Genomic DNA, 56,039 nt, shown 5'->3' with positions numbered 1-56,039 from the left:
AAGGGGATGGGAACGATGGGGCAGCGCTTGCCGATGTGGACGGCAAACTTCTGCAACTGCTGCTGGTAGCTGAGCAGCTCGGGGCCGGCGGCGTTGAACACCTGACCATCCACCCCGTCGGCCTCCACCAGCCCCGCCAGGTAGTGCAGCAGGTTGGACAGCGCAATCGGCGGCGTGCGGGAGCGCACCCACCTGGGCGTCACCATCATGGGCAGGTTGAACACCAGATCCCGCATCACCTCGAAGGCCGCCGAGCCCGGGCCAATGATGATGCCGGCCCGCAGCTCCACCGTGGGCACCCCCGCCTCGCGAAACAGTTCACCACAGTGACGGCGGGAGTTGAGGTGACGGCTGTTGCAGGGCTCGGGCTGGATGGCACCGAGGTAGATGATGCGCTGCACCCCGGCGGCGCGGGCGGCGGCGGCGAAGTTCTTCACCCCCTGCTGCTCCAGCCGGTGAAAACCGGCTCCGGCCCCCATGGCATGCACCAGGTAGAAGACGGTATCGATCCCGGCCAGAGCGGGCAGCAGGGTGATGGGTTTGAGGCTGTCGGCGAGACGAAACTCCACCCCCTGTGGCAGGCGGCAGGGGCGCCGCGCCCCGGCGATCACCCGATAACCCAACCCCTGCAGGTGAGGCACCAGGTAGGAACCTATATAACCCGCCGCCCCCATCACCAGACAGTTTCTCATCGGTATTTTCCCTGTTTTATTCGAGCCAAGCATTAGAAACCCACTACCGGCAAACCGGGCACCAGGTAAGAATCCATACGGTAACCCGCAGCTCCCATCACCAGACAATCACGCATGTACACACCCCCTATTTCCCATTGACCACCCCTTCACGGCACACGGAGAAGGGAACGTCCACCATAGGGCAAAGCGGGGCAATACAGAACGCCGGGCAACAAAAAAGGCGCCCATTGGGCGCCTTTTTCAGAATGCTTTAGAAGTATGATTACTTCTTGGTGGTCATCGCACCGAAACGCTTGTTGAACTTGTCTACGCGGCCGCCGCTAGAAACTTCTTTCTGCTTGCCGGTATAGAACGGGTGGCACTCGGAGCACACGTCCAGGTTCAGATCTTTACCCAGGGTAGAGAAGGTGTTGATGACGTTACCGCAAGAGCACTTGGCGGTGATGGCTACGTAGTCAGGATGGATACCAGCTTTCATGGACAACCTCGATAATAGGCCGTGTCGCCATCCGATCTCTTGTCGGACACCACACGATTGTTGAACACAGTTTCAAAGGCTGCGAATAATATAGGAAATGCCTGAGTTCAGGCAAGTGGCTTCGCAGAAAAAATAGGCAATCTCTGGTGAATTCTTCCCAAACCCTGGATCTGGTTCGTGTCGCTGTGCCGGTGCCCTTGCGCCGTCATTTCGACTATCTCTCCCCCCTGCCCTTGCCTGCCCCCGGTTGCCGGGTCGAGATCCCCTTCGGCCCCCAGACCCTGGTCGGCCTGGTGGTGGCCCACCCCACCGAGAGCCAGGTGCCGCGCAACAAGTTGAAACCCTTGAAGAGGGTGCTGGATGCCGAGCCCGTGCTCGGCCCGGACATACTGGCGCTGATGGCCTGGAGTGCGAATTACTACCAGCATCCGCTGGGGGAAGTGCTGCCCCACGCCCTGCCGGTGCTGGTGCGCAAGGGGGAGCCCGCCGCCTATCGGGAGCTGGAGTTCTGGTTTGCCACCGAGGCGGGCACGGCGCTCGATCTCAACGAACTCAAACGCGCCGCCAAACAGCAGCAGGCCCTCGCCTTCCTGCGCAAGGGGCCCCAGACCCCCTCCGCCCTCAAGCTGGAAGATATTTCGAGCGCGACCCTCACCGCCCTGGAGAAGAAAGGCTTGCTGGAGAAGCGCAGCCTGGAGCCGAGCGTGCAGGGGGGCTGGGCGACCTGTTTCGATGCGGGAGAGGGTTTGCGCCTCAACGGCGAGCAAGCGCTGGCGGTGGCCGCCGTCACCAGCCAGAGCGACAAGTTTGGCGCCTTCCTGCTGGACGGCATCACGGGTTCGGGCAAGACAGAGGTCTACTTGAGCATCCTCGAGCCCCTGCTCAAGGCGGGCAAGCAGGCCCTGGTGATGGTGCCGGAAATCGGCCTCACCCCCCAGACCATCAACCGCTTCCGGCGCCGCTTCCAGGTGCCGGTGGTGGCCATGAACTCCGCCATGAACGACAGGGAGCGGCTCGATGCCTGGCTCGCCTGCCGCGATGGTGGCGCCGCCATCCTCATCGGCACCCGCTCCGCCGTGTTCACCCCGTTCAAGGATCTCGGCATCATCATCATCGACGAGGAGCACGACGGCTCCTTCAAGCAGCAGGACGGCTTCCGCTACCACGCCCGGGATCTCGCAGTGATGCGGGCCCATCGTGCCGGCATCCCCATATTGCTGGGCTCGGCCACCCCCTCCCTGGAGACCCTGCACAACGCCCGCAGCGGCAAGTATCACCACCTGCACCTGACGCGGCGTGCCGGCAACGCCCAGACCGCCCGCCAGGTGATTCTGGACATCAAGAACGTGCGGCTGCAGGCCGGTCTCTCCCCCCAGCTGGAACAGCTGATGGTGGAACATCTGGCCGCTGGCAATCAGGTGATGCTGTTTCTCAACCGGCGCGGCTATGCACCGGCCCTCATCTGCCATCAGTGCGGCTGGAGCGCCGCCTGCGAGCGCTGCGACGCCTGGTACACCTGGCATCAGGCCGGACGACGGCTGCACTGCCACCACTGCGACAGCGTGCGGCCCCTGCCCCACCACTGCCCGGAGTGCGGCAGCAGCGAACTGATCGGCTCCGGCGTGGGCACGGAGCAGCTGGAACAACTGCTGACCACCGTTTTCCCGCAATATCCTGTGGTTAGAATCGATCGGGACAACACCCGCCGCAAGGGGGAGCTGGAGACCCATCTCGGTGATATCAAGGCAGGCAAGTACAAGATCCTCATCGGCACCCAGATGCTGGCCAAGGGACACCACTTCCCGGATGTGACCCTGGTGGGGCTGCTGGATGTGGATGGCGCCCTGTTTTCCGCCGATTTTCGCGCCGCCGAGAAGCTGGCCCAGCTCTACACCCAGGTGGCGGGTCGCGCCGGGCGCGCCAGCAAGCCGGGTCTGGTGGTGCTGCAGAGCCACCACCCGGAGCACGCCCTGCTGCAGGATCTGACCCAGAACGGCTATGGCCACTTCGCCGACACGGCGCTCAAGGAGCGTCGCCTGCTGGGGCTGCCCCCCTTCAGTTATCAGGGGCTGTTCCGGGCCGAGGCCAATGGCCGCGACGAGGTGCAGCTGTTCCTCGGCCGCCTCGCCGACACCCTGCGCAGTGCCCGCTATCCCCAGGTACAGGTGCTGGGGCCCATCAGCGGCTTTATGGAGCGCAAGGCGGGCAAGTTCCGCATGCAGTTGCTGGTGCAGGGGCCAAACCGGGCGCCACTCTCCCAACTGCTGGACTGGGCGGTCAAGGAGCTGGACGGCTGGCCCGAAACCAAAAAAGTGCGCTGGAGCCTGGATATCGACCCCACGGAGTTGAACTAGCCCGCGTCATCCAATATGAGCGGTGCCAACTGTTTGGCCTGCTCCAAGGCCAGCGGTTGCTGATAACTGTGAGCCATCACCACGGCCCCTTCCAACAGCAGACATAACCGGGTGGCCTGTGGCACCGAGCATCCCAGCGCATTTCTGATCCACTCCAGCAAGGCCTGCTTGTGTGCCATCACCAGCTTGCGAACAGGATGGCGTGGGTCGGCAAACTCGGCGCTCGCATTGATGAAATTGCAACCGTAGAAGTCGCTGCGGCCAAACCAGTCGGCAAAACCCTCGAACAGAGCCTGCAATCTGGCCTCTTGCCCCAATACACCAGCCAATCGGGTATCGAGCAACGTGAAGAACTCGATATCACGGGCCGTGAGCACAGCCTCAATCAAGGCATCCTTGGTGGGGAAGTGGCGATACAGGGTACGCTTGGTACTGCCCGCCTCTGCCCAGATGCGATCAATGCCGGTGGCATGAAAGCCGTGGCGATTGAACAGGCGGTAGGCCGTCGCCATCAGTTGCTCACGCTTCTCGCTCATGGTGAATTCCCTCTTGAAGTACACCGATCTGTCTACCTAATGTCGCAGGCTGGATCAAGTGATCCGGCACAGACAAGGAGATAGGAGATGGAACCAAGACGATGGAAAAGCGCCTGGCTGGCGGGGATCGGGGCCAGCCTGGCCATCATGCTGCTCAGCTGGTTAGACATGAGTTGGCAGCTGACCCTGCTGATGGCACCGTTTGGAGCAAGCTGCGTGCTACTCTTCTCCCTGCCGGACAGCCCCCTTGCGCGCCCGCAGAACGTGCTGGGAGGTCACCTGCTATCCGCCATCGTGGGCTTGGTGGTGCAACTGCTCCCTCTGCCGATGGAGTTAAAACTGGCGCTTGGTGTGGGTCTATCCATCGTGCTCATGCAGGGGCTGGGGCTGATCCACCCACCCGCCGGGGCCAATCCACTGCTGGTTCTACTCACCACCCAATCCTGGCCCTTCCTCTGGCAAACCGTTCTGCCCGGCGCCTTGTTGCTGATCATGGTGAGCCATGGTGCCAAGCGGTTGAAAACATGGCGGCCGAGGCCCGCATAAACAACGAGGGGGCCTTGGCCCCCTCGTTGTTTGATAGCCAGGAAAACATGGCCTATTCGGCGGCCTGGGAGACCCCGCTCAGCCGCACCTCGACCCGGCGATCCGGGGCCAGGCAGGCGATCATCTGCGCCTTGGCGCCGTCCGGGCAACTACCGCCGGTCACCGGGGAAGATTCGCCTCGCCCTTCTGCCCGTACCTTGTCGGCAAACAGTCCCTTGGCGATGAGATAATCCGCCACCGTGCGAGCGCGCTGCTCGGACAGAGACTGGTTGTAGGCGTCAGACCCCAGACGGTCGGTGTGACCGATGACGGTCGCCACCCCGTCTTTGGGATTGGCGGCCAGGATCTGGGCGAACAGGTTGTCCAGCGCCTGACTGGCAGCCGGTTTCAGGGTCGCCTTGTTGAACTCGAACAGCACGTCGGAATCCAGACTGAACTGCTTCTCCACCAGCACGGGAGCCGGGGCGGGTTCGGGGGCCGGGGTCGGCGCCACCGGTTCATCACCGACCTGGCCGAAGCGGTAGAGCATGCCGACCGACAGCAGGCCGTTGTCCATCTCGATACCGGACTCGTCGAGGGCGGTTTTGCCAAGCGGCGTGGTGTACTGATACTCGAGGCGGGCAGCCCAGTCCTTGTCGATGGCATACTCCACCCCGAGTGCGCCCACAAAGGCGGCGCCGTGGTATTTGTTGCCATCATGGGACTCGGAGAGATAGTTGGTGCCATCGCTGGCTCTGACGTTGAGAGAGCTCTCGGTCCAGGCGTAAGCCCCTCCCAGACGGCCATAGATATCCAGGGCTGAAGTCGCGGGCAGGATGATCCTCATGGTGGCTTGCACCATCTGGGCCTTGGCCTCTCCCTCCAACCCGAAATCAACGCCATTACCCGAGTAATGCTTGTCGACCTGGTACTTGCCGAGCCAGTCATAGCCGAGCTCGACGGCCAGGTTGCGATTGATCTGATAGCCCGCGAAGGCCCCCAGTCCCAGATCGTCGCTGTTCTCGTTGACCTTGGTCGCGTCAAACAGCTCTTCCACCTGAGCGTTGTAATCCACCCCATAGAAATTGGACCAGCCGGCCTTGCCGCCGACATACCAGGTGTTGTCCTGGGCGGCGGCCTGCACCGCCCCCGATGCCATCAGGCCGCCGATGAGGGCGGCGAGCATAGACTTGTTCATGATGAGCCCCTGCAATGAATTGTTATGGCGCTGGATGCGCCTCTCTTCCCTGACGGGGCCCTGAACGCAAGCCCCGTGCCCAGATTATCCCATCCGTGACCAGCCTCAAATGACCAGGGACTCAGGAGTGTGATGTTGGCGACATTATCGACAGACACAACCCCTTTCCCCGCACCGCCCATAAAAAAAGGAGGGCAAAGCCCTTCGTTTTCAGACGGTTGCCAGCAACCTAGTCTAGCTCGCCAGGCACAACCGTGTAGATGGGATCCTCGCTAATCTCCTGCCAGCCATCGCAGGCCTCGTGCAACGTGCCATAAAAAAACCGGAGAGCGAGGCTCTCCGGTCGTGGACCAAGGTCGGGCGTTCAGTCCCTCCGACTCTGGCTTGCCAGGAACAACCTGTAGGCGGGATCCTCGCTAATCTCCTGCCAACCATCGCAGGCCTAGTGCAACGCGCCATAAAAAAACCGGAGAGCGAGGCTCTCCGGTCGTGGACTAAGGTCGGGCGTTCAGTCCCTTCGACTCTGGCTTGCCAGGAACAACCGTGTAGATGGGATCCTCGCTGATCTCCTGCCAGCCATCGTAGGCCTCGTGCAATGCACCATAAAAAACCGGAGAGCGAGGCTCTCCGGTCGTGGACCAAGGCCGGGCGGTCAGTCCCTTCGACTCTGGCTTGCCAGGAACAACCTGTAGGCGGGATCCTCGCTCACCTCTTTCCAGCCGTAGCCCAGCTCGTGCAGGTAGTCGTGGAAGGCGGCCACGTCCTCGTCCGGCAGCTCGAAGGCACAGAGCACCCGGCCATAGTCGGCGCCGTGGTTGCGGTAGTGGAACAGACTGATGTTCCAGCGACAGCCGAGCGTCTCCAGGAAGCGCATCAGGGCCCCCGGCTGCTCCGGGAACTTGAAGCTGTAGAGCCGTTCGCCGAGGGGCCGGGCCGGGCGGCCGCCAATCATGTAGCGCACGTGATTCTTGGCCAGCTCGCTCTCGGTCATGTTGACCACGGGGTAACCGTTGCCACCGAGTTGATCGATGATCTGGCCGAGCTCCTCGTCACCACCGCTCAGGCGTACCGAGACGAACAGGGAGGCCTGCTCGGCATCGGCGTAGCGGTAGTTGAACTCGGTCACCATGCGCGGCCCGAGCTGGCGGCAGAAGTCGAGGAAGGCGCCCTTGCGCTCGGGGATGGTCACCGCCAGCATGCCCTCACGCTTCTCGCCTATCTCGCAGCGCTCCGACACGTAGCGCAGGCTGTGGAAGTTGACGTTGGCGCCGGACAAGATGGCCGCCATCCGGCCGCCCTTGATTTGTTCGCGCTCGCTGTAGGCTTTGAGGCCCGCGAGTGACAAGGCGCCCGACGGCTCGGCGATGGCACGGCAGTCGTCGAAGATGTCCTTGAGCGCGGCGCAGATCTGGTCGTTGGAAACGGTCACCACCTCATCCAGATACTGGTTGCACAGGCGGAAGGTCTCCTCACCGATGCGTTTGACCGCCACCCCGTCCGCAAACAGGGAGACCCGCTCCAGATTGACCGGCTCGCCGGCCGCCAGCGCCGCCTTGAGGCAGGCGGAGCCCTCCGCCTCCACCCCGATCACCTTCACGTCCGGCAGCAGCTGCTTGATGTAGACCGCCACCCCGGCAGCCAGACCACCGCCCCCCACCGGCACGAACACGTGAGTGAGATGGGTGTCCTGCTCCAGCAGCTCCTTGCCGATGGTGCCCTGGCCCGCGATCACCTCAACATCGTCAAAGGGCGGGATCAGGGTGTAGCCCTCGGTTTGGGCCAGACGGCGACTCTCGCCATAGGCCTCGTCGAAGCTGTTGCCAAACAACAGCACATTGCCACCCTGGCGGCGCACCGCATCGATCTTGATGTCCGGCGTGGTGGTGGGCATGACGATGATGGCCTTGATGCCGAGCTTGGCCGCCGACAGGGCGACCCCCTGGGCATGGTTGCCGGCAGAGGCCGCCACCACGCCGCGCGCCTTCTGCTCGGTGCTCAAGGTCGCGATCTTGTGATAGGCCCCCCGCAACTTGAAGGAGTGCACCGGCTGCAGATCCTCCCGCTTGAGGGAGACCTGATTGCCGAGCCGTTCGGACAACTTCTTGAGGGTTTGCAGCGGTGTCACTCGCGCCGCCTCATAGACGGGGGAGAGCAACACCTTGCGTAGATAATCCGCCGCAGAGACCATGACTCACTCCTCCAGCTTGCTGAGATCGCGCACCGCACCTTTGTCGGCACTGGTGGCCAGCATGGCATAGGCACGCAGGGCGTAGGAGACCTGACGCTGACGGTTGAGCGGCTTCCAGCCGCGGGCTTCCACGGCGGCGCGGCGGGTGGCCAGCACGCTGTCGGCCACTTCCAGCACCATGCTGCGAGCCGGGATGTCGATGTTGATGATGTCCCCATCCTCCACCAGCCCTATGGTGCCGCCGGACGCAGCCTCCGGGGAGACGTGACCGATGGAGAGCCCGGAGGTACCGCCGGAGAAGCGGCCGTCGGTGATGAGGGCACAGGCCTTGCCGAGCCCCATGGACTTGAGATAGGTGGTGGGGTAGAGCATCTCCTGCATGCCGGGACCGCCTTTCGGGCCCTCGTAGCGGATCACCACCACTTCACCGGCCTTGACCGTGCCGTCCAGAATGCCGGCGACCGCCGTGTCCTGGCTCTCGAACACCCGGGCCGGGCCGCGGAAGCAGAGGTTCTCTTCATCCACCCCTGCTGTCTTGACAATGGCACCGTTGATGGCGAGGTTGCCGGAGAGCACGGCCAAGCCCCCTTCCAGGCTGTAGGCGTTATCCAGGGAGCGGATGCAACCCTGCGCACGGTCCAGATCCAGCTCGGGCCAGCGGCAGTCCTGACTGAATGCCTTGGTGGTACGGATGCCCGCCGGACCGGCGCGATAGAAGTCGTGCACCGCCTTGTCGTCACAGCGGCTCACGTCGTATTGCGCCAGCAGCTCGACCAGCGAAGTGCCGAGCACGTTGCGGGTGTCCCCGTGCACCAGACCGGCCTTCTCCAGCTGGCCCAGGATGGCGACCACACCACCGGCGCGGTGCACGTCTTCCATGTGGTATTTCTGGGTGGAAGGAGCGACCTTACACAGCTGTGGCACCTTGCGGGACATGCGGTCGATGTCGGCCATGGTGAAGTCAACTCCCGCCTCCTGGGCCGCCGCCAGCAGGTGCAGCACGGTATTGGTGGAGCCGCCCATGGCGATGTCCAGCGCCATGGCGTTCTCGAAGGCCGCCTTGGTGGCGATGTTGCGCGGCAGGGCGCTCTCGTCATCCTGCTGGTAGTAGCGATTGGCCAGGGCCACGATGCGCTGACCGGCCAGCTTGAACAACTGTTCGCGATCCGCGTGGGTCGCCAGCATGGAGCCATTGCCCGGCTGGGAGAGGCCGAGCGCCTCGGTCAGGCAGTTCATGGAGTTGGCGGTGAACATGCCGGAGCAGGAGCCGCAGGTGGGGCAGGCGCTACGCTCGACCTGCTCGCTCTGGGCGTCGGAGACCTTGGGGTCGGCCCCCTGGATCATGGCATCCACCAGATCCAGCTTGATGATCTGATCGGAGAGCTTGGTCTTGCCCGCCTCCATGGGACCGCCGGAGACGAAGATCACCGGAATGTTGATGCGCAGGGCGGCCATCAGCATCCCCGGGGTGATTTTGTCGCAGTTGGAGATGCAGACCATGGCGTCGGCGCAGTGGGCGTTGACCATGTACTCCACGGAATCGGCGATGAGCTCCCGGGACGGCAGGGAATAGAGCATGCCGCCGTGGCCCATGGCGATGCCGTCATCCACGGCGATGGTGTTGAATTCCTTGGCGACCCCGCCGGCGGCCTCAATTTCGCGGGCGACCAGCTGGCCCAGATCCTTGAGGTGGACGTGACCGGGTACGAACTGGGTGAAGGAGTTGACCACGGCGATGATGGGCTTGCCGAAATCCTGATCGGTCATTCCGGTGGCACGCCACAGGGCGCGGGCCCCGGCCATGTTACGTCCGTGGGTGGTGGTGGCGGATCTCAACTTCGGCATTGTCTCTACTCCCTGAATGCCCATGGGGCTCATTATCTTTGAAACATGAATGTGGCTCGCGAGTCGGCAATCGACTCTGCTCAATGCACGCTGGCGCCATTGAGCAGAAGCGACTCGGGGAGGCCTGGCCTCCCCGTCATCATCAATCCTTGACCGGGGTGAGCCAGCCCCACTTGTCCTCGGTCTGGCCGTTGAACAGGCCGAAGAAGGCGTTTTGCAACTGCTCGGTCACCGGGCCACGTCGGCCAGCACCTATCTGCATTCGATCCACCGAGCGTACCGGGGTCACCTCGGCGGCGGTGCCGGTCATGAAGATCTCGTCCGCCACATAAAGGGCTTCGCGTGGCAGCGCCTGTTCACGCACCTCGTAACCCAGGTCACGAGCCAGCGTCATGATGGTGTCGCGGGTGATGCCGGGCAGGATGGCGGCGGTGGCGGGCGGGGTGAACAGCACGCCGTTCTTCACCAGGAACAGGTTCTCCCCCGCCCCTTCGCTCAGGTAGCCATTCACATCCAGCGCCAGCCCTTCGGCGAAGCCGTTGCGCTTGGCCTCCCGGCTGATGAGCTGGGACGACAGATAGTTGCCGCCCGCCTTGGCGCCGGTGGGAATGGTGTTCGGCGCGAGCCGGTTCCAGGAGGTAACGCAGACGTCCACCCCGTTTTTCAGCCCCTCTTCCCCCAGATAGGCGCCCCAGGGCAGGGCGGCGACCATGAGGTCGGCCTTGGCATCGAGCGGTGGGTGCAGCCCCAGCCCCACGTTGCCGATGAAGGCGAGCGGGCGCAGATAGCCGCTCTTCAGGCCGTTCTCACGCACCACGGCGCGGCAGGCCTCGTTCACCTCGGCCTCGTCGTAGGGCACCTCCATCCAGTAGATCTTGGCAGAGTCGAACAGGCGGCGGGTGTGCTCCTGCAGACGGAAGATGCAGGTCCCCTTGGGGGTGTCGTAGGCACGGACCCCCTCGAATACGGAGGAGCCGTAGTGCAGGGCATGGCTCATGACGTGGACCTGGGCATCCTGCCAGGGCACCATCTTGCCGTTGAACCAGATGTATTGGGGCTGAGTGGCGGATTGGGAAGGCTGTGACATTGGCTTGGCTCCTTAAGCGCTGATCCGGGATGGCTGTTCCAGTGCATCGACCCGGGAGACGTCCACCAGCTTATTCAGCTGGCTCCACAACTGCTGGATGGGACGCTCCGACTCGACAGTAACCGTGATCCGCAGCTGTTGGCAATCCTGCTCCATGTGCAGGGCATTGAGGGTGAAGCCGCGGTGGCGCACCACCCGCAGCACCCGCTCCATCACTTCGGGTCTGGGCTGGGCGTGGATATGCAGGGTGTGCTGGTGCTGATTGTGCTGGTTCATGGGCGTTGCTCCATCATCTTGTGGTTCGCGACTCCCGGGGGCACCAGGGGCCAGACGTTTTCTTCCTCTGAAATCGCCACATGCAGCAGGTAGGCGCTCTCGCTCGCCAGCAGGCGAACCAGGGCACCGGCTATCTGTTCCTTGCATGTGATGGTCTCGCCAGGGATGCCGAAGGCGGCAGCCAGGGCGACAAAGTCGGGGTTGTCGGAGAGGATGGTCTCGCTGTAGCGGCCGTCGAAGAACAGCTCCTGCCACTGGCGCACCATGCCGAGGCGCTGGTTGTCCAGCAGTACCATCTTCACCTTGAGCTGGGCACGGCGAATGGTGCCGAGTTCCTGCACGTTCATCATGAAGGAGCCATCCCCGCTCACCAGCACCACCTCATCCTCCGGGCGCGACATCTTGGCGCCGATGGCGGCAGGCAGGCCGAAGCCCATGGTGCCGAGACCGGCACTGGAGAGGTGGTTGCGCGGGCTGGTGAAGCGCATGTGCTGGGCCACCCACATCTGGTGCTGACCCACGTCGCAGGCCACTACGCTGCTCTCTGGCAGGCGGTTTGAGAGCTCTTTGAGCAAGGCCGGGGCATAGATGGGCTGACCCGGATGGTCGTAGCTAAACGCGTATTCCCGGGCCATGGCGGCGCAGTGCTCGCGCCAGGGGGTGATGTCGAGGGCTATGGCGAGTGCGGGCAGCACCAGGGTCAGATCCGTGGTGATCCCCACCTCGGCGGCGCGGCGCTTGCCAAACTCGGCGGCGTCTACATCCAGATGGACAACCTTGGCGTGGGGGGCGAATTCGTCCAGCTTGCCGGTCACCCGATCATCGAAACGGGCCCCGGCCACCACCAGCAGATCGCACTGCTGTACCGCCAGATTCGCGGCCTTGGTGCCGTGCATGCCGAGCATGCCGAGATAGACGGAACTGTCGGGATCCAGCGCCCCTATGCCCTTGAGGGTGGTGACCGCCGGCATACCTGTGGCCGCGGCAAAGTCGCGCAGCTGGCTTTCTGCATTCGCCATGCCCACCCCGCCGCCGACGTAGAGCACGGGGCGCTCGGCGGCGGCCAGCAGGGCGCGGGCGGCGTTGAGCTCGGCCAGAATCAGGGCTTCTGGCTCTTCCACCGCAAACCGCGGGCTCTGTTTCGGCACGGCAGCCAGCTGGATATCCTTGGGAAAATCGATGAGCACGGGGCCGGGGCGACCGGAGGTGGCGATGGCAAAGGCTTCCGCCAGCACCCGGCCCAGGTCCGCCACATCCGTGACCATGAAGGAGTGCTTGGTGCAGGAGAGCGACATGCCGAGTACGTCCACCTCCTGGAAGGCGTCGGTGCCCACGGCGGCGCAGGGTACCTGGCCGCTGATGGCGACCAGAGGGACGGAATCGAGCAGCGCCTCCGCCAGACCAGTCACCAGGTTGGTGGCCCCCGGGCCCGAGGTGGCGATACAGACCCCCACCTGACCGGAAGCGCGGGCATAACCCACGGCGGCCATGGCGGCCCCTTGCTCGTGGCGGCACAGCTGATGGGCCAGGCCGCCGTCATACAGGGCATCGTAGACCGGCATGATGGCCCCGCCCGGGTAGCCAAACACCTGGGTCACACCCTGTTTCTTGAGAGCCTGTACCAAAAACTGCGCGCCGTTCATGTGGAAAATCCTGTCCTTTGGTCGAAAAAAAACCCCCGGGCCGTGAGGCTCGGGGGTCGCTTTGTTTCGTTCTGTCCGGTGGTGGGTCTATCCCTTGTTCCGTGCAGCCAAACGAGCCCCGAGCGGTGAGATAATAATCACCACTAGGACCACAATAATGCTGACGAAACGGGAGGCCATGTTCATAGTTACAACCGGAAATCCTGTGAAATCGGAGCGGTGCTTACCGCGAATGGCTATTAGAACTAGCACGGTGATTTTTATTGGGCAAGCACTTTTTACCTGACAAGACTCTGATTTCCAGCTGGTCACAACGCCCTGATTGGAACAAAAAACTAATAAAAAACGGTTAGCCAGCATATACATCAAACCAAGGACGGGATTTATGTCATTAGCTGTGGTTTATAGCCGTGCCAGCCTGGGTATTTCTGCCCCTCAGGTAACGGTGGAAGTCCACCTCTCCAACGGCCTGCCCGCCTTCAACATGGTGGGGCTGCCGGAAACCTCGGTGAAGGAGTCGCGGGATCGGGTGCGCAGCGCCCTGCTCAACGGCAACTTCGAGTTTCCCTCCAAGCACATCACGGTCAATCTGGCCCCCGCCGACCTGCCCAAGGAGGGAGGGCGTTTCGATCTGGCCATCGCCATCGGTATTCTCGCCGCGTCCAAGCAAATACCCGCCAAATACCTGCTCGATCATGAATTTTTGGGGGAGCTGGCCCTGACCGGCGAGATCCGCCCCGTGCTGGGGGTGCTGCCCGCGGTGTTGGCCTGCCGGGATGCGGGTCGCACCCTGCTGGTGCCGCGGGAGAACGGCCAGGAGGCTTCGCTCATCCAGGATGCCGAGGTGCGCACCGCCCACCAGCTGCTGGCGGTCACCGCCTGGCTGGCAGGCCAGTACGAGCTGCCCCTGCCCGAGCTCCAGAGTACGGAGAGCTTGCCCGATATCCCGGATCTGCAGGATGTGATCGGCCAGTCCCAGGCCAAGCGGGCGCTGGAGATCGCCGCCGCCGGCAGCCACAATCTGCTGTTTATCGGGCCACCCGGCACCGGCAAGAGCATGCTGGCGAGCCGCTTGCCCGGTATCTTGCCACCGCTGAGCGAGCAGGAGGCGCAGCAGACCGCCGCCATCCACTCCATCGGCGGCCTGACTCCGCGGGCCGGTCACTGGCACCACAGGCCCTATCGAACCCCTCATCACAGCGCCTCCGCCGTGGCCCTGGTCGGCGGTGGCAGTCACCCGAGGCCGGGGGAAATTTCCCTCGCCCACAACGGGGTGCTGTTTCTGGACGAACTGCCGGAGTTCGAGCGCAAGGTGCTCGATGCCCTGCGCGAGCCGCTGGAGACCGGCCATATCACCATCAGCCGGGCGGCGCGGCAGGTGGATTTTCCCGCCCGTTTCCAGCTGATCGGCGCCATGAACCCCAGCCCTTGCGGCCACTATGGGGACGGCCAGACCCGCGCCAGCCCAGATCAGATCCTGCGCTACCTCGGCAAGCTCTCCGGCCCCTTCCTCGATCGGTTTGACCTGACGGTGGAGGTGCCGCTGCTGCCCAAGGGGAGCCTCACCGGCAAGGCGGAGCGCGGCGAATCGAGCGTGCAGATCCGAGAGCGGGTATTGGGGGCGAGAGGGCGCATGCTGGCTCGCGGCGGGAAGCTCAACAACCTGCTGGATAGTCGTGAAATCGAAGTTTTTTGTCGATTATCGGCGCAAAATGCCGAGTTTTTGGAGAATGCCATCCAGCGGCTCGGCCTCAGCATCCGGGCCTGGCACCGCATCCTGCGGGTATCCCGCACCATCGCCGACCTGGCCGGCCAGCCCGATATCGGCAAGGAGCACCTGATCGAGGCGCTCGGCTACCGGGCCATGGACAGGCTGCTCTCCCGCCTGCGCAGCGGCTGAACCAGGCAGGAGACGGCGACGAGGGCTCCGTTCGGGAGATGCCTCTCCATGGTTTAACAGGTCGACGGCTGATAATATGGGCACAGATCTGACCACTTGCTGGTCTTCCACCGACAAGAAACGGACCCGACTCATGGCCAACAAGCTGATTGAGGGGCTGCGCGGCAGCCTCTCGACCCTGCTCTATTTCCTCAACACCCTGTTCTGGTTTGTCCCCATCCTGCTGCTCGGTCTGCTCAAGCTGCTGCTGCCGCTCAAGGGGTGGCGCACCCTGTGCAATGCACTGCTGGACGGCAGCGCCAGCTGCTGGATAGGTTTCAACAATCTGATCCAGAAAGTCATCATCCGAACCCTTTTTGAGGTGGTCGGAGTGGACAAAGGGAGCCGGAATGAGTGGTATATGGTCATCGCCAACCATCAATCCTGGGTCGACATACTGGTATTGCAGAGGATTTTTAATCAAAAAATCCCCTTCCTGAAGTTTTTCCTCAAGAAAGAACTGATTTGGGTACCTTTTCTCGGTCTGGCATGGTGGGCGCTGGATTTTCCCTTCATGCGGCGTTATTCCCGTAAATTTCTGGAAAAACACCCCCATCTGAAGGGAAAAGACATAGAGACAACCCGCAAGGCCTGTGCCAAGTTCCGCCACATTCCGGTGAGTGTGATGAACTTCGTGGAGGGCACCCGCTTCACCCCCCGCAAGCATGACAAGCAGGCCGCCCCCTACCGTCATCTGTTGCACCCGAGGGCTGGCGGCGTCGCCTTTACCCTGGCCGCCATGGGGGATCAACTGCACAAGCTGGTGGATGTCACCATCGCCTACCCGGGCGGCGTCCCCAGTTACTGGGATTTCATGTGCGGTCGAGTCAGGGAGGTCAAGGTTCGGGTCCGCTTCTTGCCGATCGAACGCAATCTGGTGGGGGATTACTTCAATGACCCCGAGTTCCAACAAGAGTTTCAGCAGTGGTTGAACGGGATCTGGCACGAGAAGGATCAGACCCTGAACCAGCTGCTGGCGAACGAGACGCCCTCAAGGACGCCATGCTAAGCCTGCTCCCCGGCCCGCTGGTGCTGCTCATCAGCGCCGGCCTGACCATCCTCTTCACCGCCCTGTGCGCCAGCCTGATCCTGCTGGTCTCCCTGGCGAAGCTGCTGCTGCCCATCCCGGCCTTCGGCCGCGCCTGCAGCCGCCTCAACAACCGCTTCATGCGTCTGTGGCTGGCCTGCAACGCCCTGGTGATCCGCCTCACCACCCGCATCGAGTGGCAGGTGGAGGACGACACCCGCCTGCGCAAGGATGGCTGGTACCTCATCGTCAGCAACCACATGAGCTGGACCGATATCGTGGTGCTGGGCCACCTGTTCCGTGACCGGCTGCCGGTGCCCAAGTTCTTCATGAAGCACGAGCTCATCTACATACCGCTGCTGGGGCTCGCCTGCTGGGGGCTGGACATGCCCTTCATGCGCCGCTATTCACGGTCATTCCTGCTGAAAAATCCTCATTTGAGAGGAAAAGATATCGAAACAACCCGCAGCGCCTGTGAAAAATTCCGCCATATTCCCACCACCGTCATCAACTTCGTGGAGGGCACCCGCTTTACCGAACCCAAGCGGGATGCGGCGCGCTCCCCCTACCGCCACCTGATGCCCCCCAAGGCAGCGGGGCTTGCCTTCACGCTGGCGGCCATGGGGGATCAGTTCGACAGCCTGATCAACGTCACCATCAGCTACCCGGACAACATGGAGACGCCGTTCAAGGACTTCCTGATGGGCCGGATGAAACGCATCCGGGTGCGCATCGAGGAGCTGCCGGTGGACGAGCAACTGGTCGGGGATTACTTCAACGACAAGCAGTTCAAGCGCGGCTTCCAGCAATGGCTGAATCAGCGTTGGCAGGAAAAAGATCAGGTGCTGACCCAGTGGCAGGGGGCAGAGGCGGCTCAGGCCGAACCGGTCCTCGTCATCGAGGCGGCGTCAGACAAGAGCGCAGAGGCCAACTCGGGCAGCTGATCCTCGCTGAAAACCCGGATCCCGTGGCGGCGCAGCAGGGCCGTGGTCTTGCCCTCTCCCGCCACGGAAATGCCCTCGAAGCGGCCGTTGTAGATGCGGCCACTGCCGCAGGAGGGGCTCCCCTCTTTGAGCAGGGCGAAGCGAATGCCCTGTGCCTGGCAGAGCTGCAGCGCCAGTTCGGCGCCGCGATCGAACTCGGCCGTCACATCCAGCCCGCTCTCTGTCAGCACCCGCTCACCCTGGCGCTCGGCAGGGGGGCGCGGGGTTGGCAGGCCGCCCGCCACCTCGGGGCAGAATGAGAGCACTCGCCCCTCGGCCCCCAGAGCCGCCAGCCAGTCGCTGACGATGCCCTTGCTCTGGCCATCGTAACGCACCGGCTGCCCCAGCAAACAGGCGCTGACTAAGACTTTTTCCTTCACACCTGTGCCTTATGAATTTTATTAAAGCCAACCCACCCGGTACTTTTTGCTGTTTCAACAATGAAATCCATATCTATTAGATCGCCATCGGGCAGTAGCTCTTCACTAATTTCTATAGAGCCATAAAAGCACTGTTCATGGTCTGCCCATCCAACAGCAGCAAGAGTGTAAACTTGCATTTCTTCATGCAAACGAAGCCCTGAAAATGGTGCGAAAGGCAAGTTAAGCTCTTTGGAACCACTGCAAAAACAGGTCTTATCTACATCTCGCACAATTAATGAAAGCTTCACTTTGTAATTCATAGCAACAGCGCTCTCTTCATGCCTCAGCCCCGTTCATCACCTGATCGAACATCACGCAGCTGGGATTCTCCAGCCGGTAGAGGATGGCGGGGCGTTGCTTGCCGGTGCGCTTGCGGCCGGTATCCACCAGCACGTCGGCCCGGTGGATCCGCTTGCGAAAGGCCGCCGTGTTCATGGGCGTCTGCAGGATGATTTCGAAGGCGCGCTGCACCTCGGAGAGGGTGAACTCGCTCCCCAGCAGTTGCAGCGGCAGGGTGCTGTAGCGGCTCTTGATCCGCAGTCGCTCCACCCCCTTGGCGATGAGCTGGACATGGTCGAAGGCGAGGCCCAGCCCCGGCAGAGCCGAGAGCGGGTGCCAGCGGCCGCGCACCACCTCCACCTCGGGCTCCACCAGGCACAGATAAACCAGGGTGGTGGACCAGCCACGGGGATCCCGCTCCAGATTGCCGAGGGTGCAGACCTGCTCGCTGTAGCAGAGCCCCAGCCCCCACTCCGTCAGCAGACGGTGGAGAGCGGCATCCAGATCCCGGTCACGGGTCTCGTCGATGCGCAGGGCCGGCAGTTGCCAGCACTGGGCAAAGGGGGGGCGATCGCGGGTTTCGAGGAGCAGTTCCAACCGCTCATCGTTCAGCCGCAGCACCACCATATCAAGACTCATTCTCGGCATCTCGGTCGACCTGCTCGCCTTCTAATAATGTTTGGTAGATAATATCACAAGAATATTATGTGCAGGAGCCACCCATGGGAATCGTCGCCAGCCTGGATATTGATGCGCAGAAGGGCTTCACCCCCCTCTGCCCGAACGAACTACCCGTCGCGGGCGGGGATGAGATCGCGGCTGCGCTCAACGCCCAGGCGGCCCTCGCCAGCCTGAGAGTCGGCAGCAAGGATGCCCATCCCCGCAATGCGGCCTGGGTCGTAACCGACCCCGCCAGCATGTTGCTGCCCCTGGACTTGCCGAACGCCGATCTCACCTGGCCGGCCCACTGCGTGCCGGGCACCCCGGGCTTCGAGCTGCTGGAGGGCCTGCCCGCCCCCATCGACTACGACTTCTTCGTCTGGAAGGGGGTCGAGCCGGATCTGCATCCCTACGGTGCCTGCTTCCACGATCTGGCGGAGCGTCGCAGCACCGGGCTCATCGAATTCCTGCAGGCGCGCGGCGTCGATACAGTTCTGGTTGGCGGTCTGGCCACCGATTACTGCGTCAAGACCAGCGTGTTGCAACTGCGCCGGGCCGGTTTCAGGGTCATCGTTCACCTCGATGCCTGTCGCGGCATAGCCCCCGAGACGATCGCCCAGGCCCGCACCCAGATGACTGAGGCTGGCGCCGAACTGGCCCAGACCCTGACCGATGTACAACAGCTGCTGGATGCCTGATATGCCTCCCATCCTCACCCGTCTCGTCGACACCGACGCCTGCGAGCTACCCATGCAGCAGGGGAACGATGCCGTTCACTCCCGCCTGCGAGGAGCCTGATATGCCTCCCATCCTCAACAGTCTGCTCGACACCGATGCCTACAAGCTGCACATGCAGCAGGCGGTGTTCCATCGCTATCCCGATGCCGAGGTGGTGGCCGAATTCCACAGCCGCAACGAGGAAGACTTGCTCCCCATGATGGGGGAGATCGAAGAGCAACTGCACCTGGCCGGCTCATTGCGACTGACCAGGCCGGAACTCAACTTCCTCGCCGAGCGCCCCTTCTTCACCGCCGACTACCTGGATCACCTGCGCCGCAAGCCGCTGGATGCATCATTATTGCGGGTGTTCGAGCGAGATGGTCGCATCAACGTCCGTGTAGAAGGCTCCTGGCAGGACGTTATCCTGTGGGAGATCCCCGTCCTCGCCATCATCAGCGAGATGCGCAACCGCTTCCGCTATCCCCAGTTCGGGGTGAGCCAGGCCCTCACCCGGCTGGATCAGAAAATCGACAAGCTGGAGCGGGACCTGAGCCCCGAGGAGATGCAGGAGTTCAACCTCATCGACTTTGGCACCCGTCGCCGCTTCTCCCACGCCGTGCAGGATGCCGTGGTGGGTCGCCTCAAGGAGCGCCTGCCGGCGTTTCGCGGCACCAGCAACTACCAGCTGGCCCAGAAGTACAGCCTGCCCGCGGTGGGCACCCAGGCCCACGAGTGGTTCCAGGCCCATCAGCAGCTCGGTTTCCCGCTGGAGCACAGCCAGCGCGCCGCCCTCACCAGCTGGCTCGACGAGTTCACCAACCACCTCGGCATCGCCCTGACCGACTGCATCACCATGGATGCCTTCCTGCGGGACTTCGACTTCGAGCTGGCCAGCCGCTATCAGGGGCTGCGCCACGACTCCGGTGACCCCGTGGTGTGGGGTGAGAAGGCCATCAGCCACTACCAGCGCCTCGGCATCGACCCCACCGAGAAGACGCTGGTGTTCTCCGACGGTCTCAATCTGGACAAAGCCGTGGAGCTGCTGCGCCACTTCCGCGGTCGCATCAACACCAGCTTCGGCATCGGCACCAAGCTCACCTGCGATCTGCCCGGCGTCTGCCCCATGAACATCGTGTTCAAGCTGATGGAGTGCAACGGCGGCCCGGTCGCCAAGATCTCCGACAGCCCGGGCAAGACCCTGTGCCGGGATGCGGACTTCATCCGCAACCTCAAGCAGGCCTTCCACATCGGGGTCTGAGCAATTTTGCTGCCCGCCGCTTGCGCATCGGGCCGACAGCCCCCTACCATAACCCCCATCCCAGGCCCGACAGCATGTCGGGCCTTTCTCTTGTCCCCTTTGCAGAAGGATTTGTTCATGCGCCGTCACTGGATTGTTGCCCTCACCACCCTGTTTGCCAGCCTGCTGGGCAGTCAGGCGGCCCTGGCCGCCGAGCCGCTTCGCGTCTCCGCCATTCCCGATGAGGCCCCCACCGAATTGCAGCGCAAATTCGCCCCTCTCGGGGAGTACCTGGCCGAGAAGACCGGTCGCGAGGTGGTATTCGTGCCGGTCAATGACTACGCCGCCGTGGTCGAGGCGCTGGCCGCCGGCAAGCTGGACATGGCCTGGCTGGGGGGCTTCACCTATGTGCAGGCACACCGCCGTGCCGACAAGGTGGTTCCCCTGGTGCAGCGTCAGGAGGATGCCCAGTTCACCTCCAAGTTCATCGCCAATGCAGGCAGCGGCATCCAGACCCTGGCCGACACCAAGGGTCATGACTTCGTCTTCGGCTCCCCCTCCTCCACCTCGGGTCACCTGATGCCGCGCCACTTCCTGGCCGAACAGGGCATCAATTCGGACCGTGACTTCACCCATGTCGCCTACTCCGGTGCCCACGACGCCACCGTCGCCTGGGTCGCCTCCGGCAAGGTGCCGGCCGGTGTGCTCAACGCCTCGGTCTGGGAGAAACTGGTCGAGGAGGGCAAGGTCGATACCAGCAAGGTCAAGGTGATCTGGACCACGCCGACCTACTTTGACTACAACTGGACGGTGCGCGGCGATCTGGATCCGGCGCTGCAGGCTCAGCTCAAGCAGGCCTTCCTCAGCCTGGACCCGGCCATCCCGGCCCAGGCCGAGATCCTCAAGCTGCAGCGGGCCAGCCGTTTCATCGAGACCAAACCCGAGAACTATCAGGGCATCGAAGCGGCTGCCACCCAGGCCGGTCTGCTGAAGTGACCGCCGTGACGCTGGCCGGCGCCGGACTGACGCTCGGCCAGAGCCGCATCCTGCACCCGCTGGATCTGCATATCGAGGCGGGAGAGACGGTCGCCATCATAGGGCCGAGCGGGGCCGGCAAGACCAGCCTGCTGCGACTCATCGGCACCGAACTGCGGGCCCAGGGAAGGCTGACGCTGTGGGGCCAGGATCCCTGGGCCCTCTCCACCGGTGCACGCCAGCGCTTGCGCAGCCGGATCGGCATGGTCTGGCAACAGCCGCCACTCCCCGCCGCCCAATCCGTCATGACGGCGGTGCTGGCGGGTCGGCTCGGCCAGTGGTCCCTCGGCCGGGCGCTCTGCTCGCTGCTGCGTCCCTGCGATCCCGCCGGAGCCCTGGCCGAACTCCAGCGCCTGGGTCTGGCCGACAAGGGGCAACAACGCTGCGGCGAACTCTCCGGCGGCCAGTTGCAACGGGTCGGCATCGCCCGGGTGCTCTATCAGCAGCCGGACTTGATCCTGGCGGACGAACCCGTGTCTGCCCTCGATCCCGTGCTCGCCAGGAGCAGTCTGGAGGCCCTGCTGCACCAAGCCGGTGCCCGGGGCAGCACCCTGATTGCCAATCTGCATGCGGTCGAGCTGGCCCTCGGCCTGTTCCCCCGCATCATCGGCCTGCGCCAGGGCCGCATCCAGTTCGACTGCCCTGCCAGCGAGGTCAGCCAGACCATGCTGACCGCCCTCTACGCCGGTGACGACGAGGCGAGTGCATGCCTGCGCTGAGCCGCTGGCGTCACCCCCTGCCCTGGCTGCTGGCACTGGTCGGGCTCAGTCTCTGGCAGCAAGCCCAGGGCTGGATCGGCCTGTTCGATGGCCAGAGCTGGCGACAGATGGGCAACTTCCTCGCCACCAGCTGGCCCCCCCGGCTGGATTCAGACTTCCTCCTGCTGACCCTGAGGGCCGCCCTGGAGAGCCTGGCCGTGGCCACCCTCGGGCTCTTTGGCGCCCTGCTGCTCGGCATTCCATTCGCCCTGCTGGGCTCCCGAGCCCTGTCGCTGGCGGAATTGGGCCCGATACCCAGCCCGCTGCGCACGGCCTTGCGTGCGTTCTCACGCCTGGTCGCCATCCTGCTGCGCAGCCTGCCTGAGCTCATCTGGGCCCTGCTGTTCGTGCGCCTGTCCGGCCTGGGACCGCTGGCGGCCATCCTGGCCATCGCCGTCAGCTATGGCGGCATGCTGGCCAAGGTCTACAACGAGATCATGGAGAACGGCGCCCTGCAACCGGCCAGAGCCTTGCTGCTCAGCGGCAGCGGCCGCCTGCAGGCGCTCTGGTACGGCGTGCTGCCCGCGGTACGTCAAGAGCTGCTCTCCTACACCGTCTATCGCTGGGAGTGCGCCCTACGCGCCTCGGTCATCATGGGCTTCGTCGGCGCAGGCGGGCTCGGCCAGCAGCTCGAGCTCTCCTTGCGCATGTTCGCAGGTCCGGAAGTGGCGACCCTGCTGCTGGCCTTCATCCTGCTGGTCACTCTGGCCGACGGCCTCAGCGCCTGGCTGCGGCAGAGCCGCTTCCCCGGTCTGTTGCTGCTGGCCTGCCTGGTGCTGGCCGGCGTCATGGCGCTGGGGCTGCTGGACTGGCGCATGCTGAGTGTCTCCCCCGCCGGGCTTGGGCAGTTCATCGCTGAGTTTTTCACCCCGGACTGGTCCTGGCCCTTCCTGCGTCTGGTCGCCGGTGGCCTGCTCGATACGGTGCAGATGGCCGTGCTGAGTACCCTTTTCAGCGCCTTGCTGGCACTGCCCCTGGCGGTGCTGGCTCGCCACTGCTGGCCGCTGCGGCTGCTGTTCAACCTGCTGCGCTCCGTGCCCGAGCTTATCTTTGCCAGCATCCTGGTCATCGCCGTCGGGCTCGGCCCGGTGGCGGGCATACTGGCGCTCACTCTGCACACCACGGGCGTGCTGGCCAGGTTGTTCGTGGAAACCCTGGAGAATGCCGAACAAGCCCCCCGGCTCGCCCTGCAACTGGCCGGAGCCGGGCGGATCGCCAGCTTCTGGTACGGGCTCTTCCCCCTGGTCGCCCGCCAGTGGCTGGCCTACAGCCTCTATCGCGGCGAAATGAACCTGAGGGCCGCCACCATCTTGGGGGTGGTGGGTGCCGGCGGCCTTGGGCAGCAGCTCTATGTCTCCCTGAGCCTGTTCCGCTACGATCAGGCCGCCACCCTGCTGCTGGCCATACTGCTGCTGGTCTGGCTGGCGGAGGCCATCAGCCGCCGCACCCGTCTGCCGCGAGCCAGCTCCCCGCGCGATTGCCAGATCTGAGCCTCCGGATGGCGATGAGCCATCAAACAAAAAGCCCGCCGGTTCGCACCGGCGGGCTTTTTTCATGGATTCAGCCTGGATCAGTCTTTCTTGGCCAGCAGGAACTTCACCAGCTGGTTGAACTGCTCCTGGGAAGTGATGGATTCAATCTTCACCATGTACTTGCCGTTGACCAGGAAGGCCGGCACACCGCGCACGTTGTAGATCTCGGTGTTGCGATCGAACTGGGAAACCATGCCGGAAACGGCAAAGCTGTCGACGGCGCCGTCAAACTCCTCGGCCGCGACACCGTTGTCCACGAAGATCTGCTTCACATCGGCACGGCTCTGCGGGATCTGGCGCTGGACGTGGATCTTGTCGAAGATGGCCGGGGTCAGCTTGCCTTCAACGTTCAGCAAGTTGGCAACCGCGTAGGCACGCTGCATCTCCGGGCCCATCTCGCGGCCGAGGAAAGCCACCGGGCTTTTCTTCATCGGCACGCCTTCCGGCAGGCTCTTGGCCAGATCTTCGGCGATCGGTTCAAACTTGGCGCAGTGCGGGCAGAAGTAGGAGAAGAACTCCAGCACTTCTGGCTGAGCGCTGCCGGTCTGGGTCACCACGTCATAGTTGACGCCTTCCTTGAATTGCGGGGCGGCGTGAACCATGGGGATCATCAGCATGGCAGCGAGGAAAAATAGTACTTTTTTCATGACGTTTCCTGTTAAGGGATCACAGTGAGGCACGCCCGGCGAACCGAAGCAGTCCAAGCCTATTGCGTCACCCCTTCGCCGTCAATGGCAAAGGCGCGATGGCGGAGTGCTCCTCCCCGCCCGCAGGAAAAGCCCCCGCCCCTTACCAGTTCGGCATCAGGCTGAGAGGCGGGGCCTTCAGAGCTTCCAGCTGATCGTGCAGAGTCGCTATCTGCTGGCGCCAGTAGTGATCGCTGTTGAACCAGGGGAAGTGACGAGGAAAGGCCGGATCTTCCCAGCGCCGCGCCAGCCAGGCCATGTAGTGAACGATGCGCATGGCGCGCAGGGGCTCTATCAGCGCCAGCTCCCGCGAGTCGAACTCCATGAACTCCTCATAGCCCGCCAGCAGGGTATCGAGCTGGATCTGCTGCTCGTTGCGATCCCCGGAGAGCAGCATCCACAGATCCTGAACGGCGGGGCCGGTGCGGCAGTCATCGAGATCCACGAACAGGGGGCCGTCGCGCCACAGGATGTTGCCGGGGTGGCAATCCCCGTGCAGGGAGATCTGGGCCACCTCCAGGGTCATGGCGTCACACACGTGGTGGATCAGCTCGTCCAGCACCCCGTAGAACTGCTTGGCCAGTCCGCTCGGCACCCACTCTCCGGCGGCCAGCAGCTGGCGAGGCTCGTGCAGCATGGTTTCTACATCCAGCCTGACCCTGTGGTGGAAGGGACGGCTGGCCCCGATCCGGTGAATGCGACCCAGATAGCGTCCCACCCACTCCAGCTGATCCAGGTTGTCCACCTCGAACTGGCGACCACCGACGCTCTGCCAGATGGCGAAGGCGTAGCCCTGATGCTCCAGCAGGGTCTCACCGGCGAAGGTGAGCGGCGCCGCTACCGGGATCTCCTCGTCGTTGAGACAGGCGGCGAAGCCGTGCTCCTCCAGGATCTGGGCCCTGTCCCAGCGACCGGGACGATAGAACTTCACCACATAGCGGCGGCGATCCTCGTCCTGAAACTGGTAAACCCGGTTCTCGTAGCTGTTGAGCTCGATAAGGCCGGAATCGATGCGCAGGCCGCTGAGATCGATGGCATCCATGATGAGGTCGGGATTGAGGTCGGAATAGTTGAAACGCATGTCATCCACCATGAGAAAGGGGCGCTGTTGCGCCCCATACTATCACCACTCATCACAAGGGTGGGCCTAATCGGCCACCCTTGCTCCCATCAGATGCCAGCCTGCCCCGGACCCGGCATCATAGCCGGCCGATGAACTTGCTGGCCTGACGCAGGTGGCCCTTGCGATCGTCCGGCGCCGTTCCCTCTCGGGTGAGCACGAACTGGATGTCCAGGGTGGGCCGCTTCAGGTTGAAGGGATCCACCGCCAGACTCACCGGCAGGGTGTAGATCTCGCCCGGTTTGAGGGTGACCTCCCGCGGGCCGAACCACTCATATTCGGGCAGCCCTTCCACATCCAGTTGATAACGCTGGGATTGCAGCGTCTTGTTGAGGATCTTGAGGGTATAGGTGTTCTCGATGAGCCCCTCGCTGTTCTCCCGGAACAGCTGGTTGCGATCCCGCAGTATGTCGAGCCCCATGGGCATGATGGACATGGCGTTGTAGACGAAGACGCCCAGCATGATCACCATCACCAGGCCATAGCCAAGCAGCTTGGGCCGCGCCACCTTGGTCTGGTTGTGGGCCAGCTTGTGCTCGGTGGTGTAGCTGATGAGCCCCTTGGGGTAGCCCATCCGGTCCATGGTTTGATCACAGGCATCGACACAGGCGCCACAGTTGATGCACTCGTACTGCAGGCCGTCGCGGATGTCGATGCCGGTCGGGCAGACCTGGACGCACAGATCGCAGTCGATGCAGTCCCCCAGCCCCAGCGCCTTGGGATCCGCCTTGCGACCGCGAGGGCCCCGTGTCTCGCCACGCTTGGTGTCATACCCGACGATGTAGGTGTCCTTGTCGAACATGGCGGACTGGAAACGGGCATAGGGACACATGTGGATGCACATGATGGCCCGCATCCAGCCCGCGTTGCCATAGGTGCAGGCGGCGAAGAACAGCACCCAGAAAATGACCCAGCCACCCGCCGCCAGGGTGAAGAACTCTGGCACCAACCGGTACACATCCTGGAAGTAGGCGACGAAGGTGAGGCCGGTGCCGAGGGACAGCAGGATCCAGGCCAGGTGCTTGGCCCCCTTGCGAGCCAGCTTCTCGCCGCTCCAGGGGGCGGCATCCAGCTTGCGGCGCTTGTTGGCCGATCCTTCCAATTTCTCTTCGAACCAGATGAACATGAAGGTCCACACCGTCTGCGGGCAGAGATAGCCACACCAGACTCGCCCGAGGAAGGTGGTCACGAAGAAGAGGCCGAAGGCGGCGATCATGAATACCCAGGCCAGCAGGGTCAGATCCTGCGGCCAGATGGTGGCACCGAAGATGTGGAACTGCTGGTGCTCCAGGTCGAACAGCACGGCCTGACGACCGTCATAGCGCAACCAGGGAAGGGCGACGAAGAGAACGACGAAGAACCAGCCCATGGCCTTGCGCACGCGCTGCCAGTAGCCGGTCTGGGATCTCACATAGATGCGGTTGCCGGGGTTGAACCTGTCATCACCGGCCTTGAACGTGTGGGGATTGAAGGTCCCGGTGACATCGCCGGAGACGTCCTTGATATCGATCTTGTCCTTGTCGGCCATTGCAACACATCGCTCCACTTATCTTGTTATGAAGCCGATTATATCTTAAACAACCTGCTAATTGTGTGGGTTAAATGTATCTATAGTTCGAGTCCCGTCGCAATTTCAGATAACAAAAAAGGCCCATCGTCAGTTGACTGATGGACCTTATTGATGGTCTCTTTTGAAAACCACCCAACTTTCCGGCAGGGGCAGGCTTTACTTGATGCCGCGGGCCTTGAGCAAGGCTTCCTTGAAGTCGGGTACCTGATCCTTGGCGAGCCCCGGGATCATCGCCTGCTTGTCGGACTCGCGCATCTTGAGGTGGTAGATCAGCATGTCGTCGGTCAGCTCGGACAGGGCGCCGTCATAACCGGCCTCCGCCGCCAACTTGGCGATGAACTGTACCAGACTCAGATCCTGATCCTTGATCCAGGCGGGTTGCAGCAGCTCCAGCAGCTCTTCGATACGATGACATTGCATAGACGACCTCTTTAAATCTGTCTTGTGAAACTCAGGCAACCTTACCCATCAAGGCTACTTCGATACGATCCCGTCCATTATGCTTGGCCTGATAGAGGGCCGCATCCGCTTTTTGGACCAGCTCGGCCATGGAGAGGCTCTGATCCGGCACCAGAGTCGCCACCCCGAAGCTGCAGCTGACCCGACCGGAAACCAGCGACTTCTGATGGGGGATCCCCTGGGCACGCAGGGCGGCGCGTACCTGCTCGGCGATCTGGAGCGCCCCCTGCTGGCTGGTACAAGGCAACAGCAGGGCAAACTCCTCACCGCCGTAACGAGCCGCCAGATCGTCCTCCCGCCTCAATACTTCCGCCAGCAGCCCCCCCACCTGCTGCAGACACTCATCCCCCAGCTGATGGCCGTAGTGATCGTTGAACTGCTTGAAGTAATCCACGTCCACCAGCACCAGGGAGAGGGGCGCCCTCGCCCGGTGGCAACGGCGCCACGCCCGGGCCAGGCTGTCATCCAGGTGAGCCCGGTTGGCGATGCCGGTCAAGCCATCCAGTCTGGAGGTGAGCCTGAGATGCTCGGAGACCGCCTTGAGCTCGGCCACCAGATCCGCGTTGGAGAAACGATGATAGAGAGAGGCGGCCTGATCCCGCCGCAGGCGGCGCAGCAGCGTCGGCAGAAACACGAACAGATAACCCGCCAGCAGACAGGAGACGATGCGCTCCTGCTCGTTGCCGACACTCAGCTCGAACAGCATGGCGAATCCCAGCGGCAGCACGGCCCCATAGAGAGTGCGGCGACTGCCAAACAGCATGATGGCACTGCCGGTGAGGATCAGGCTGGAGAGCATCAGCATGGCGGCGCGATAGGTATCGGGCAGCTTGTCCATGTAGAGCAGTACCCCGAGCGCCCAGATGATGGAGGTGATGGTGGCCCCGATGAACAGCTCCCGCTCCAGTACCGGCAAGGGCAGGTGGATCAGGTTGGGGCGTCGCCAGCACAGGTGCCACCAGCGTCCCAGCAGCAGCAGGCAGACCAGCCCCAGCCACCCCAGTGCCTCTTCGGCCGGTAGATAATCATGGAACAGCAGGCTCCAGCCAACCGCCAGCAGCGCCAGACAAGGCAGACTGAATAAGGCATTGGCATAGAGCTGACCCATGATGGCCTGCTGCACCTGACGTGTGACGCTCTGGGTCAACGGCTTGCTCCCTGTACATTAGCCGACCAGTCTACCACCGCCCCTTCCGTGCCAACAATCAATCGGCCGCTATTAAGCTGCAGCTCAGCTTGGCAGGCGGCTCAGTATGAATCTCACTGCTCCGCCTGCTCGCCTCAGCCCCGTTCCAGCTCGTCGAGAATGGGGCATTCCGGGCTCGCATCCCCGTGACAGCAACCCACTACTTCCTCGAGAGAGGCCAGCATGGCCTGCAGGCCGGCAATGCGGGTGCGCAGATCGACGATCTTCTCCTGGGCCAGCTTTTTGACCTGGGCGCTGGTCCTGTGCTCATCCCGATAGAGCGCCAGCAACTCCTGGCACTCCTCCAGATTGAAACCGGTCTCCCGCGCCCGCTTGACGAAGCGCAGCTCCCGCAATGCCCCGTCGCTGTAGCTGCGGTAGCCGTTGTCGCTGCGTATCGGTGCCGAAATGAGGCCGATGCTCTCGTAGTAGCGAATGGTCTTGGCGGTCAGGCCCGTCGCCTTGGCAACCTTGCTGATGTTCATGCGTGCCTCCTTAAACGTGCGGATGAGTGCTGACATGAGAACCCGCCTTGGGCTGCCAGCGTTTCAATAACAAAGAGTTGCTGAGCACTGTGATGCTGCTGAGCGCCATGGCCGCACCGGCAAGCTCAGGGCTGAGATAGCCCAGCGCCGCCAGCGGAATGCCGATGATGTTGAACACGAAGGCCCAGAACAGGTTCTGCTGTATGGTGCGCCAGGTGGCTGCCGAGATGTCGATGGCATCCGCCACCAGCCGCGGGTCAGAGCGCATGAGGGTGATGGAAGCAGTCTCCATCGCCACATCCGAGCCCGAACCCATGGCGATCCCCACGTCCGCCGCCGCCAGGGCCGGGGCGTCGTTCACCCCGTCCCCCACCATGGCCACCAGACCGCTGACCTGGCTGCGCAGGGCTTCGACCTTCTCCACCTTGCCGGCAGGCAGCACGGAATCGAAGGCGCCATCCAGTCCCAGCTTGGCGGCGATATGGGCCACCGGCGCTGGCGCGTCGCCGCTCACCAGCCAGCTGGCGATGCCACGCTGGTGCAGGGTGGCGATGGCGTCCGGGCTCTCGGGCCTCAGGGTATCCGCCAGGGCGGCGATGCCGACCGCCACCCCGTCGATGGCGACCCAGACCCGGGTCGCCCCGTCGTTATCCGCATCCAGCGCCTCTTGCACAGGCTGGGCGATGCCGAGCCCGGCCAGCAGGGAGGGGTTGCCGATGGCCACCTGGTGACCCGCGACCTTGCCGAGAATACCGGCACCGACCCGTACCTCCACGGCTTCCGGCTGGGGCAGTTCAGTACCGCTTACCGCCTCCCGCATGGCCAGCGCCAGCGGGTGTTCGCTCGCCTGTTGCAGGGCGGCAGCCAGACGCAGCTGCTCATCGTTGCCACTCCAGCTCGCCAGCACAGGTTTGCCCTGGGTGAGAGTACCTGTCTTGTCGAAGATCAGCGCCTTGATGGCATGTGCCTTCTGCAGGGTATCCACGTCCTTGATCAGAATGCCGTGGCGCGCCGCCACCCCGGTACCGGTGACGATGGCGGCCGGCGTGGCCAGCCCTAGGGCACAGGGACAGGCGATGACCAGCACGGCCACCGCTGCCAGCAGAGCCTGACCAAAATCGTTGGTGAGGGCGTACCACACCAGCAGGGTAAACAGGGCGATCACCATCACCACCGGCACGAACACGGCGGAGACCCTGTCCACCAGCTGTTGCAGCGGAGCCTTGCCCATCTGGGCATTCTCCACCAGGGCGATGATCTTGCTGAGGCTGGAATCCTCTCCCACGGTCGTGGCTTCGATCTCCAGCACGCCGGAGCGATTGATGGCGCCCCCCAGCACGTTGTCCCCCAGGGTGCGCAGCACCGGCAGGCTCTCGCCGGTGAGGATGGATTCATCCAGTTCGCTCTCACCGCTGGTGATCTTGCCATCCACCGGCACCCGTTCCCCTACCAGCACCCGCAGCCTGTCGCCACGCAGTACCTCGTCAACGGCCAGGCTCTGCCACTCCCCGGCGCGCCAGACGGTGGCACTCTCCGGGCGCAGGGCCATCAACTCGCGAATGGCGGACTGGGTGCTGCGTCTGGCCCTGGCTTCCAGCAGTTTGCCGAGGGAGATCAGAGTGATGATGATGGCGCTCGCCTCGAAGTAGAGCTTGCCGCTGGCGGCCATGCCCAGAGTCGCCAGCAGATAGAGACTGTAGAAATAGGCGGCGCTGGTGCCGGTCGCCACCAGCACGTCCATGTTGGCGGAGCGGTTCTTGATGGCGAGCCAGGCACCGCGATAGAAGCGAGCCCCGATCCAGAACTGCACCGGGGTGGCGAGCACCAGCTCCAGCCAGGCGGGCAGATGCCAGGGCAGCAGCCCCGCCATGGCCAGCATCCCCACCAGCAGCGGCAGGGTGAGCAGAGCCGAAACGCTGACCTGCACCAGCGCATGGTGGGCGGCGGCGGACTCTTGCTCTTCCCGGGCCAGCAGTTGCTGACGGCGGGCGCTGGCACTGCCCTGCGCCAGCTGGGCACCGAAGCCCAGCCCTTCGATCTGCTCGCGCAGGGAGGCCGGCGTCTGGGCGCTAGGCACCAGGGTAATACGGGCCTGCTCGAGGGAAAAGTTGACGTCCGCGGCGATGACACCCGGCAGCGCGCTCAGCATCTTGCTGAGTCGAGCCGAACAACCGGCGCAGGTCATGCCGGTAATTTGAAACAGCAGCGTCTCTTCGCCGTAGTCGTAACCCTGTGCCTTGATGCTCTCCAGCACAACCGGCAATTGGGTAGCCTGGCTCAGCTCGATGGCCGCCTGCTCCAATGCGAAGTTGACGGTGGCTTCGACCCCGTCGAGTTTGTTGAGGGCGGCGGTGATCCGGCTGGCGCAGTTAGCGCAGCTCATGCCGCTGATGGGAAGTTGAATGTGCATGGTCATAACGATGCTCCTCAAAGCTGACCCACAAACATTAACCTTTACTGTAAGGGTAAGCTCAAGCACCTGTCCCACTTTTTGTGCAAATAAAAGACGGCGCCTGTTGGCGCCGTCTTTTTCGCTTCTGCAATGCCATGCCGATCTTCGCTTGAACCGGGCAAAGCACGGAGGCTACAGGTCGTCAGATCCCGTACTGGGTGCGATAGGCCTTCATGGCCGCCAGCTGCTCGGCCAGTTCGGGGCGCTCTGCCTGCTGCTCTTCCAGATACTGGATCAGATCGGCCATCTGGATGATGGCGATGATGTGGGCACCGTAGTCGCGCTCCACCTCCTGGATGGCAGAGAGTTCCCCCTTGCCTTTCTCCTGGCGATCCAGCGCGATCAGCACCCCGGCCAGGGAGGCGCCGTTGGCCTGGATCAAGTCCATGGATTCCCGGATGGCGGTACCGGCGGTGATGACGTCGTCCACCAGCATGATGCGCCCCTTGAGCGGGCTCCCCACCAGGTTGCCACCCTCGCCGTGATCCTTGGCTTCCTTGCGGTTGAAGCACCAGGGCACATCCACGTCGTGCTGCTCCACCAGCTGCACCGCGGTGGCGGAGGCGATGGGGATCCCCTTGTAGGCTGGGCCAAACAGCACGTCGAATTCGATGCCGGCATCCATCAGGGCGGCGGCATAGAAGCGGCCGAGGCGGGCCAGATCGCGACCGCTGTTGAACAGGCCGGCGTTGAAGAAGTAGGGGCTCTTGCGGCCGGATTTCAGGGTGAACTCACCGAATTTGAGGACCTGCTTCTCCAGGGCGAACTCGATAAATTGACGCTGGTAGGCTTTCATTCTGGCTCCTTGCTTGGCGTATCTTTCACTTGTGTGGGGGTATAAAAAAACGCGGTCAATGCCGCGTTTTTCAAAACAGAAATCAGGAGAGCGACTGCTTCTGCAGCGCGATGATATCGGCGATACCATCTTTGGCGAGCGCCAGCATGGCCAGCAGCTCCTCGTGGGTGAAGGGCTCGGCCTCCGCGGTGCCCTGCACCTCGATGATGCGACCGTCTTCGGTCATCACCACGTTCATGTCGGTCTCGGCGGCGGAGTCTTCGATGTACTCCAGATCGCAGATGGCTTCCCCTTCGAACATGCCGACGGAGACGGCGGCGATCATCTGTTTGAGCGGGCTCTGCTTGAGCATGCCCTTCTCCACCATCCAGTTCAGCGCATCCACCAGGGCCACGCAGGCACCGGTGATGGCGGCGGTACGGGTGCCGCCGTCGGCCTGCAGCACGTCGCAATCAACGGTAATGGAGTGCTCACCCAGGGCGGTCAGGTCCACGGCGGCGCGCAGGGAACGGGCGATCAGGCGGGAGATCTCCAGGGTGCGACCACTCTGCTTGCCGGCGGCGGCTTCGCGGTTCATGCGCGAATGGGTGGAGCGCGGCAGCATGCCATACTCGGCGGTGACCCAGCCCTGTCCCTTGCCCTTCAGGAAGCGCGGCACGCTGGTGTCGACGCTGGCGGTGCACAGCACCCGGGTATTACCGAATTCCACCAGTACGGAGCCTTCCGCATGCTTGGTGAAGTGGCGGGTGATGGTAACCGGGCGCACTTGTGCGGCACTGCGATCGCTGGGACGGGACATGGAACTGACCTCTGGGCTGGCGGAATTGGCGCAGGAGTATAAGTGATCCCAGCCCAAATATCAGCCGCTAAAACCGAGGCCGCGGCTGACGGGGGGAGCCCGGCTGGGTATACTGGCCCCACACTTCATCAAGCCCGGAACAATCAATGATTCACAGCATGACCGCCTACGCCCGCAAGGAACTCAAGGGCGACTGGGGCACAGCCGTTTGGGAAATTCGTTCGGTCAACCAGCGCTATCTGGAGACCTACATCCGGCTGCCGGAGCAGCTGCGCAGCCTGGAGCCGGTGCTGCGCGAGCGGTTCCGTGCCAAGCTGCAGCGCGGCAAGGTGGAGTGCAACCTGCGTTTCGAGGCTGCCCAGGCTGCCGCCAGCCAGCTCCACATCAATGAAGAACTGGCCAAACTCATCATCGACAGCGCCAGCTGGGTGATGAAAGAGGCGGGCCAGGGTCAACTCAACCCGGTGGATGTGCTGCGCTGGCCCGGCGTCATGGCCGCCGCCGAGCAGGACATGGACGTGGTCGCCACCGAGCTGATGAGCGGTTTCGACCTCACCCTGGACGACTTCCTCGCCTCCCGCGCCAGCGAAGGGGCCAACCTCAAGACACTGATCGAGCAGCGCCTCGACGGCATCCAGGTGGAAGTGAAGAAGGTGCGCGAGCACCTGCCCCAGATCATCGAATGGCAGCGCCAGAAGCTCACCGACCGCCTGAGCGATGCCAAGGTGGAGCTGGATCCCGCCCGCATCGAGCAGGAGATCGTGCTGCTGGCCCAGAAGATCGACGTGGCCGAAGAGCTGGATCGCCTGGAGATGCACATCGGCGAAACCACCAAGATCATGAAGAAGGGGGGGGCATGCGGCCGCCGTCTCGACTTCATGATGCAGGAGTTCAACCGCGAGTCGAACACGCTCGGCTCCAAGTCCATCAACGCCGAGGTAACCCAGTCCGCCGTCGAGCTGAAGGTCCTCATCGAGCAGATGCGCGAGCAGATCCAGAACATCGAGTAACCTTCCCGCTCGATGCATCAGCCCCCGCCATGCGGGGGCTTTTTGTTGCTGCCAGTGTAAAGCGCCCTGGCGGCCCCCCCCTCTTCAGCCATCCGGGGCCTGCGATGGCAGGCCCCTGATGGCTTCATTCGTCTCTGTCACCGTCAGACGGGTTGCTTGAGCCTGGCGCTTCGCAGCAGCAGGGGGAGCTGATAGATCACCAGGGCGCCGAGCACCAGGCCGGCACCGGCCAGCTTGGCGCCACCCAGCGGCTCGTCGTAGAAAAAGGTGCTCAGGATCAGGGTCCAGACCGGTTCCAGCAGCATCAGCAAAGCGGCGTGGGCCGTGGTCATCCGGCTCAGGGCATGGGTCAGCAGCCAGTATCGCAGGGTGGTGGCGATCAGGATGCTGGCGGCGAACCAGCCCCAGATGCCGTGACCGATGTCGGCGGGCCACTGTTCGGTGAGCAGGGAGAGCACGCTGCCGAGCAGGCCCGTCATCGCCAGCTGGACGCAGGTGAGCCAGGTGGGGGGAATGGACTGGGCGAAGTGGCGGTGAACGGCGAGCTGGATGCCGAGGGTGGCAGCCGCCGCCAGAAACCAGAACAGGGAGAGGGAAACGCCCCAGTGAGTGCTGCTGGAGAGCAGCAGCAGCCCGGCGATGGCCAGCGGCAGGGTCAGCCAGTAGTGGCGACCGGGTCTGGCCTTGAAGGCGGCCCAGGCGGCGAGCGGCGCCATCAGGGTCGCCACGCTCATGATGAAGGCACCGCTGCCCAGCGCATCGCTCTGACTGATGGCGGTGACCCAGAACAACAGGCTGGCCCCGAGCAGGGTACCGCAGCCGGCGGCACGCAGCAGTTGGGCGCGGCTGGGGGGCGGCTCGCGCAGCCAGGCGAGGGGTAGCAGCAAGAGGGCGGCCAGCAGGAAGCGGCTGCCGATAAAGGCGGCGGGGGGCAGTTCTCGAATGGCTTCTTTGGAGAAGAGCCAGCCGGTGGCGGCCAGCAGGGTGACCAGCACCATCAGCAGCAGGGGAGCGCGGTTCATCGGATCGTCGTGACAAGGGGAAAGCGAAGAGCATAAAGGAAAGCCCCCCGGATTGTCGCTGGCGTTTTCAGCCGCATCCCCGAGCACCGCGACAAGCGGGGCCGACCGGAATCAGCCCCTCAGCAAGCGGAGCCCGATCGAAGCCGGGCCCTCGTGGTCAGTCGCTTTCCAGGCTCGCGAGGCAGTGGGACAGGGTGCGGGCCAGGGCCCCCTGATTGCGCAGCACCACGGCGCGGGCCTGCTCCCCCATTTCGCGGCGGGTGCCCTCGTCCGCCAGCAGAGCACTGACCCTGTCACCGAGCTCGGCACTATCCGCCACCAGGGCGGCGCCACCCTGAGCCAGCAGCTGGCGGGTGATGTCGCTGAAGTTGAAGTAGGCGGGACCCGTCAGGCAGGGCTTGCCGAGCGCCGCCGGCTCCAGCAGATTGTGGCCGCCGATGGGCACCAGGCTGCCGCCGACAAAGGCCAGATCCGCTGCCGCCAGCATCAGCGGCAACTCCCCCATGGTATCGCCAAGATAGACGCCGTCGCTCGGTTTGAGCGGCGCTCCCTGCTGACGGCTGCGCCGCACGCAGCCATAGGGGGCGCACAGCTCGGCCACCCGTTCGAACCGCTCGGGGTGGCGCGGCACCAGAATGAGCAAGGCCTGCGGATGATCCCGCTGCACCCGCTCGAAGGCGGCGAGCACCTGCTCATCCTCCCCCTGATGGGTGCTGGCGGCGATCCAGATCGGCCGATCCTGCCCGAGCTGCTGGCGCAGGGCGCGGCCCCGGTCGATCACCTCGTCCCCCAGCCGGATGTCGAATTTGATGGAGCCGGTCACCGCCAGCCGCTCGCGGCCGATGCCGAGGCGATGGAACCTGTCCCCATCGTCCTGATGCTGGCACAGCAGATGGCTCAGCGGCCGACTGAGGGCGTCGAAGGCTCCCTGGAAACGGGCATAACGCTGGCAGGAGCGCTCCGACAGGCGCGCATTGAGAATGGTCACCGGCAGGTGGCGCACCTCGCAGGCCGCCAGCCAATTCGGCCACAGCTCCGTCTCCACCACCCAGAGGGCGCGGGGCTTGAAGGTATTGAGGAAACCCGACACCGCCCAGGGGTAGTCGAGGGGGGCGTAGCGATGCATCACCAGATCCCCCAGTTTCTCGGCCTGCTCGGCACCGGTGCGCGTGGTGGTGGTGAGCAGGATGGGGAGATCCGGCCGCTCCGCCTTGAGGGCACGGATGAAGGGGCTGATCGCCAACGTCTCCCCCACGCTCACCGCGTGGATCCAGAGTGGTGATGCTGACGGCTCGCCCAGGCGATCACTGGCCGGGAAGCGGCCAAGATGTTCGGCCCAGCGCGCCCCGAAGCCCGGCTTGCCCTTCTTGGGTCGATAGAGGGCCAGCAACGCCACCGGCAAGCCCAGATGGATCAGCAGGTTGTAGAGCAACCGGTAGATCATGCTAGGTCCCTTCGGGTTTGGTAGCGGATCCATCCACCGGCTGCAAGGCGATGGTCAGATCCGCGGCCTCGCCGCGCTCCAGCCGCTGTCCCGCCGCGATGACCTGCTCCGGCATCAGCTCGATCAGGCACTTGAGGTGACCGAACTTGCAGGTGCGCTTGAAACAGGGGCGGCACTCGATGTCGGTGTGCACGATTTCCACCCGATCCGCCAGGGGCGGCGTGTAGAGCGGCGAAGTGGAACCATAGACACCGATCAGCGGCCGGTTGAGGGCGGCGGCGACGTGCATCAGGCCGGAGTCGTTGGCGATGACCCGACCGGCCAGCGCCATCAGATCGATCGCCTCGTGCAGACTGGTCTTGCCTGCCAGCACGTGACAGTTGGGGCGCGACAGGGGGTTGATCCGGTCGCGGATGGTGTTGGCCACCTCCACATCCTTGCCGGAGCCAAAGATCCACACCTGCCAGCCTTCGTCCAGGTGCTTCTGGGCCACCACGGCGTAGTGCCCCTCCGGCCAGCGCTTGGCCGGGCCGAATTCGGCGCCGGGGCAGAGCACCAGCACGGGGCGGGCGCGATCCAGCCCGAGCCGCTCCAGCGCCTTGTCCTGATTGACAAGATCCACGTGCAGGGATGGATGGGGGATGGCCGGGATGTCGGCCCGGCTCTTCATCTGCGCCTTGGGGTAGGCCAGGGCCAGGTAGCCCTCCACCATCAGCGGGAAGGCCTTCTTGTTGCTGCGCAGATCGTTGAGCAGGCCGAAGCGGTGCTCCCCCTTCCAGCCGGTACGCACCGGGATCCCGGCGAACCAGGGGATCAGCGCCGACTTCATGGAGTTGGGCTGGATGATGGCCTGGGAGTAGCCCTCGGCCGCCAGCTGCTTGCCGAGCCGGCGGCGGGCCCCCAGCTTGAAGTCACCGTGGCCAAGGGGCATGGGGATGGCCTTGTCCACCTCGGGCATCCGTTCGAGCAGCGCCACGCACCAGGCCGGTGCCATCACATGCAGCTCGCTGCCTGGGTGGTTGCTCTTGAGGGCCTTGTAGAGGCTCTGGGACATCACCATGTCGCCGACCCAGGAGGGGCCGATCACCAATATCTTCATCTCGCGCATCTCTCGGGTCAGGCCCGGCGGTTGGTCATTACTGGTCGAGATTATGCCCCAAGAATGGCCGGAGAAATAACAGAAGATCCCTCCCCGCTTCGCAAACAGGGCACGCCAGCAGCGGATTGCACAGCCCAATCCCGCTGCCCCGGCCGCCGTTTTAGGCTAGAATGGGCCCCAATTTGACCGTGGCCCGCCAGCCGGGCGCCAACGAGAGCCATATCCGTGAACAAACCGACCCTGGCGGCCGTCCTGATCGTCAAGAATGAAGCCGACAACCTGCGTGCCTGTCTCGCCTCCCTCGGGGATCTGGTGGATGAGATCGTCATCCTCGACTCCGGCAGCCAGGACGACACCCCCGCCATCGCCGCCGAATACGGCGCCCGCTTCTTCGTCAACGCCAAGTGGCCGGGGTTCGGTCGTCAGCGCCGTCTCGCCCAGTCCCACGTGCAATCCGACTGGGTGCTGTGGCTGGATGCGGACGAGCGCCTCAGCCCAGAGCTCAAGGCCTCCATCGCCGCCGTCATGGCCAACCCGGCCCAGGAGACCATCTACTCCATCCCGCGTCTCTCCTGGGTGTTCGGCCGCTTCATCCGCCACAGCGGCTGGTATCCGGACCGGGTGCTGCGCCTCTACCCCAAGGCGCTCACCGGCTACAACGAGGCCCTGGTGCACGAGAAGGTGGAGGTGCGCGCCAATATGAAGATCGTCAACCTGCATGGCGACCTGCTGCATTTCACCTACCGGGATCTGGAGCACTACCTGGTGAAATCCGCCGGCTATGCCAGGGCCTGGGCCGACCAGCGCACCGCCCGCGGCAAGAAGGGTTCCCTCGGCCAGGGGCTGGTGCATGCGCTCGGCTGCTTCCTCAAGATGTACCTGCTCAAGGCGGGCTTCCTCGACGGCAAGCAGGGGCTGCTGCTGGCCATCCTCTCCGCCCACTCCACCTTCGTGAAGTACGCCGACCTCTGGATCCGCCAGCGGCCCCAGGTACCGGATCAGAGCGGTAAGTAAACCGCCTCGACCCCGCTCCCACGGCGTCTCTTCGGCAGCAGTTCATGCTGCCTGGCACAATAAAAACAGGGCCCATGACGGGCCCTGTTTGCATTTACGACTCTTTTATCTGCCAGAAGGGCGGTGCCCAGCGGGCAATCGCCGCCGCCATGGCCTTGGGATCGAGCTGGCTCATGTCCTCCGGATGATCGCTGTCCTCCGGCGGGCTGAACGCCAGGTGGCGACCCTCGCTGTTGAGGGGACGCCAGCGCAGCGGGGTGGCAGAGCGGTGCGCCGGGAAGAAGCCGATGGTCGGTACATCCAGGGCCGCGGCGATGTGCAACGGCCCGGTGCTGCCCGCCACGAACAGGGCCGCATTGGCCATCACCTGACAGAACTTCGGCAGCCCCTCGTCGGAGCGATAGATCCAGCCGTTGCCGCCGTGGGCCAGCAATTCTGCCGCCAGTTGCTCGGCCTTGCCCTCCTCCCCCGGCCCCGCCGTCAGCACGCACTGCAACTCGGGGCAGGCCTGGTTGAGCTTGATGATGAGACGGGCATATTGCTCGATGGAGAGATTGTTGGCCGAGCCGCCGCTGCCCGCGTGCACCATCAGCCAGGGGCGGCTGGCATCCAGCTTCAGCCGGGTGGCGACCTGCTCGCGCACCTGCTGCAGGCAGGCGGCATCGAAACTGAGATAGGGAGCCTGGGGCTCCACCGCGCTCAGCTGCTGGTCGGCGAGAAAGCGGCGGACGAGATCCAGGTTGTATTCGTACTCCGGCTTCTGGGAACGGGAGCGGCGCTGGACCAGGCGCTGGTTGTAGAGCACCTGGGCCAGCTTGGTGGCGGGTGCCAGCCGGTAGGGAATGTGCGCCTTCCACACCAGCTTGGCGTTGCGGGTGTTGGAGAAGAGGCAGATGGCGGCGTCGAAGGCGGCCGCCTTGATGCGAGCCAGCAGGGCGCGCTGCTGCTCCTTGTCGGCCTTGGCGCCCGGATCCAGGATCACCTCGTCAATCCAGGGGCACAGACGGGCAAGGGGCGCCGTGTAGGCGGGCACCAGAGCAGTCACATGACAATCCATGGAGCCCTTGAGCATGGCGAAACTCGGCCAGGCCAGCATGAAGTCACCAATCTTGTCATTGCGTACTACCAGAATGCGTTTCATAAACAATCCCTTTGCCTCCTGTCACCAATGCAGGATGGCTTGCTGCGCGGTGCCGGTATTCTTGCCTGATGGCGGGCTATTCTCAAGCGATGCGGCTATCTGAGGCCAATTTGGGTGGTCAAGGGCGCCCTCACACGCCAGATCCCGCACAAAACTCCGGCCATCCCAGTCGCGGCGATCCCGCAACTGCCCCTATAATGCGACCCACTCTCCCGGCTGCAGGAATCCGCACCATGACCAACAAGGTAATATACCCCGGCACCTTTGACCCCATCACCAACGGCCACACCGATCTCATCGAACGGGCCGCCCGGCTGTTTGACGAGGTGGTGGTCGGGGTGGCCAACAGCCCGAGCAAACGCCCGCTGTTCGATCTGGCCGAGCGGGTCGAGCTGGCCCGTCAGGTGACCGCCCATCTGCCCAACGTCAAGGTGGTGGGCTTCTCCGGCCTGCTGGTGGATTTCGCCAAGACTCACCAGGCCAATGTGCTGATCCGGGGGCTGCGCGCCGTCTCCGACTTCGAGTACGAGTTCCAGCTCGCCAACATGAATCGCCACCTGATGCCGGAACTGGAGAGCGTCTTCCTCACCCCGTCGGCGGAGAACTCCTTCATCTCCTCCACCCTGGTGAAGGAAGTCGCCCTGCACGGCGGCGATATCCACCAGTTTGTCGCCCCCCTGGTGGCCAAGGCCATCGGCGCCAAGCTCGGCAAATAAGACCGGGAGGCTCGCCTCCCCGTTGCATCCCGGCGTCAGCGGCTCTCCTGGCCGCACGCCAGGGCCTGCTGGCAAGCCAGCGCCAGCTCGTCCAGCCACAGGTAGCGACGCCGGTACATGGCCCGCTTCTTGGTGGCCACGGCCTCCAGCGGCGTGCGTTCCGCCGGTTGCAGCCGCACGAAGTTCTCGTCCTGATCCACGGCACCAAACTCCTGCCACAGCTCGTCATAGTCCGATTGCAGGCAGGCCTTCTTGCGCTTGCTGTAGCGACTGGCCTGATAGATGTGCGCCTTCATCCGCACCGCCGTGACCCGGCTCGCCCCCATGGCCTGCGCCAGTGCCAGCACCATCATCACCACCAGCGACTTGGGCCTCAGGCCGTGGCCCGCCTTGGTCAGCGCCCGCACCCTCTCCTGCGGCTGCGCCACACAGGGGGCGGGCCCTTGAATGGACCCTATCACCACCGCCAGCTCGCGCTCGTTGCCGGCCAGGGAGAAGGCGCAGCTGTAGAGCCGCTCACCCCGGGCATTGACGATGGAGAGGGCCAGCTCGGCCTCCCGGCGGAAGGTGCAGTCGTGGCGCAGCACGATGCGGTAGTCCTGATCGGGAAAACGCCCCAGCTCCAAGCCCTCCCCCAGATAGAGCCGCTCGATGAGCGCCGGGTAGCGGGCCAGCAGCAGCCGATAGTGATCTTCCACCATGGCAGCCCGCTGGCTGACGGTGGAGCTGGCGAAACGATAGGGGCGCATCGGCTTGTCGAGCAGCTCGGGATAGCGGGCGGGCAGCGCCCTTAGCGGCTCCGCCAGGAACAGCTCGTACACCTGGGTCAGCTGCGAACGATAGAGCAGACTGCGCAGCACGAACTTGACGCGATTGAAGGTCTTGCGGGCACTCTCCTCGGGGTAGAGGTAGCGGGCCATTTGCTGGGCACAAAAGTGCCCCTGCCGGGACAAATGTTCCCAGTCTATTGATTTTGTTGTCATTTTTAATTTCTCGTCTTGCCTGAACAGACGGGATACTAGAAATGAGCGGTCACATTCTCAACAGACTGGAAATACTCTCTTACAACATCGCCGCTTTGGCGAAAAATAGTGTCCGTCAGCGCTGGCAATGTGAACAAAACACGGTGGTACGTTGTCCAATGCGGATTTCACTCAGCAGGGTCTGGCAATGGAAACAGGGCTGGCCACCGCGACCATAGACCTGCAACTGCTGCACGAAATAGCCCGGCTTGCCGTCGGCGCTGGTGAAATCCTTGAGGGTCGTCCCCCCCTGCACGATGGCAGCCGCCAGTACCCGCTTGATCTCGGCCACCAGGGTCTCCAGCCGTTCGGCGCTGATGTTGCCCGCCGCCCGCTTGGGGTGAATGCCGGCGGCATAGAGCGCCTCGTTGGCGTAGATGTTGCCGACCCCCACCACCACATGGTTGTCCATCAGGAAAGTCTTGATCGGGGTGCTGCGCCCTTTGGCACGTTCCCGCAGATAGTCGGCGCTGAACGCATCGGTGAGGGGTTCGGGGCCGAGCCTGGCCAGCAGGGCGTGGGCCTCTGCCGGTTCGCGAGTCCACAGCAGGGCGCCGAAGCGGCGCGGATCGTTGAGTCGCAGCAGCTTGCCGTTGGCGAGCTCGATATCCACGTGATCGTGCTTCTCGGCCGGGGTGCCGATGTCCAGCACCCGCAGGCTGCCGGACATGCCCAGATGCAGGATGGCGGTGCCAAAATCGGTCTCCAGCAGCAGGTACTTGGCACGGCGGCTGACCCTGTGGATGGTGAGGTCCACCAGCTCCTGGATCTCTCCCGGCACCGGCCAGCGCAGGCGGCCGTCCCGCACCACGACCCGGGTGACCTTGATGCCGGTGAGCCAGGGAGAGATGCCCTGGCGGCTGACTTCGACTTCCGGTAATTCAGGCATGACGCGCTCCTCGTTGTAGGGTGGATCAGGGGGTGGGCCGCAGCAGACTGCGGTACTGCTCTGGGCTCAGGGTCAGCCAGGTCGAGGGGAGCAGCAGGGCGGCGAACTTGCCGTTGTCCTGATAGAGCGCCACCTCGATGGGATCGCTCTGGCCGGCGACCCAGATCTTGAGGCTGACGGGATTGCCGCGCAGGGCGTCGCCAGGGGGCAGCAACCAGCCCTGCCAGGCTTCGATGTGGGCGGCGAGCTGGTCGCTGTCGAGCCCCAGATCCGGCCCGCTGCGCCAACCCTGGCCGATGCGTTCTATCTGCCAGCTCGGTCCCTGCCAGGTCAACACCACGGCGGCCTCCGGCAGCAGGGGCCGTGACCGCTTGGCGCTGTTCTCCTGCTGGGCCTGATCCAGCCGGTGCAACAGGGTAATCACGATCAGCACCGCCACGATGATCACGTTATTCCAGCCTTTGCGGCTCAATTTGAACATGGCAACTCTCCCTTTGAAGCGGCAGTGTACTGAATTGCGGCCATAAAAAAACCCGGCACAAGGCCGGGCTTTTAAGCAAATTCAAGTGATTACTTGATTTTGCCTTCTTTGTAGATCACATGCTGACGAATAACGGGATCAAATTTCTTGATCTCCATTTTTTCGGGCATGGTGCGCTTGTTCTTGGTAGTGGTATAGAAGTGACCAGTACCGGCGCTGGAGTTCAGGCGAATCTTATCGCGAATACCTTTAGCCATGATCTAATTCCTTATACCTTAACGCCGCTGGCACGCAGTTCAGCCAGAACCACTTCAACGCCGCGCTTGTCGATGATACGCATGCCTTTTGCGGATACGCGCAGGCTCACGAAGCGTTTTTCACTCTCAACCCAGAAACGGTGAGTGTGCAGGTTCGGCAGGAAACGACGCTTGGTAGCGTTGTTAGCGTGCGAACGGTTGTTACCAACTGCCGGGCGCTTGCCGGTTACTTGGCATACTCTAGACATGTCAGTCTCTCCAAATCTTACTTCATTGCTCGAGCAAATATCTGCCCCGCTGGCCTTCGATTGCGGGGCAAACAGAAGGCGGCATTTTATACAGCATCCGTGATCAAAGATCAACTAATACAGTGCCAGAGCCCAGTTTATAGCCAACCACGCTCTGCAAAAGAAACCGTGATGCCGTCACCGATCACCAAGTGATCCAGCACTCTGATATCGACCAGGGCCAGTGCGGCCAGGATACGATCCGTGATCTGGCGGTCGGCCCGGCTGGGCTCGGCCACGCCGGACGGGTGATTATGCGCCAGAATCACGGCGGCTGCATTATGTTTGAGCGCGATCTGCACGATTTCTCTGGGCCAGACGCTCGCCGCGTCCAGGGTACCGTAAAAAAGCTCGACGAATTGAATGACCCTGTGCTGGTTATCCAGCAGCAACAGGGCAAACACCTCCCGCGGCCGATCCCGCAACTGGGCTTGCAGATAGTCCCGGGTCAACCGGGGTGAAGTGAGGGCTTCCCCCCGCGCCAACTGCTCCGCCAGATGGCGCTTGCCCATCTCCAGCACCGCCTGCAACTGGGCATACTTGGCCGGCCCCAACCCATGGGCGTCGCAGAAGGTGCGCTGCTCGGCGCCCAGCAGGGCGCGCAGGGAGCCAAATTGTTGCAGCAACTGGCGGGAGAGATCCACCGCACTCAGGCCGTTGACCCCGGTGCGCAGGAAGATCGCCAGCAGTTCCGCATCGGACAACACCCCGGCTCCCCGACGCAGCAGCTTCTCTCTGGGACGCTCATCCTCGGGCCACTCCTTGATGCTCATTTGTCTCTCCTCGCAGGGGGCTGAGGAAAAACATAGCAAAAAAACGCGGGAGCCCGAGCACATCTCCCCCATGTCAGCCTCTGTCGTCACCCCCAGCCTGTGCTATCTTAGCCGACCAGTTGAACCGCAAGAGATGGTGCAGATGAGATTGGCCGATAAACGCATCCTGTTGGGTGTCAGTGGTGGCATCGCCGCCTACAAGAGTGCCGAGCTGGTACGTCGCCTGAAGGATCAGGGGGCCGAGGTGCGCGTGGTCATGACCCGCTCCGCCAAGGAGTTCATCACCCCGCTGACCCTGCAAGCCGTCTCCGGTCATCCGGTCGCCGACAGCCTGCTGGATCCGGCCGCCGAGGCGGGCATGGGCCATATCGAACTGGCCAAATGGGCCAATCTGGTGCTGATCGCGCCCGCCAGCGCCAACCTGATGGCACGCATGGCCGCCGGCATGGCCGACGAGCTGTTGACCACCCTCTGCCTGGCCACTCCCGCCCCCGTCGCACTGGCCCCGGCCATGAACCAGCAGATGTATCGCAACGCCGCCACCCAGGCCAACCTGGATACCCTGGCCAGTCGCGGCATCCAGCTATGGGGGCCGGATTCCGGCAGCCAGGCCTGCGGCGACGTGGGCCCCGGCCGCATGCTGGATCCCCTCGAGCTGGTGGAGCGCTGCTGCCAGCAGCTCGCCGCCGAGCCCCTGCTGGCCGGCGTCCGTCTGCTGCTCACCGCCGGCCCGACCCGGGAGGCACTGGATCCGGTGCGCTACATCAGCAACCACAGCTCCGGCAAGATGGGCTACGCCATCGCCCGCGCCGCCCGTGAGGCAGGCGCCGAGGTGACCCTGGTGAGTGGCCCGGTCGCTCTGGCCACGCCGCAAGGGGTGGTGCGCGTCGATGTGGAGAGCGCCCAGCAGATGCATCAGGCCGTCATGAGCCGGGTGAGCGAGTGCGATCTCTTCATCGGCTGCGCCGCCGTGGCGGATTATCGCCCCGAGCAGGTAGCCGAGCAGAAGATCAAGAAGCGTGTCGACAGCGATCAGATGCAGCTGACCCTGGTCAAGAACCCGGACATCATCGCCGCCGTGGGAGCATTACCAGACAAGCCCTACACCGTTGGATTTGCCGCCGAAACCGTGGATGTGGAACAATACGCCCTCGACAAACTGCGACGCAAACGGCTGGACATGATCGCCGCCAACGACGTATCCCGCGCGGGCCAGGGGTTCAATGCCGATGACAATGCCCTGACCGTGTTCTGGCAAGGGGGTCAAGCCCCGCTGCCACTTGCCGATAAGCTGACACTGGCCCGTCATCTCATCGCCTTGATTGCGCGTCATTATCGCTCCTGAGCAACGACGCCAAGCGATCCGATCGCCTTTCGCGATCCCGACAAACCGATTCAGCGGACGTTGACACTGCCTGTGTCAGCGCCAGCAGCAGAATTCACTGAGCCATTCGATCGCCGCAGTGCGATCTCATTGAAAAGCGATTCATGAACACACAAATTGAACTCAAAATCCTGGATGCCCGCATCGGCACCGACTTCCCGCTGCCTGCCTATGCCACACCGGGTTCCGCCGGCATGGATCTGCGCGCCCTGCTGGACGCGCCGCTGACCCTGGCCCCCGGCGATACCACCCTGGTGCCTACCGGCCTGGCCATCCACATCCAGGATCCGGGTCTGTGCGCCACCATTCTGCCCCGCTCCGGCCTCGGCCATAAGCACGGCATCGTGCTCGGCAACCTGGTCGGCCTCATCGACTCCGACTATCAGGGTCAATTGATGGTCTCGGTCTGGAACCGCGGCAACGACAGCTTCACCATGCAACCCGGCGAGCGCATCGCCCAGCTGGTGATCCTGCCGGTGGTTCAGGCCAGCTTCCAGCTGGTCGATGAGTTCAATCAGAGCGAACGGGGTGAAGGCGGGTTTGGTTCTTCTGGTCGCCAATAACAAGACCACACAGACCCCCCGGGTCTGTGCCTAATAACGGAATCAAGCCATTGTTTTTTTTAGGGGAATCCATGGCAAGCAGTAACCAGAAACAGAGTCGGCGCGATCAGATCCTGCAGGCACTCGCCCATATGCTGGAAACCAGCCCGGGCCAGCGCATCACCACGGCCCGCCTCGCGGCCGAGGTGGGTGTCTCCGAGGCGGCCCTCTATCGGCACTTTCCCAGCAAGGCGCGGATGTTCGAGGGGCTGATCGACTTTATCGAGGATTCCCTGCTGTCACGGGTCAACCTGATCATGGCCGAAGAGAAAGACACCATGGCCCGCTGCCACCACATACTGCAGCTGCTCTTGGTGTTCGCCGAGCGCAATCCCGGCATCACCCGCATCCTCAACGGCGACGCCCTGCTGGGTGAGCACGACCGGCTGCGGGATCGCATCAGCGCGCTGTTCGACAAGCTGGAAACCCAGCTCAAGCAGGCACTGCGGGAGAAGCGGCTGCGGGAAGGCCAGGGCTTCCAGCTCGACGAGACCATGCTGGCCAATCTGCTGCTGGCCTATGCCGAGGGGCGGATCAGCCAGTTTGTCCGATCCGAGTTCAAACTCAAGCCCACCGCCGGCTTTGAAGATCAGTGGCAATTCATGCGCAGCCAACTGCTGCAGAGCTGAGCCATACTGATTGTGCGAAGCGGGAGGCCTTGGCCTCCCTTGTTTTTTGTGACAGCTTCCTATGGTAGAAAAGAAGCACCAGATGCGACCCAAGTTGTCGCGCTCCGGTGTTAGATTCATCCGCCATAAACCTTTACACCAACAGGAAATTCTATGGAACCCGAGATCATCACAGACGCGCAGACCTGGCTGGTCAACAACCAGGGGCTGATCATCGAGTACGCGGTCAACATCGCCGCCGCCCTGCTCACCCTGCTGGTCGGTTACATCGCCGCCAATATCATCAGTGGCGGCGTGACCAAGGTCATGCAGGCCCGCAAGCTGGACACCACGGTCACCCACTTCATCGGCAGCATCCTCAAGTACACCATACTGGTGTTCGTGGTGATCGCGGCGCTGGGCCGGGTCGGGGTACAGACCGCCTCCTTCGTCGCCATCATCGGTGCCGCCGGTCTGGCCATCGGTCTGGCACTGCAGGGCTCGCTCTCCAACTTCGCCGCCGGTTTCCTGCTGATCATCTTCCGTCCCATCAAGGCCGGTGAGTTCATCGAAGTGGCGGGTACCAATGGCGTGGTGCAGTCCGTACAGCTGTTCACCACCACCCTCTCGTCCGCCGACAACAAGATGGTGGTCGTCCCCAACTCCGCCATCCTCAACGGCACCATCGTCAACTACTCCCGCATGGAGACCCGTCGGGTCGACATGACCTTCGGCATCGGCTACGGCTCGGATCTGCGCAAGGCCAAGCAGATCCTGGAGCGTCTGGTGAGTGAAGAGCCGCGCATCCTGAAGGATCCGGCCGTTACCATCGCCGTCGCCGCCCTGGCCGACTCTTCGGTCAACATCGTGGTGCGCCCCTGGGTCAAGACCGCCGATTACTGGGGTGTCTGGTTCGATTTCCACGAGCAGGTAAAGCTGGCCTTCGATGCCGAAGGTATCGAGATCCCCTTCCCGCAGATGGTCATGCACATGCAAAAGAACCAGGCCTGAGCACGGCCCTGATGACCACAATGCCAGCCTCCGGGCTGGCATTGTCATTTCCGGGCCATAAAAAAAACCGGCCACCCGGGCCGGTCTCTCGTTCACCTCGTGACGTCACTCAAGGCCGAACTCGGCATCCCCTTCAAGAACCATACTCAGGCCAGCTTGCGCGCCACCCGGTTGAGCAGCGGCTGCACCAGCACATAACCCCCCAGCACGGCTCCCATCACCGCCAGTACCCGCATCTCGAGGGTCGGGGCGGCCGTGGTCATCGCCAGGGTCAGCAGGCCGATGAGGCCGGTGGCGATCAGGCTCAGGGCAAACAGGGACAATACGCGTTTCATGTCGATCTCCTCGTTCCAACACTGTGGCCATCCCTGGGAGAATCGTCCATCCGGGCAGATCATAACCGGCTCCGGACGGCGCAAATTTGCGTTTGCGCATAAAACAGGCGAAAAGATGTGCTGGCAGGGCCTCTTCAAGGGCGCGGAGCTCATGGTCGCAGGCTGATGAACTTGAAAGCCTTTTCGCCACAACCAAGACGGGAGAAGCATGCGCAAACGCAAGATCCCGACGATGTTGCTGGCTCATAATCCCAGCGTTTTGGTTGTAAACTCCCTCGATGGCAGACAATTGGTAATGCTCTGTTACACGGGCCGCACACAGAGCCCGGTATAATGCTCGAACAATAAGGTTTGGCGGGAGCCTTGCCTGCAAGGTTCAAACACAACTTGGAATCTCAGGAATCCTATGAAAAACATCAATCCAACCCAGACCAAGGCCTGGCAGGCTTTGGAAACCCACTTCGCGGCCCATAAAGAGATGCGTCTCAAGGATCTGTTCGCACAGGATCCCAAACGTTTCGACAAGTTCTCTCTCACCTTCGGTGGCGACATCCTGGTCGACTACTCCAAGAACCTGATCACCGGGGAGACCCTCTCCCTGCTGCTCGCGCTGGCCGAGGAGACCGACCTGCGCGGCGCCATCGACGCCATGTTCAACGGCGACAAGATCAACATGACCGAAGGCCGCGCCGTGCTGCACACCGCCCTGCGCAACCGCTCGGATCGCCCCATCGAAGTGGATGGCAAGGATGTGATGCCAGAGGTGAACGCCGTCCTGGCCAAGATGAAGGGCTTCTGCGAGAAGGTCATCGGTGGCGAGTGGAAGGGCTATACCGGCAAGACCATCCAGCACGTGGTCAATATCGGCATCGGTGGTTCGGATCTCGGCCCCGTGATGATCACCGAGGCGCTGCGCCCCTACAAGAATCACCTGCAGATGCATTTTGTCTCCAACGTCGATGGCACCCATATCGCCGAGACGCTGAAGAAGATCGATCCGGAAACCACCCTGTTCCTGGTGGCCTCCAAGACCTTCACCACCCAGGAGACCATGACCAACGCCCTGACCGCCCGTGACTGGTTCATCCAATTAGCCGGTGACAAGGCCCACGTCGCCAAGCACTTCGCGGCGCTCTCCACCAACGGCAAGGCCGTGGCCGAATTCGGCATCGACACCGACAACATGTTCGAGTTCTGGGACTGGGTCGGCGGTCGTTATTCCTCCTGGTCTGCCATCGGCATGCCCATCGCACTGTCTCTTGGCTTCGAGCACTTCGAGGCCCTGCTGCAAGGCGCCTTCGAGATGGACATGCATTTCGCCACCACCGCCTTCGAGCAGAACGTGCCGGTGCTGCTGGCGCTCATCGGCCTCTGGTACAACAACTTCCACGGTGCCGAGTCCGAAGCCATCCTGCCCTACGATCAGTACATGCACCGCTTCCCCGCCTACTTCCAGCAGGGCAACATGGAGTCCAACGGCAAGTTCACCGATCGCAACGGCAACAAGGTGAACTACCAGACCGGCCCCATCATCTGGGGTGAGCCGGGCACCAACGGCCAGCACGCCTTCTACCAGCTGATCCACCAGGGTACTAAGCTGATCCCCTGCGACTTCCTGGCGCCGGCCATCAGCCACAACCCCATCGGTGATCACCATCCGAAACTGCTGGCCAACTTCTTCGCCCAGACCGAGGCCCTGGCCTTCGGCAAGAGCAAGGAAGAGGTCGAAGCCGAGTTCCTGGCGGCCGGCAAGACGCTGGAGCAGGTGAAGGATCTGGTGCCGTTCAAGGTGTTCGAAGGCAACCGCCCGACCAACAGCATCCTGTTCAAGAGCCTGACCCCGAAGACCCTGGGTGCCCTGATCGCCATGTACGAGCACAAGATCTTCGTGCAGGGCGCCATCCTGAACATCTTCAGCTTCGATCAGTGGGGCGTGGAGCTGGGCAAGCAGCTGGCCAACAAGATACTGCCGGAGCTCAACACCGATGCGGCCGTCACCAGCCACGACTGCTCCACCAATGGTCTCATCAACACCTGGAAAGCCTGGAAAGCCTGAGCTCTCCAAGCTTCCTGAATGCAAAAGCCCCGCTCAATGAGCGGGGCTTTCTATTGCCGGTCACATCGCCAGCAACCAATCTGACGACTTGCACGATTCGGACATCCAGCCAGGTGTCTAAGCCAGCCGGTAACGGGGATCGTCATCCCCGCCCCTCCTCATGCCTGTCCGTTAAGACTTAACCACCGACGGCGATACGCTTCATATCTTTCATGTAGCCGCGCAGGGTCTGGCCGATCGCTTCGATGGGGTGATTGCGGGTCGCCTCGTTGGCGGCCAGCAGGGCCAGGTTGTCCACGGCCTTGCTCTCGGCACGGCCACTGCCCAGATCGCCCACCTGCAGGGTCGGCATGAAATGCTCACGCAAGAGCGGCACGGCGGCATTGGCGAACAGGTAGTTACCGTATTCGGCGGTATCGGAGATCACCACGTTCATCTCATACAGGCGCTTGCGGGCGACGGTGTTGGCGATGAGCGGCAACTCGTGCAGGGATTCGTAATAGGCGGATTCTTCGTAAATGCCGGAGGCCACCATGGTCTCGAACGCCAGCTCCACACCCGCCTTGACCATGGCCACCATGACCACGCCGTTGTCGAAGTACTCCTGCTCGGCAATCTTGCCGGCATAGGCCGGGGCATTCTCGAAGGCAGACTTGCCGGTCTCTTCGCGCCAGCCGAACAGCTTGGCATCGTCTTCGGCCCAGTCAGCCATCATGCCGCGGGAGAACTCGCCGGCGATGATGTCGTCCATGTGCTTCTCGAACAGCGGGCGCATCAGGGTGCGCAGCTGCTCGGACAGCTCGAAGGCGCGCAGCTTGGCCGGGTTGGAGAGGCGATCCATCATCAGGCTGATGCCACCCTGCTTCAGGGCCTCGGTGATGGTCTCCCAGCCGAACTGGATCAGCTTGCCGGCATAGGCCGGATCGGTGCCCTCGGCGACCAGCTTGTCGTAGCACAGCAGGGAGCCGGCCTGCAGCATGCCGCACAGTATGGTCTGCTCGCCCATCAGGTCGGATTTGACTTCCGCCACGAAGGAGGATTCCAGCACCCCGGCACGGTCGCCGCCGGTGGCGGAGGCCCACGCCTTGGCGATGGCCATGCCTTCGCCCTGGGGATCGTTCTCCGGGTGCACCGCGATCAGGGTCGGTACGCCGAAGCCACGCTTGTACTCTTCACGCACCTCGGTACCCGGGCACTTGGGCGCTACCATGACGACGGTAATGTCGGCACGGATCTGCTGACCCTCTTCCACCACGTTGAAGCCATGGGAGTAGCCCAGAGCTGCCCCCTGCTTCATCAGCGGCATCACGGTTTTGACCACGTCGGAGTGCTGCTTGTCCGGGGTCAGGTTCAGCACCAGATCGGCGGTGGGGATCAGATCCTCATAGGTGCCGACCACGAAGCCGTTGTCGGTGGCTTTCTGCCAGGAGGCACGCTTCTCGGTGATGGCCGCCTTGCGCAGGGCGTAGGAGATGTCCAGCCCGGAGTCGCGCATGTTCAGACCCTGGTTCAGACCCTGGGCGCCACAGCCCACAATCACCACCTTCTTGCCCTTGAGCACCGCACAACCGTCAGCGAACTCCTCGCGCAGCATGAAACGACACTTGCCCAGCTGGGCCAACTGCTGACGCAGGTTCAGGGTGTTGAAATAATTAGCCATGGTGATTGCTCCGTTCGATTGATTCCATGCCGGATGACGGCGTTGTCGAACCCACTATAGCGCGGGACACTTATTGCCTGAACTGATATATTCGAAACAGTACGTTGCAATAAATGAAAGGCTATCCGGCCCCATATCCCCCTCCTTTCGTCGATATCAGCAGGCGAGTTGGCCCGTAGCAATCGATTTGGCGCTCGCGCCGCAGCAGGAAATGAAAGATGGATCTTCGCAATCTCGAACTGTTTCTCCACCTCGCCGACTCCCTCCATTTCGGCAAGAGCGCCGATGCCATGGCGGTCAGCCCCTCCACCCTGAGTCGCGCCATCCAGCGGCTGGAGCAGGAGACGGGCTGCATCTTGTTCGAGCGGGATAACCGCAGCGTGCGCCTCACTCCGGCCGGCGAGAAGCTGCGGGAGTTCGGCGGCAGCCTGCTGCAGGAGTGGCGCCGACTCAAACAAGAGATCAAGCGCAGCGACGAGCCATTGCAGGGGCGGCTGCGCGTGTTCTGCTCGGTCACTGCCAGCTACTTCCTGCTGCCCGAGGTGCTGGAACGCTTTCGCCGCCGTTACCCTCAGCTCGAAATCAAACTCGAGACCGGCGACCCGGCGCTGGCGGTGGACAAGATCCTGGCTGACGAGGCCGATCTTGCCATCGCCGCCCGCCCCGATGCCCTCTCCGCCAAGCTGGAGTTCGCCAGTTTGCAGCAGGTCCCTCTGGTGTTCATCGCCCCGAAGAGCACGCCTCCCGCCTACTGGTACCACAATGGCGCGCCGGACTGGGAGCGCATGCCCCTCATCCTCTCCGAGCAGGGACTGGCGCGAAAGCGCTGCGATCAGTGGCTGCGCAACAAGGGGATCGCCCCCAACATCTATGCCGAGGTCGCGGGGAACGAAGGGATCGTCGCCATGGTGGCGCTCGGCTTCGGCGTGGGTCTGGTGCCCGCGGCGGTGATCGATCACAGCCCCATGGGAGACAAGGTGCGCATCGTCGAACCCAAGCCGGCGCTCAAGCCGTTCGATGTGGGCATCGCCGTGCTCAAGAAGCGGCTGGAGGAGCCGCTGATCCGCGCCTTCTGGGACACAGCCCGCGGTCAGGGAGGACGTTGAGCCCTCGGGTGGCTCATTTACACCACAATGCCAGTGTCAAATGTGCCAGTAGGAATGCAGGCCAGAAGAGGGGAGACTCCACCGCTGATCAGCGTCATTGGAAAAGGAGTCCGCCATGCAGCATCTTGTCGAGATCAAGGGTTCTCACCTGTTTGAAGAGTACCTTCACAGCCTGGGGATCAGCCGCTGCAAGCTCGACAGCGAGCAGGAGATCTACCTGCAGGATCGCCATCTGGCCACGATACGACGCATCCAGGGAGAGCTGAGGTTTTATCTGCGTGCCAGCGCCCTGGCCCGGTCGTGATCCGCAATCGGTCACAGTAAGCATCCATAAAGCGTATTAGACTGGCACCATCCGTCACCCTCGCCTCGAGGGTCGCCATCAGGAGTGCCCATGAAACCAAGCGGCCTGGACCGGCTCTTCAAACCCCAATCCATCGCCGTCATCGGTGCCTCCAGCGATCCGCAAAAGGCGGGCCAGGTGGTGATACGCCACCTGCTGGCAGGCCAGTTCAAGGGCCCCATCTTGCCGGTCAGCCCCCATAGCCAGGCCGTTGCCGGCGTACTCGCCTATCCCGATATCGAGAGCCTGCCTCTCTCGCCGGATCTCGCCATCGTCTGCACCAAACGCGAACGGGTACTCGGGATCATCGAGGCGCTCGGCAAAAAGGGAACGGGGGCAGCCATCATTCTGGCCGCCCAGTTCACCCCCGAGGAGCGCCTGCAGTTGCAGCGGCTCTACCGCCAGTACGGCATCCGCCTGCTCGGCCCCAACAGCATGGGCATGCTATTGCCGGGCCAGGGCATCAACGCCAGCTTTTCCCCCATCGCCGCCACCCCGGGCCAGGTCGCATTTCTGTCTCAGTCCGCGGCGGTCAGCACCACCATCCTCGACTGGGCCAAGCAGCGTGAACTCGGCTTCTCGGCCTTCGTTTCGCTGGGGGATCACTGCGACATCGACTTCGGCCAGCTGCTGGATCAGCTCTCCCGTGACGGCACGACCCGCGCCATCCTGATCTACATGGACAAGCTGCACGACGCCCGTCACTTCCTCTCGGCGGCCCGGGCCGCCTCCCGCAACAAGCCTATCCTGGTGCTCAAGAGCGGCCGCCACGATCCGGCAAACGGCCTCGACAACGTCTATGACGCCGCTATCCGCCGGGCCGGCATGCTGCGGGTGCGCGACACCCACGAACTGTTCGCCACCGTCGAGACCCTGAGCCACTCCCTGACCCTCAAAGGAGAGCGGCTAGCCATCCTTTCCAATGGCCGCGGCCTCGCCAACATGGCCGCCGACGTGCTGCTGGAACGGGGTGGCAAGCTTGCCATGGCGCCGCTCGATATCGGCAGTGACGCCGATATCGAGGCATATCGCGACGCCCTGGACGATCTGTTGCAAGGGGACAAGGCCGATGCCATCCTGCTGATCCACGCCCCGTCCCTGACTGCCCGCGGGGTGACACTGGCGACTCACCTGATCGACTTCATCAAGCAGCACCCCAGGGCCAGGCGTTTCAATATCCTCACCAACTGGGCGGGGGAGTTCTCGGCCCAGGAAGGGCGCCGCCTGTTCAATGAGGCGGGCATCCCCACCTACCGAACCCCGGAGAGCGCGGTCGCCGCCTTCATGCACATGGTGGAATACCGTCGCAACCAGAAGCAGCTGATGGAGACGCCAGCGTCACTGCAAGGTGACAGACTCGATGTCCAGCGTTGCCAACAGCTGATCCGCCAGGCGCAGGATCGCAAACAACTCGTGCTCGATACTCACCTGACGCAACCCATCATGCAGGCTGCCGGTCTCGCCACCCTGCCGACCTGGATCGTCTCGGATGCCAGCGAGGCAGCCCTGACGGCGGAACAGATAGGCTACCCGGTGGCGGTGAAGCTGCGCTCACCGGATATCGCCCACAAGTCGGAAGTGCATGGCGTCATGCTCAACCTGCGTACCTCGGCCGAGGTGGCCCAGGCGGCAGATGCCATCCTGGACCGGGTACGCCAGCACGACCCCGGGGCACGCATCGAAGGCCTGCTGGTGCAGCGCATGGCGCGTCGTAGCGGTGGCCTGGAGCTGCGTATCCGCCTGCAACAGGATCCCGTGTTCGGCCCCGTCATCCTGCTCGGAGAATCCGGCGCCGAGCCTCACCAGATGGTGGCAGCCCTGCCGCCACTGAACCAGGCGCTGGCTCGCTACCAGATCATCGGTGCGCTCAAGAGCGGCAAGATCCGCGAGCAGGCCAGCCCGGTGCGGCTCGACATCAACGCCCTGAGCCAGGTGCTGTGCCAGCTGTCGGAGCTGCTGCTCGCCTTCCCCGAAATCCAGGAGCTGGACCTGCATCCGCTGCAGGCCAGTGGCGAGGAGATGGTGATCCTGGATGCGAGACTGGTGCTGATGGAGAAGGGCCAACAAGCGCTGCCGCTGGCCATTCGCCCCTATCCTACCGAGCTGGAAGAGGGGGCCTGGCTCAAGGATCAGAGCCATGTCTTGCTGCGCCCCATCCGCCCGGAAGACGAACCCGCTCACAAGGCGTTCGTGCTTCAGGTCTCCGATGAGGACAGATACAAGCGCTTCTTCGCCGACGTGGGGGAACTGGGTCATGAAGAGCTGGCCCGCATGACCCAGATCGATTACGACCGGGAGATGGCCTTCGTCGCCGTAGGTCAGGATGGCGCCTTCGAGCAGCAGATCCTGGGAGTGGTCAGGGCCATCTCCACGCCGGATCTCGCCGATGCGGAGTTCGCCATCCTGGTGCGCTCCGACTTGAAGGGAATGGGGCTCGGCAAGCTGATGATGGAGAAGATCGCCCGTTACGCTCGCGAGCGCGGCATAGGCCAGCTCTCCGGCATGACCATGCCGAGCAATCGCGGCATGATCAACCTGGCCAAACGGCTGGGATTCCAGATCGATATCCAGCTGGAAGACGGGGTAGTGAATATGCTGCTGCCCTGCGGGGAACAGAGCCGACATGATCGGTGAAATAGCGAAGAGGCAGGGGTTTATAGCGTAAAAATGATAAATTTCAGCCAATAAAAAAGCCCGCTCAGATGAGCGGGCTTCTTCTAATTGGGTGCCTGGCAGTGTCCTACTCTCGCATGGCGAATGCCACACTACCATCGGCGCTACCGCGTTTCACTTCTGAGTTCGGCATGGG

At 63.2% G+C, this 56,039-nt stretch carries 54 protein-coding genes and 1 rRNA gene (1 of these 55 running past the window's edge); 21 read left to right on the top strand and 34 right to left on the bottom strand.

The genetic code is table 11. The annotated features are described in order from the left end of the window. Window positions 1-692: the 5' portion of a DUF2867 domain-containing protein gene (locus ACW5W7_RS13965; protein ID WP_456502112.1), read on the bottom strand. 742 nt of this gene lie to the left of the window's left edge; 692 of the gene's 1,434 nt are visible here — the first part of the coding sequence; the start codon lies at window positions 690-692; its stop codon lies beyond the left edge, outside the window. 265 nt (window positions 693-957) lie between these two features. Then, the gene (rpmE, locus tag ACW5W7_RS13960; protein WP_016352348.1) at window positions 958-1,173 is read right to left on the bottom strand and encodes a 50S ribosomal protein L31; all 216 of its coding nucleotides are present in this window, start codon (window positions 1,171-1,173) and stop codon (window positions 958-960) included. 146 nt (window positions 1,174-1,319) lie between these two features. Between rpmE and priA the strand changes: the two genes are divergently transcribed. Then, on the top strand, window positions 1,320-3,527 hold the full coding sequence (gene priA, locus ACW5W7_RS13955; RefSeq protein WP_456502111.1) for a primosomal protein N': 2,208 nt from the start codon (window positions 1,320-1,322) through the stop codon (window positions 3,525-3,527). Here the strand turns inward: priA and ACW5W7_RS13950 are convergent. Beyond that, a complete protein-coding gene (locus ACW5W7_RS13950) occupies window positions 3,524-4,063 on the bottom strand; it encodes a TetR/AcrR family transcriptional regulator (protein ID WP_456502110.1) in 540 nt (179 codons plus the stop codon). The two genes, priA and ACW5W7_RS13950, sit on opposite strands and share 4 nt — an antisense overlap. Before the next feature lie 87 nt (window positions 4,064-4,150). Between ACW5W7_RS13950 and ACW5W7_RS13945 the strand changes: the two genes are divergently transcribed. Beyond that, a complete protein-coding gene (locus tag ACW5W7_RS13945) occupies window positions 4,151-4,609 on the top strand; it encodes an HPP family protein (RefSeq protein WP_456502109.1) in 459 nt (152 codons plus the stop codon). Between the two features lie 52 nt (window positions 4,610-4,661). On the opposite strand, the gene ompA is transcribed toward ACW5W7_RS13945, so the two are convergent. The 6 genes from ompA to ilvG all read right to left on the bottom strand — a co-directional run bounded on the left by ompA (window position 4,662) and on the right by ilvG (window position 12,825). Next, window positions 4,662-5,786, bottom strand: coding sequence for a porin OmpA (gene ompA / locus ACW5W7_RS13940; protein WP_456502108.1), 1,125 nt, complete (start codon window positions 5,784-5,786; stop codon window positions 4,662-4,664). Between the two features lie 652 nt (window positions 5,787-6,438). Then, the gene (gene ilvA, locus ACW5W7_RS13935) at window positions 6,439-7,974 is read right to left on the bottom strand and encodes a threonine ammonia-lyase, biosynthetic (protein ID WP_456502107.1); all 1,536 of its coding nucleotides are present in this window, start codon (window positions 7,972-7,974) and stop codon (window positions 6,439-6,441) included. Window positions 7,975-7,977: 3 nt separating this feature from the next. After that, window positions 7,978-9,819 (bottom strand): dihydroxy-acid dehydratase, encoded by a 1,842-nt coding sequence (gene ilvD / locus ACW5W7_RS13930; protein ID WP_456502106.1) that lies wholly within the window; start codon window positions 9,817-9,819, stop codon window positions 7,978-7,980. A gap of 142 nt (window positions 9,820-9,961) precedes the next feature. Continuing rightward, window positions 9,962-10,906 (bottom strand): branched-chain amino acid transaminase, encoded by a 945-nt coding sequence (locus tag ACW5W7_RS13925; RefSeq protein ID WP_456502105.1) that lies wholly within the window; start codon window positions 10,904-10,906, stop codon window positions 9,962-9,964. Between the two features lie 12 nt (window positions 10,907-10,918). After that, window positions 10,919-11,182, bottom strand: coding sequence for an acetolactate synthase 2 small subunit (gene ilvM / locus ACW5W7_RS13920; RefSeq protein ID WP_456502104.1), 264 nt, complete (start codon window positions 11,180-11,182; stop codon window positions 10,919-10,921). Then, on the bottom strand, window positions 11,179-12,825 hold the full coding sequence (gene ilvG / locus ACW5W7_RS13915) for an acetolactate synthase 2 catalytic subunit (RefSeq protein ID WP_456502103.1): 1,647 nt from the start codon (window positions 12,823-12,825) through the stop codon (window positions 11,179-11,181). Before ilvG ends, ilvM begins: the two co-directional genes overlap by 4 nt. A gap of 385 nt (window positions 12,826-13,210) precedes the next feature. Between ilvG and ACW5W7_RS13910 the strand changes: the two genes are divergently transcribed. From ACW5W7_RS13910 to ACW5W7_RS13900, 3 genes are all read left to right on the top strand, one after another. Continuing rightward, the gene (locus ACW5W7_RS13910) at window positions 13,211-14,725 is read left to right on the top strand and encodes a YifB family Mg chelatase-like AAA ATPase (RefSeq protein WP_456502102.1); all 1,515 of its coding nucleotides are present in this window, start codon (window positions 13,211-13,213) and stop codon (window positions 14,723-14,725) included. 133 nt (window positions 14,726-14,858) lie between these two features. Then, complete coding sequence (locus ACW5W7_RS13905; RefSeq protein WP_456502101.1) at window positions 14,859-15,773, top strand: acyltransferase; 915 nt, start codon at window positions 14,859-14,861, stop codon at window positions 15,771-15,773. Continuing rightward, window positions 15,767-16,735 (top strand): acyltransferase, encoded by a 969-nt coding sequence (locus tag ACW5W7_RS13900; RefSeq protein WP_456502100.1) that lies wholly within the window; start codon window positions 15,767-15,769, stop codon window positions 16,733-16,735. The genes ACW5W7_RS13905 and ACW5W7_RS13900 overlap by 7 nt, the downstream gene beginning before the upstream one ends. Here ACW5W7_RS13900 and ACW5W7_RS13895 read toward each other — a convergent pair. From ACW5W7_RS13895 to ACW5W7_RS13885, 3 genes are read right to left on the bottom strand one after another with little or no spacing between them, the layout of a single operon-like run. Then, window positions 16,666-17,154 carry a DUF523 domain-containing protein gene (locus tag ACW5W7_RS13895; protein WP_456502099.1) on the bottom strand — a complete coding sequence of 163 codons (489 nt, stop codon included), beginning with the start codon at window positions 17,152-17,154 and terminating at the stop codon, window positions 16,666-16,668. The genes ACW5W7_RS13900 and ACW5W7_RS13895 overlap by 70 nt on opposite strands. Further along, window positions 17,151-17,456, bottom strand: coding sequence for a hypothetical protein (locus ACW5W7_RS13890; protein WP_281704435.1), 306 nt, complete (start codon window positions 17,454-17,456; stop codon window positions 17,151-17,153). Before ACW5W7_RS13890 ends, ACW5W7_RS13895 begins: the two co-directional genes overlap by 4 nt. A gap of 16 nt (window positions 17,457-17,472) precedes the next feature. Further along, window positions 17,473-18,123, bottom strand: coding sequence for an NUDIX hydrolase (locus tag ACW5W7_RS13885; protein WP_456502098.1), 651 nt, complete (start codon window positions 18,121-18,123; stop codon window positions 17,473-17,475). A 74-nt stretch (window positions 18,124-18,197) separates the two neighbouring features. Between ACW5W7_RS13885 and ACW5W7_RS13880 the strand changes: the two genes are divergently transcribed. The 5 genes from ACW5W7_RS13880 to phnE all read left to right on the top strand — a co-directional run bounded on the left by ACW5W7_RS13880 (window position 18,198) and on the right by phnE (window position 23,375). After that, window positions 18,198-18,833 carry a nicotinamidase gene (locus ACW5W7_RS13880; RefSeq protein WP_456502097.1) on the top strand — a complete coding sequence of 212 codons (636 nt, stop codon included), beginning with the start codon at window positions 18,198-18,200 and terminating at the stop codon, window positions 18,831-18,833. A 101-nt stretch (window positions 18,834-18,934) separates the two neighbouring features. Further along, on the top strand, window positions 18,935-20,113 hold the full coding sequence (pncB, locus tag ACW5W7_RS13875; RefSeq protein ID WP_456502096.1) for a nicotinate phosphoribosyltransferase: 1,179 nt from the start codon (window positions 18,935-18,937) through the stop codon (window positions 20,111-20,113). A gap of 117 nt (window positions 20,114-20,230) precedes the next feature. Beyond that, window positions 20,231-21,088 carry a putative selenate ABC transporter substrate-binding protein gene (locus ACW5W7_RS13870; RefSeq protein WP_456502095.1) on the top strand — a complete coding sequence of 286 codons (858 nt, stop codon included), beginning with the start codon at window positions 20,231-20,233 and terminating at the stop codon, window positions 21,086-21,088. Further along, entirely contained in the window at window positions 21,085-21,846 is a 762-nt protein-coding gene (locus ACW5W7_RS13865; protein ID WP_456502094.1) for a phosphonate ABC transporter ATP-binding protein, read from the top strand. The genes ACW5W7_RS13870 and ACW5W7_RS13865 overlap by 4 nt, the downstream gene beginning before the upstream one ends. Beyond that, the gene (gene phnE / locus ACW5W7_RS13860) at window positions 21,834-23,375 is read left to right on the top strand and encodes a phosphonate ABC transporter, permease protein PhnE (RefSeq protein WP_456502093.1); all 1,542 of its coding nucleotides are present in this window, start codon (window positions 21,834-21,836) and stop codon (window positions 23,373-23,375) included. The genes ACW5W7_RS13865 and phnE overlap by 13 nt, the downstream gene beginning before the upstream one ends. Window positions 23,376-23,455: 80 nt before the next feature. Here the strand turns inward: phnE and ACW5W7_RS13855 are convergent, their stop codons facing one another. The 9 genes from ACW5W7_RS13855 to rph form a co-directional block, all read right to left on the bottom strand. Further along, window positions 23,456-24,064, bottom strand: a complete 609-nt coding sequence (locus ACW5W7_RS13855; protein WP_456502092.1) for a thiol:disulfide interchange protein DsbA/DsbL — start codon at window positions 24,062-24,064, stop codon at window positions 23,456-23,458. Between the two features lie 142 nt (window positions 24,065-24,206). Beyond that, the gene (locus ACW5W7_RS13850) at window positions 24,207-25,196 is read right to left on the bottom strand and encodes a serine/threonine protein kinase (protein WP_456502091.1); all 990 of its coding nucleotides are present in this window, start codon (window positions 25,194-25,196) and stop codon (window positions 24,207-24,209) included. A 106-nt stretch (window positions 25,197-25,302) separates the two neighbouring features. Continuing rightward, the gene (gene ccoG / locus ACW5W7_RS13845; protein WP_456502090.1) at window positions 25,303-26,751 is read right to left on the bottom strand and encodes a cytochrome c oxidase accessory protein CcoG; all 1,449 of its coding nucleotides are present in this window, start codon (window positions 26,749-26,751) and stop codon (window positions 25,303-25,305) included. Between the two features lie 198 nt (window positions 26,752-26,949). Further along, window positions 26,950-27,213, bottom strand: a complete 264-nt coding sequence (locus ACW5W7_RS13840) for a YihD family protein (RefSeq protein ID WP_434664729.1) — start codon at window positions 27,211-27,213, stop codon at window positions 26,950-26,952. Window positions 27,214-27,244: 31 nt separating this feature from the next. Next, complete coding sequence (locus tag ACW5W7_RS13835) at window positions 27,245-28,399, bottom strand: diguanylate cyclase domain-containing protein (RefSeq protein WP_434664730.1); 1,155 nt, start codon at window positions 28,397-28,399, stop codon at window positions 27,245-27,247. A 134-nt stretch (window positions 28,400-28,533) separates the two neighbouring features. Then, on the bottom strand, window positions 28,534-28,923 hold the full coding sequence (gene cueR / locus ACW5W7_RS13830; RefSeq protein ID WP_456502089.1) for a Cu(I)-responsive transcriptional regulator: 390 nt from the start codon (window positions 28,921-28,923) through the stop codon (window positions 28,534-28,536). Between the two features lie 10 nt (window positions 28,924-28,933). Beyond that, the gene (locus ACW5W7_RS13825) at window positions 28,934-31,339 is read right to left on the bottom strand and encodes a heavy metal translocating P-type ATPase (protein ID WP_456502088.1); all 2,406 of its coding nucleotides are present in this window, start codon (window positions 31,337-31,339) and stop codon (window positions 28,934-28,936) included. Window positions 31,340-31,517: 178 nt separating this feature from the next. Beyond that, complete coding sequence (pyrE, locus tag ACW5W7_RS13820; protein WP_456502087.1) at window positions 31,518-32,171, bottom strand: orotate phosphoribosyltransferase; 654 nt, start codon at window positions 32,169-32,171, stop codon at window positions 31,518-31,520. A gap of 82 nt (window positions 32,172-32,253) precedes the next feature. Then, window positions 32,254-32,970, bottom strand: a complete 717-nt coding sequence (gene rph, locus ACW5W7_RS13815) for a ribonuclease PH (protein ID WP_434664733.1) — start codon at window positions 32,968-32,970, stop codon at window positions 32,254-32,256. Window positions 32,971-33,116: 146 nt separating this feature from the next. Between rph and ACW5W7_RS13810 the strand changes: the two genes are divergently transcribed. Next, window positions 33,117-33,980, top strand: a complete 864-nt coding sequence (locus ACW5W7_RS13810) for a YicC/YloC family endoribonuclease (protein WP_456502086.1) — start codon at window positions 33,117-33,119, stop codon at window positions 33,978-33,980. Window positions 33,981-34,123: 143 nt separating this feature from the next. Here ACW5W7_RS13810 and ACW5W7_RS13805 read toward each other — a convergent pair whose 3' ends face one another. The 3 genes from ACW5W7_RS13805 to waaF form a co-directional block, all read right to left on the bottom strand. After that, entirely contained in the window at window positions 34,124-35,002 is an 879-nt protein-coding gene (locus tag ACW5W7_RS13805; RefSeq protein WP_456502085.1) for a DMT family transporter, read from the bottom strand. Between the two features lie 157 nt (window positions 35,003-35,159). Beyond that, entirely contained in the window at window positions 35,160-36,446 is a 1,287-nt protein-coding gene (gene waaA, locus ACW5W7_RS13800; protein WP_456502084.1) for a lipid IV(A) 3-deoxy-D-manno-octulosonic acid transferase, read from the bottom strand. Window position 36,447: 1 nt separating this feature from the next. After that, window positions 36,448-37,545: a lipopolysaccharide heptosyltransferase II gene (waaF, locus tag ACW5W7_RS13795; protein WP_456502083.1), complete on the bottom strand. Its 1,098-nt coding sequence runs from the start codon at window positions 37,543-37,545 to the stop codon at window positions 36,448-36,450. 225 nt (window positions 37,546-37,770) lie between these two features. On the opposite strand from waaF, the gene ACW5W7_RS13790 reads away from it, so the two are divergent. Continuing rightward, window positions 37,771-38,559, top strand: coding sequence for a glycosyltransferase family 2 protein (locus tag ACW5W7_RS13790; RefSeq protein WP_456502082.1), 789 nt, complete (start codon window positions 37,771-37,773; stop codon window positions 38,557-38,559). Window positions 38,560-38,653: 94 nt separating this feature from the next. Here the strand turns inward: ACW5W7_RS13790 and ACW5W7_RS13785 are convergent, their stop codons facing one another. Then, the gene (locus ACW5W7_RS13785; protein WP_456502081.1) at window positions 38,654-39,700 is read right to left on the bottom strand and encodes a glycosyltransferase family 9 protein; all 1,047 of its coding nucleotides are present in this window, start codon (window positions 39,698-39,700) and stop codon (window positions 38,654-38,656) included. Between the two features lie 233 nt (window positions 39,701-39,933). Between ACW5W7_RS13785 and coaD the strand changes: the two genes are divergently transcribed. Continuing rightward, window positions 39,934-40,416 (top strand): pantetheine-phosphate adenylyltransferase, encoded by a 483-nt coding sequence (coaD, locus tag ACW5W7_RS13780; protein ID WP_349920324.1) that lies wholly within the window; start codon window positions 39,934-39,936, stop codon window positions 40,414-40,416. A 35-nt stretch (window positions 40,417-40,451) separates the two neighbouring features. On the opposite strand, the gene ACW5W7_RS13775 is transcribed toward coaD, so the two are convergent. From ACW5W7_RS13775 to radC, 6 genes are all read right to left on the bottom strand, one after another. Then, complete coding sequence (locus ACW5W7_RS13775; RefSeq protein WP_456502080.1) at window positions 40,452-41,336, bottom strand: VirK/YbjX family protein; 885 nt, start codon at window positions 41,334-41,336, stop codon at window positions 40,452-40,454. Between the two features lie 178 nt (window positions 41,337-41,514). After that, entirely contained in the window at window positions 41,515-42,327 is an 813-nt protein-coding gene (gene mutM, locus ACW5W7_RS13770) for a bifunctional DNA-formamidopyrimidine glycosylase/DNA-(apurinic or apyrimidinic site) lyase (protein WP_456502079.1), read from the bottom strand. A gap of 25 nt (window positions 42,328-42,352) precedes the next feature. Next, window positions 42,353-42,808, bottom strand: a complete 456-nt coding sequence (locus ACW5W7_RS13765; RefSeq protein WP_456502078.1) for a hypothetical protein — start codon at window positions 42,806-42,808, stop codon at window positions 42,353-42,355. Window positions 42,809-42,897: 89 nt separating this feature from the next. Next, window positions 42,898-43,065 (bottom strand): 50S ribosomal protein L33, encoded by a 168-nt coding sequence (gene rpmG, locus ACW5W7_RS13760; RefSeq protein WP_005323752.1) that lies wholly within the window; start codon window positions 43,063-43,065, stop codon window positions 42,898-42,900. Window positions 43,066-43,076: 11 nt separating this feature from the next. Beyond that, entirely contained in the window at window positions 43,077-43,313 is a 237-nt protein-coding gene (gene rpmB / locus ACW5W7_RS13755) for a 50S ribosomal protein L28 (protein WP_005307492.1), read from the bottom strand. A 137-nt stretch (window positions 43,314-43,450) separates the two neighbouring features. After that, on the bottom strand, window positions 43,451-44,125 hold the full coding sequence (radC, locus tag ACW5W7_RS13750; protein ID WP_456502077.1) for a RadC family protein: 675 nt from the start codon (window positions 44,123-44,125) through the stop codon (window positions 43,451-43,453). Between the two features lie 142 nt (window positions 44,126-44,267). Between radC and coaBC the strand changes: the two genes are divergently transcribed. The 4 genes from coaBC (at window position 44,268) to ACW5W7_RS13730 (ending at window position 47,730) form a co-directional block, all read left to right on the top strand. After that, complete coding sequence (coaBC, locus tag ACW5W7_RS13745) at window positions 44,268-45,470, top strand: bifunctional phosphopantothenoylcysteine decarboxylase/phosphopantothenate--cysteine ligase CoaBC (RefSeq protein ID WP_456502076.1); 1,203 nt, start codon at window positions 44,268-44,270, stop codon at window positions 45,468-45,470. A gap of 143 nt (window positions 45,471-45,613) precedes the next feature. After that, a complete protein-coding gene (gene dut / locus ACW5W7_RS13740) occupies window positions 45,614-46,072 on the top strand; it encodes a dUTP diphosphatase (protein WP_349920331.1) in 459 nt (152 codons plus the stop codon). 71 nt (window positions 46,073-46,143) lie between these two features. Further along, the gene (slmA, locus tag ACW5W7_RS13735; protein WP_005323760.1) at window positions 46,144-46,740 is read left to right on the top strand and encodes a nucleoid occlusion factor SlmA; all 597 of its coding nucleotides are present in this window, start codon (window positions 46,144-46,146) and stop codon (window positions 46,738-46,740) included. Between the two features lie 153 nt (window positions 46,741-46,893). Next, on the top strand, window positions 46,894-47,730 hold the full coding sequence (locus tag ACW5W7_RS13730) for a mechanosensitive ion channel domain-containing protein (RefSeq protein WP_349920334.1): 837 nt from the start codon (window positions 46,894-46,896) through the stop codon (window positions 47,728-47,730). Window positions 47,731-47,876: 146 nt separating this feature from the next. Here the strand turns inward: ACW5W7_RS13730 and ACW5W7_RS13725 are convergent, their stop codons facing one another. Next, entirely contained in the window at window positions 47,877-48,065 is a 189-nt protein-coding gene (locus ACW5W7_RS13725) for a holin (protein WP_349920336.1), read from the bottom strand. Between the two features lie 406 nt (window positions 48,066-48,471). Between ACW5W7_RS13725 and pgi the strand changes: the two genes are divergently transcribed. After that, entirely contained in the window at window positions 48,472-50,121 is a 1,650-nt protein-coding gene (gene pgi / locus ACW5W7_RS13720; RefSeq protein ID WP_456502075.1) for a glucose-6-phosphate isomerase, read from the top strand. A 178-nt stretch (window positions 50,122-50,299) separates the two neighbouring features. On the opposite strand, the gene ilvC is transcribed toward pgi, so the two are convergent. Then, window positions 50,300-51,781 carry a ketol-acid reductoisomerase gene (ilvC, locus tag ACW5W7_RS13715; protein ID WP_456502074.1) on the bottom strand — a complete coding sequence of 494 codons (1,482 nt, stop codon included), beginning with the start codon at window positions 51,779-51,781 and terminating at the stop codon, window positions 50,300-50,302. Between the two features lie 218 nt (window positions 51,782-51,999). On the opposite strand from ilvC, the gene ilvY reads away from it, so the two are divergent. The 3 genes from ilvY (at window position 52,000) to ACW5W7_RS13700 (ending at window position 55,864) form a co-directional block, all read left to right on the top strand. Further along, a complete protein-coding gene (gene ilvY, locus ACW5W7_RS13710; RefSeq protein ID WP_456502073.1) occupies window positions 52,000-52,887 on the top strand; it encodes an HTH-type transcriptional activator IlvY in 888 nt (295 codons plus the stop codon). 115 nt (window positions 52,888-53,002) lie between these two features. Continuing rightward, window positions 53,003-53,191 (top strand): hypothetical protein, encoded by a 189-nt coding sequence (locus ACW5W7_RS13705; protein ID WP_456502072.1) that lies wholly within the window; start codon window positions 53,003-53,005, stop codon window positions 53,189-53,191. Between the two features lie 90 nt (window positions 53,192-53,281). Further along, complete coding sequence (locus tag ACW5W7_RS13700; protein WP_456502071.1) at window positions 53,282-55,864, top strand: bifunctional acetate--CoA ligase family protein/GNAT family N-acetyltransferase; 2,583 nt, start codon at window positions 53,282-53,284, stop codon at window positions 55,862-55,864. A 93-nt stretch (window positions 55,865-55,957) separates the two neighbouring features. Here the strand turns inward: ACW5W7_RS13700 and rrf are convergent. Then, a 5S ribosomal RNA gene (gene rrf / locus ACW5W7_RS13695) occupies window positions 55,958-56,039 on the bottom strand; the annotation flags it as partial.

The organism is Aeromonas intestinalis (assembly GCF_054052485.1).
This window is presented reverse-complemented; position numbering and strand designations above follow the sequence as displayed.

Bases quoted from the DNA above. Each gene is read 5' to 3' on its own strand.
- rpmE (WP_016352348.1), bottom strand. From the start codon at position 1,173: ATGAAAGCTGGTATCCATCCTGACTACGTAGCCATCACCGCCAAGTGC.
- ACW5W7_RS13950 (WP_456502110.1), bottom strand. From the start codon at position 4,063: ATGAGCGAGAAGCGTGAGCAACTGATGGCGACGGCCTACCGCCTGTTC.
- ACW5W7_RS13945 (WP_456502109.1), top strand. From the start codon at position 4,151: ATGGAACCAAGACGATGGAAAAGCGCCTGGCTGGCGGGGATCGGGGCC.
- ompA (WP_456502108.1), bottom strand. From the start codon at position 5,786: ATGAACAAGTCTATGCTCGCCGCCCTCATCGGCGGCCTGATGGCATCG.
- ilvA (WP_456502107.1), bottom strand. From the start codon at position 7,974: ATGGTCTCTGCGGCGGATTATCTACGCAAGGTGTTGCTCTCCCCCGTC.
- ilvD (WP_456502106.1), bottom strand. From the start codon at position 9,819: ATGCCGAAGTTGAGATCCGCCACCACCACCCACGGACGTAACATGGCC.
- ACW5W7_RS13925 (WP_456502105.1), bottom strand. From the start codon at position 10,906: ATGTCACAGCCTTCCCAATCCGCCACTCAGCCCCAATACATCTGGTTC.
- ilvM (WP_456502104.1), bottom strand. From the start codon at position 11,182: ATGAACCAGCACAATCAGCACCAGCACACCCTGCATATCCACGCCCAG.
- ilvG (WP_456502103.1), bottom strand. From the start codon at position 12,825: ATGAACGGCGCGCAGTTTTTGGTACAGGCTCTCAAGAAACAGGGTGTG.
- ACW5W7_RS13910 (WP_456502102.1), top strand. From the start codon at position 13,211: ATGTCATTAGCTGTGGTTTATAGCCGTGCCAGCCTGGGTATTTCTGCC.
- ACW5W7_RS13905 (WP_456502101.1), top strand. From the start codon at position 14,859: ATGGCCAACAAGCTGATTGAGGGGCTGCGCGGCAGCCTCTCGACCCTG.
- ACW5W7_RS13900 (WP_456502100.1), top strand. From the start codon at position 15,767: ATGCTAAGCCTGCTCCCCGGCCCGCTGGTGCTGCTCATCAGCGCCGGC.
- ACW5W7_RS13890 (WP_281704435.1), bottom strand. From the start codon at position 17,456: ATGAATTACAAAGTGAAGCTTTCATTAATTGTGCGAGATGTAGATAAG.
- ACW5W7_RS13885 (WP_456502098.1), bottom strand. From the start codon at position 18,123: ATGCCGAGAATGAGTCTTGATATGGTGGTGCTGCGGCTGAACGATGAG.
- ACW5W7_RS13880 (WP_456502097.1), top strand. From the start codon at position 18,198: ATGGGAATCGTCGCCAGCCTGGATATTGATGCGCAGAAGGGCTTCACC.
- pncB (WP_456502096.1), top strand. From the start codon at position 18,935: ATGCCTCCCATCCTCAACAGTCTGCTCGACACCGATGCCTACAAGCTG.
- ACW5W7_RS13870 (WP_456502095.1), top strand. From the start codon at position 20,231: ATGCGCCGTCACTGGATTGTTGCCCTCACCACCCTGTTTGCCAGCCTG.
- phnE (WP_456502093.1), top strand. From the start codon at position 21,834: ATGCCTGCGCTGAGCCGCTGGCGTCACCCCCTGCCCTGGCTGCTGGCA.
- ACW5W7_RS13855 (WP_456502092.1), bottom strand. From the start codon at position 24,064: ATGAAAAAAGTACTATTTTTCCTCGCTGCCATGCTGATGATCCCCATG.
- ACW5W7_RS13850 (WP_456502091.1), bottom strand. From the start codon at position 25,196: ATGGTGGATGACATGCGTTTCAACTATTCCGACCTCAATCCCGACCTC.
- ccoG (WP_456502090.1), bottom strand. From the start codon at position 26,751: ATGGCCGACAAGGACAAGATCGATATCAAGGACGTCTCCGGCGATGTC.
- ACW5W7_RS13840 (WP_434664729.1), bottom strand. From the start codon at position 27,213: ATGCAATGTCATCGTATCGAAGAGCTGCTGGAGCTGCTGCAACCCGCC.
- cueR (WP_456502089.1), bottom strand. From the start codon at position 28,923: ATGAACATCAGCAAGGTTGCCAAGGCGACGGGCCTGACCGCCAAGACC.
- ACW5W7_RS13825 (WP_456502088.1), bottom strand. From the start codon at position 31,339: ATGACCATGCACATTCAACTTCCCATCAGCGGCATGAGCTGCGCTAAC.
- pyrE (WP_456502087.1), bottom strand. From the start codon at position 32,171: ATGAAAGCCTACCAGCGTCAATTTATCGAGTTCGCCCTGGAGAAGCAG.
- rph (WP_434664733.1), bottom strand. From the start codon at position 32,970: ATGTCCCGTCCCAGCGATCGCAGTGCCGCACAAGTGCGCCCGGTTACC.
- ACW5W7_RS13810 (WP_456502086.1), top strand. From the start codon at position 33,117: ATGATTCACAGCATGACCGCCTACGCCCGCAAGGAACTCAAGGGCGAC.
- ACW5W7_RS13805 (WP_456502085.1), bottom strand. From the start codon at position 35,002: ATGAACCGCGCTCCCCTGCTGCTGATGGTGCTGGTCACCCTGCTGGCC.
- waaA (WP_456502084.1), bottom strand. From the start codon at position 36,446: ATGATCTACCGGTTGCTCTACAACCTGCTGATCCATCTGGGCTTGCCG.
- waaF (WP_456502083.1), bottom strand. From the start codon at position 37,545: ATGAAGATATTGGTGATCGGCCCCTCCTGGGTCGGCGACATGGTGATG.
- ACW5W7_RS13785 (WP_456502081.1), bottom strand. From the start codon at position 39,700: ATGAAACGCATTCTGGTAGTACGCAATGACAAGATTGGTGACTTCATG.
- coaD (WP_349920324.1), top strand. From the start codon at position 39,934: ATGACCAACAAGGTAATATACCCCGGCACCTTTGACCCCATCACCAAC.
- ACW5W7_RS13775 (WP_456502080.1), bottom strand. From the start codon at position 41,336: ATGGCCCGCTACCTCTACCCCGAGGAGAGTGCCCGCAAGACCTTCAAT.
- mutM (WP_456502079.1), bottom strand. From the start codon at position 42,327: ATGCCTGAATTACCGGAAGTCGAAGTCAGCCGCCAGGGCATCTCTCCC.
- ACW5W7_RS13765 (WP_456502078.1), bottom strand. From the start codon at position 42,808: ATGTTCAAATTGAGCCGCAAAGGCTGGAATAACGTGATCATCGTGGCG.
- rpmG (WP_005323752.1), bottom strand. From the start codon at position 43,065: ATGGCTAAAGGTATTCGCGATAAGATTCGCCTGAACTCCAGCGCCGGT.
- rpmB (WP_005307492.1), bottom strand. From the start codon at position 43,313: ATGTCTAGAGTATGCCAAGTAACCGGCAAGCGCCCGGCAGTTGGTAAC.
- radC (WP_456502077.1), bottom strand. From the start codon at position 44,125: ATGAGCATCAAGGAGTGGCCCGAGGATGAGCGTCCCAGAGAGAAGCTG.
- coaBC (WP_456502076.1), top strand. From the start codon at position 44,268: ATGAGATTGGCCGATAAACGCATCCTGTTGGGTGTCAGTGGTGGCATC.
- dut (WP_349920331.1), top strand. From the start codon at position 45,614: ATGAACACACAAATTGAACTCAAAATCCTGGATGCCCGCATCGGCACC.
- slmA (WP_005323760.1), top strand. From the start codon at position 46,144: ATGGCAAGCAGTAACCAGAAACAGAGTCGGCGCGATCAGATCCTGCAG.
- ACW5W7_RS13730 (WP_349920334.1), top strand. From the start codon at position 46,894: ATGGAACCCGAGATCATCACAGACGCGCAGACCTGGCTGGTCAACAAC.
- ACW5W7_RS13725 (WP_349920336.1), bottom strand. From the start codon at position 48,065: ATGAAACGCGTATTGTCCCTGTTTGCCCTGAGCCTGATCGCCACCGGC.
- pgi (WP_456502075.1), top strand. From the start codon at position 48,472: ATGAAAAACATCAATCCAACCCAGACCAAGGCCTGGCAGGCTTTGGAA.
- ilvC (WP_456502074.1), bottom strand. From the start codon at position 51,781: ATGGCTAATTATTTCAACACCCTGAACCTGCGTCAGCAGTTGGCCCAG.
- ilvY (WP_456502073.1), top strand. From the start codon at position 52,000: ATGGATCTTCGCAATCTCGAACTGTTTCTCCACCTCGCCGACTCCCTC.
- ACW5W7_RS13705 (WP_456502072.1), top strand. From the start codon at position 53,003: ATGCAGCATCTTGTCGAGATCAAGGGTTCTCACCTGTTTGAAGAGTAC.
- ACW5W7_RS13700 (WP_456502071.1), top strand. From the start codon at position 53,282: ATGAAACCAAGCGGCCTGGACCGGCTCTTCAAACCCCAATCCATCGCC.